The following is a 57,671-nucleotide window of genomic DNA, read 5'->3' as shown; positions in this document are numbered from 1 at the left end:
TCATTATCTACGCTGAGAGCATACAGATGATCGTAAATTTCGTTCAGTAAATCAAAGTTTACGCCTTTGAATTGTGATTTCTGACGGTCCAGCATAACCTTACGGGTCGAAGACGGCATTTGATGAAAATAGTCGATGTAATCCGGAGAGGTGTGTTCTAAAATAAGTTTGGAATATTCCATTGCAAAAAAACGATCGGGACGGGAATACCAATTTAACCTGAGGTTTTTAGGCCTGTTTTGAAGCAGATCATAAAATACTTCAGCAGCACTTTGTCCGGAACCAATTATGGTAACGGTATCCTGTTTTAAAATTTCTTCTTTTCTAAAGAGGTAATTTGACGTATGACAAACCTTTTTCATCTCTTGTAAGTCGACAAATTCAGGAAGTACAGGTACAGTACCCGTTCCTAATACTAATTTTTCGCAATAATAGATTTTGGTTTGATTTTCTTCTTTATGAAATACATGCAATTCATAGAGACCATCTTTATAATAGATTTCTTTTACACTCGATGAGAAACGGCAATTTTTCAGTTGTTTAATGACCCATTGGCAGTATAAATTGTATTCTTTACGCAGTACAAAGAAATTTTCCCGAATAAAAAATTTATACAAGCGATCCGTCTTTTTAAGAAAATTTAAAAAACTAAACGGACTTGTAGGATCTGCCATAGAAACACAGTCACATAAAAATGGTGTCTGCAGTGTAACATGGTCAAAAAGCAGCCCGGGATGCCAGTTAAATTGTTCTTTTTGGTCAAAAAAAAGTGATGAAACGTCATCGACCGGTTCTAATAAAGCGGCTAAGCCCAAATTAAATGGGCCAATACCTATACCTATTAATGAATATACTTTACGATCTTCCATACTATTGGTTTATAAGATTATGTTCTGCTTTAATGTTGATTATAATATCTTTGTTTTGAGGGAATTTGGCCCAATACCATTCGCGATAACAAAAATTAAGGTTTGCTGTTTTATGTGGCATTTCAATGACTTTTTCGATTTTAAAACCATGAAAAGCTTTGTTCATCATTGAAGCTCTGGAGTCAACAGCGCCTTCGCCAACCATTTTACCAACTTCAGATTGGGCAAACACGTAATCAATCATGCATTGCGTTGATGGGGAGACAAATTTTTGCTTAGGATCTGTTGGTGCAATAAATTGATGGGTTCCATAATCCGTAGGCAGGACATCATAATAATCTCCCAGTACATCGCGGGTTGGCCAATATATTTCAATATTAAAAGTCGGTTCACCGTTCGCCATTCCTATATAGCTGTACAAACCGTCGCCCGGAAGCAGGGTTCTGTAATACGCTTCAAGTTCGCGCAGTGTCCAGTCCATTTTCCAAGCTGCTTTGGCGTGTTCACGATGAAACCATTCATGCAGCATTTCTAAGTCATTTTCTAAATCAACAGGGCGTAAACTAATCGTCACATCTTCTTTAGGGAAATAACGGTTGTAGACAATTTCTTTTCCTTTTGGATGTATTAATTGCTCTGAAAAAAAGCGTTTGTGTAAAACATTCGGAAAATTGATACGGGTCACGCCTGCAGGATTACCGCCGCAATCTATATCATTTAGTGCCGTAAGTAAATTGCCTTTTACCTTCCAGTATCGGCTTTCAAGGATAAACGCAACCAGACCGCTTTTGTCTTCTTTTTGTAAATCTTCTAATTTGTCATACAGCATATTTAAGAGCGTTTTTTCATCTGTAAGTCCGTTGGCACCAAATGTATTTACCACAGCCAATATGTTTCCTACCCAGAAATAATGAAGCAACAGATTAAATAAACGATCGTCCGGAATGAACATTTTTCCGTTTTCAGAAAGACCAGGGACAATTTTATTTAATTGCTCTTCAAATGATTTCCGGAATAAAAAACTTTGATTATCACGGAAAAAAAGTTTTTTAGGCATGAACGCTGCATCCAATTGTACAAGTGTATTTTGCTGATGCCACTCGCAGAACATGCCCTGCTCGTTAAACATTTTTACGACACCTGTAACTATAATATCGATGTATTTTTTGAACCAAAGCGCACTGGTTTTTTCTATTGATAATCCCGTTTGCTGTGAAGCTTTTTGAATCACATGCTCTATTCTGGAAGGATCTCCCAATATACTGTCCTGACATAGAGAAGCTATTAAACAGATATTTTTTTCTTTTTCGGTACCAGTAATTTTAAACGGATTGTATCGCACACTGGTAGAAAAGCTATCCAGTACATTTCCGTTGTAGGATACGGATATAAAGCCCGGATCACAGATCAGCTCAATATCAGGATACGTTTTTCTTACATTGGCTCCCCAGTCAGTCTGCATCAGCCGGGATACCTCATAGCCTCTGTAAAGTTCATGGTGATGATTAATCCGTTCAGCACCTGTGATTTTCACATGAAGGGAAAATTTGTACATATAATCGCTTTCCTTATTGTATACAGTTCTTACTGATGAGGTTGCTGTAAATTCTTTTCCAAATTTGCCTAAATCGATAATAAGGTGTTCTTTTACCAGTGTATCAAATAGAGGCTGGTTTTTAAAATGTGCAGCTTCCCAGGGGTGAAGCGGAAGCACTTTCCAGTCCGGATATTTTTCCAGTAAATCGTATCCTTTTTTATCTTTCTTGTTTGCTTCTACTACTGTTGCTTTAGCAAAATCTGAAGGCAGAATGTCATCTACAGATTTTTCGGTAACCAGATCAGGATGCACTAAAAAATAATACAACTGAAAAAGACCGCCGGTTTCCGGTGCATATTTCAAGACTTCTGATTCCGTAAACCCTTCACGTCCTTTGGTAAGCGGATGAAGTAAATGTCCTGCCGGAAATAATTGTTCTGCTTCAATAAATGTCATTTCAGGCTTATTGAACCGCTGCTCTGAATCTTTAAAATGTTCTAAAAACTGAGCTATTTTTTCTGTACTCAGTTGCATTCTTTTTTTTACATTTTTAGAATCTGCCAGCGGATACTGCTGTCTCACCTGATTTGTAATTAATTCCAAAAGACGGTCTGGATCTATTTCTTTTATGGTTTCAGTTGTAAGGTCACGTTCCATTACAGGAAAATCATACAGATGTCTGAAGGTTTCAGATCGGTAACGTATCGGCGCATATATTTCAATATTATCAAAAGGAAAGTCCAATTTTAGATGAAGTTTATGATTATACTTTGACATGTACGATTTTAGTACAGGATCGTATTTGGGGATTCCTTCATAAAAACTGCTGTTTCCCAGCTCGCGCAGGCAGCAGTTAAGTAAAATGGTAAACGTAATATGGACCGCTTCCTGAGCAATCGGGTTATGAGAAGATGTATTCATTTCCGTGTTTTTTTATGATTGAAAGGATAGTATGAATGTGTGCAATAGTTGTTAATGGGTTCAAAATGGTAAACTTCAGGTAGAAGATGCCGTTTACTTTTGTGCTGGCAACTAATACTTCGCCACTAAAAAACAATTTGGTTTTTATATGCAAATTCATTTTACAGCAGTCGCCCTGCCAGCCGGATGGCTTGTATCTAAAAACTAAAACACCTAAATCAGAATCTGTTAAAAGCTCAAAATCTTTATCAGCCTCTAATAAGTCAGCTGTTTCGCTGGCCATTGCAATAATGGTTTCCGTGTATTGGCCCAGTTTTTTCTTGCCCATATAGCGCAGGGTAAACCAGAGTTTTAGTGCATCAAAACGGCGGGTACTCTGAATAATAGATTTATTGATCTGTGCCGGAAGGGCATCATAATTTTGCTCTTTTGGATTCAGATAATCAGCGTGGTGTTTGATGATGTTAAGATGCAGTTTGTTTTTTACAATAAAAGCACTGCTGCTGATGGGCTGAAAGAAAGATTTGTGATAGTCGATCGTTACCGAGTCTGCAAGTTCAATGCCATTTAAGAGATACCTGTATTTTTCTGTCAGTAATAGTCCACAGCCATAAGCAGCATCAACATGCAGCCACAAATTATTACGGCTTGCAATCCGGGCTATTTCAGTTAAGGGATCCACGTTACCAAAATCTGTAGTTCCGGCAGTGGCTGTAATTGCTATTGGGATATTGCCTTTTGCTTTTTCTTCTAATATGGCTTTTTCCAGCTGTTTAGGATCCATTCGGTATCTGGAATCCACTCCCACATGCACAATAGCTTGTTCGCCAAGACCTAAAATCCAGGCGTTTTTATGATTGCTGAAATGGGCTTTATCTGAAACAAAAATGCGGAATTTGCTGGCGTCTGGTGGTAAACCATCAAGTTTGATGTTCCATTTTTGAAATTCAAGGGAAAAATAATCTCTTGCCAGTAATAATCCCATTAAATTGCTTTGGGAGCCACCGGCTGTAAAAATTCCATCTGCTTTATCAGAATACCCAATTTGTTCACTGGTCCAGTCGATTAGTTTTCGCTCTATAAAAGTACCTCCGGCACTTTGGTCATAAGTATCCTGAGATGAATTAATAGCACTAATGAGTACTTCAGCCGCCAGGGCAGGAATTACCACAGGGCAATTTAAATGAGCAATATATTCCGGAAGATGGTACGCTGTGGCATGGTTTACATAGAGTTCATCAACTTCATTAAACAGGCTTTCATAATCGGGCAGAGGGGTGTCTAAATCAATATTTTCTACTTTTGATTTCATTTCTTCCGGCCTGATTCCGCTAAAAGGTTTACGGTTGTTTTTTAAAAAATCTGAAACCCGTTCCTGTGCCAGATGTATGGCTTCAGTATATCCGGAGGTGGCATGTTGGTGGAAAATATCATTATAATAATCCTGATCTGGAGTAAACACCAGATTTTTTGTTTTTTCATAATCAATTAATGTGTTGTTCATATAGGTTTTTTATTTAGGGATTGTTAATACTTATTGCAGATAAGTCACTTTTTTGGATAGTGGGGTTCTCTTTTTTTTGGATATTTTTAAATCATCAGGGTAATAACCCAGAAACAGCATGCCTAGAGAATTTTCGTTTGCAGAAAGACCAAATTCAGTTATATAGTCAATCGCAACTTTTTTTGTACTCCAGTAACTTCCGATATTATTTGCCGTACAGGTGAGTGCCATATTTTGTACAGCAGACGAAACAGCAGCTACTTCTTCCCATTCAGGAAGATTTATTTTGGTATTTCTGACCAGTATGATCCCAATCAGGCAAATAGCATTTAAAGGATAGTTTCGTAAAAACGTCAGTTTTTTATCTAAGGCTTCAGGAGACAGTTCTTTTGCATACGAATCCTTGTAGTAGTTGACCATATATTCTCCATATCCTTCAAGATATTTTCCTCTTAAAACAACGAACCTCCAGGGTTCTGTCATCTTATGATTGGGAGCCCAAGTGGCATTTATTAAGATTTCTGAAAGGAGTTCATCAGATAGATTTCCTTTGACATATTGATCACCATAAATGCTTCTTCTGTTACGGATATTCTCTGAAACTGTATTTGGTTTATCGGAGGAATTTGACGCCTCTGTTTTTCCGGGGTTCGCTTTTATTTTCATATTTTTTTAAATTTTCTCAACAAAATTATTGTTATTTAGATTAAATAAAAATATATTTGTAAGTAAATGTTATTTAGACTAAGTAAAAACAAAAGTATAAATTAAAAGTAATAAAAAAAATAAATATGAAAAATTTTATCCGAATGCCCGTACATGACTAGTTGTATGTCCCAAATTAAAATTATATATAGCTTGTATTTAAGGCTTTATGTTTAAATTTTCAATTGGCTATTAAGTAACCTAAACAGATTAAAAATGAAATCACAATCTATTATTTCAATTGAAAGACCTGCTAATGAAAAAATGTCTTTTGATATTCCTACAAGACCGCTCATCGTTGATGTAACTCCTCAAGAGAGAAATATTTTATCAAATGTTGGAAACCTTTTGGTAAAAGCCTTTGATAATTATGAAAATCCAGAGTATATAGCTTCACTTCATCTGCATGCATTTCAATTGCTACCCGAACGGATTACCCGGATATTAAGTCAGTTTGGAACTGATTTTTCTGCGAAGCAATATGGTGCCATTGTCTTTAAAGGACTTGTTGAAGTAGATCAGCAGGAGTTAGGACCTACTCCTCCAAACTGGCAGGGTGCAGATTATCAAAAATTAAATAAGTATGGCTTTATTTGCTCGCTTTTGCACGGTGCAGTACCTTCTAAACCTGTACAATATTATGCACAGAGAAAGGGTGGAGGTCTTTTGCATGCTGTTATTCCGGATGAGAAGATGTCAAACACACAAACAGGTTCGGGATCTAAAACCGATTTATTTGTGCATACAGAGGATGCTTTTTTATTAAATCAGGCAGATTTTTTGAGTTTTCTTTATCTAAGAAATGAAGAAAGAGTGCCTTCAACCCTGTATTCTGTTCGCTCACATGGAGAAGTCAATGCCGTTATGGAAAAATTATTTGATCCCATATATCAATGCCCGAAAGATGCGAATTATGAAGATGAAGATATTTCGGATTCAGCACCGCTGGCTTCTGTTTTATATGGCAACCGTGAGCTTCCTTTTATACGCTTCGATGCAGCGGAGCAAATATTTAACGAAAATGCAGGGCAGACATCCGAGGCACTTACTAATTTAATGGATTTTTGGGATGAGGCTAAAACACTAATAAATAGTGATTATATTCCGAATTCAGGAGATCTTATTTTTGTGAATAATCACCTTTGCGCTCATGGCCGAAGTGCGTTTATCGCCGGCCAGAGAATAGAAAATGGTGAGATCATTAAATGCGAACGTCGCCAGATGTTAAGAATGATGAGCAAAACAAGTTTAATACATATCAGGTCTGTGACCCAAACAAATAATCCCTATTTTATTATGGAGGAACACTTAGGTAACGTATTCGATCTTCAATAAATGGACTTGAAATAGTATAAAATGCAAAATCAAAAACTCAGAAACATATCGATTTTCTGAGTTTTTTTATTTGTTTAAGAAATAAATATTAATAGGAATAGGCTAAAGCTGATAAAATTTCTGCAATTGAAAAATAAGCACCACAAACAAATTCATCTGCAGCACCATAATAAATGGTCAGTTTATCTCCCTCTACAACATGTCCGTTTGTAAAAATAACATATCCAAAAAAACCGCTGAGTTCATAATTTTCCCGAGGCATCATAATAGGTTCCAAGGTTCGGGCGATTACTATGGATGGATCTTCTAAGTCCATTAAAAAAGCACCCAGACAATATTGATGTTCTGCATTTGCACCATGATAAATTTCGAGCCATCCTTTGTCAGTTTTAATCGGAGAAGCTCCTGCACCAACCCTTGCACTATCCCATAAGCCTTTTCTGGTTCCTAGAAGAAATTTGTGATTTCCCCAGTGGATTCCATCCGGTGATTCTGCCAGCCAAATAAAATTGCCACCAATTTGTGGACTCGAGGGCCGATGCAGGGCATAAAACTTACCGTTTATTTTTTCTTCAAAAAGGGCACAATCTTTATTATGTGGAGGAAATATCATGCCTTTTTTTTCAAAGGTTTTCCAGTCTTTTGTTGTGCGTAATCCAACCCCAACTCCGCTGCTTGAAACTGCCGTATACGTTATGTAGTAAGTATTTTCTATATAACTAACCCTGGCATCTTCTATCCCAAACTGCTCTAAAATTCCAGAAGCCATAATTGGATAAATGTTTTTTGGGGTATAAAAATCAATACCATTTTCAGAACACAAAATCCGTAAATGTGAAAGTGTGGTAAGATAGTCCAACCCCTTGTATTGCACTATTCTCGCGTCTGTGGCTACTAAGTCGGGGTCATTTAATGGTATTTCTATAATTTCTACTTTCCCTAAACTATTGATTATAGGAAAAAAAATCACACCTTCTTTTTGCGTAATAGACTCGGCAACACGAACTAAAAGCCATGTTTTACCTTCAAATACAAAAACCCCGGGATTTAAAAGGCTGATAATTTTTAATTCAGGACTGCTTGGTAGCAAATCTTTTGGCATTAAAAGTGGATTTTCGGGAAATCTGCGGGCTATATCACTCATACTACGTTTTATTTACTTCTGTTATAGGCAGGCTTGAAGAAACTAATAACACGCAAAAGTATTTTACATGTTATTAAGATAACTATGATGCTATTTACATTTAATAATGTTGATGAATATTAATTTTTGTTAATGTATCGTTTCAATTAGTTTTGATGAAATTTTTCGTCAGTTCCAGCAATTTTAGATAGAAAATTGTATCGGGAACAGAAAAATCATTTTCAAAAACGCTTATTTCTACATTTTTTTCCTGTTTCTCTGCTAAAAAACTCGAACTATACCATATTTTTATCTAGTTACTTTAATAAAATCATTTTTTATCAGGATCCAATTCGGGATTATTCTGATGGTTTCTTTTTGATTCAAAGATTTTTCAACTCTTACAATAGCTTTAAATTTTTGAAAAGAATTAATACGATACAATAAAGGATTGGCTCCATATAACCCAATAGTTTTTTTGTTTCAAAAGAAATCCTGGTTGCTTCATAAATGTATAATAATTGCCAAATGCTAAAATAATATTTTTTAAGATAGATACCTAAAATTTTTGTTCAAGTTTTTGAATATCAGTTATATAAAAGAAAAATATTTTTTGTATTTTTATTGAAATTACTTTTTTATCTATAAAATAGTTTCCTTCTTCGATTTAAAAGGATTTTTTTAAAATAGATTTTATCTATGAAAGTACATTTATATAATATAGATTGTATATATAGTTTGGTTGTTTAGTTTGTAAATTAGTCATTCGATTAAATAATAAAAAATCAAAAAAATAAATTATGGAAGATCACTCAAATGACATTAACAAATGCCCTTTTCATAACGGCAGTATGGATAAGGCAGCTGCCTCAGGTACAAAAAACCGTGACTGGTGGCCAAATCAATTAAAAGTAAATATTTTACGGCAGAATTCTTCGTTGTCAGATCCGATGGGAAATACTTTCAATTATGCAGAAGCTTTTAAAAGTCTTGATCTTGAAGCTGTAAAAAAGGATTTGCAAGATCTCATGACTGATTCACAAGATTGGTGGCCGGCAGATTTTGGTCATTACGGTGGTTTGTTTATTAGAATGGCATGGCATAGTGCAGGAACTTATCGTGTACATGATGGTCGAGGAGGAGCTGGTGCAGGTCTGCAGCGATTTGCCCCGCTAAACAGCTGGCCTGATAATGTAAGCCTTGATAAAGCGAGAAGGCTTTTGTGGCCCATTAAACAAAAATATGGACGAAAAATATCCTGGGCAGATTTGATGATATTGACTGGAAATGTTGCTTTGGAAGCTATGGGTTTTAAAACCTTTGGTTTTGCAGGAGGACGTGCTGATGTATGGGAACCTGATGAATCTGTTTACTGGGGTTCTGAAACTACCTGGTTGGGCGGTGATGAACGTTATAAAGGCGGTTCAGAAGGGGTACCTAAAGATCATGGTGTTGTATCCTCTGATGATGATGCAGATGGAAATGTCCATTCCAGAAATCTGGAAAAACCTCTTGCAGCAGTGCAAATGGGACTAATATATGTAAATCCCGAAGGACCAGATGGTGTCCCGGATCCTATTCTGGCAGCGAAAGATATACGTGATACTTTTGGTCGTATGGCAATGGATGATGAAGAAACTGTAGCGTTGATCGCAGGTGGACATACATTTGGAAAAACGCATGGAGCTGCTTCCTCTGATCACGTCGATAAAGAACCGGAAGCATCAGAAATAGAATTACAGGGTTTTGGCTGGAAAAATAGTTTTGGTTCCGGTAAAGGGCCGGATACCATTACAAGCGGACTGGAGGTTACCTGGACAAAAACACCTACACAATGGAGTAATAATTTCTTCGAAAATTTATTTGCCTTTGAATGGCAACTTTCTAAAAGTCCGGCGGGTGCGCATCAATGGGTTGCTAAAAATGCAGAGGCCAGTATACCGGATGCTTTTGACAGTTCTAAAAAACATTTACCCACTATGCTTACAACCGACTTATCATTACGATTTGACCCAGAATATGAAAAAATTTCACGCCGGTTTCTGGAAAATCCGGATGAATTTGCCGATGCCTTTGCCCGCGCATGGTTCAAGCTTACACATCGGGATATGGGACCTCGTTCCCGTTATCTGGGGCCAGAAGTTCCAGCGGAAGAATTGTTATGGCAGGATCCTATTCCTGAAGTAAACCATCTTTTAATTGACGAAAATGATATTATAGGATTAAAAGAAAAAATATTAAGTTCCGGATTGAGTACATCTCAATTAGTTGGAACTGCATGGGCTTCTGCCTCTACCTTTAGAGGATCCGATAAACGAGGAGGGGCGAACGGTGCGCGTATAAGACTAGCTCCACAAAAAAACTGGGAGGTAAATAGTCCTGCGCAATTAAAACAGGTTTTAGATAAACTGGAAAGTATCCAAACCGAATTTAATGCTCTACAGAGTAGTGGAAAAAAACTTTCATTAGCAGATTTAATCATTCTGGCAGGAAACACCGGTGTTGAGAAAGCGGTTAAAGAAGTAGGTTACACAATAACTTTGCCATTTGCAGCAGGGCGTATGGATGCATCAGCGGAGCAGACAGATGTTGAATCTTTTCAGTATCTGGAACCTAAAGCTGATGGATTCCGAAATTACCGAAAAACAAAATCAACAGTTTCTACAGAGGAACTTCTTATTGATAAAGCAAATTTACTGACCCTTACAGCACCAGAATTAACAGTGCTTTTAGGGGGACTTCGTGTCCTTGACATTAATGCTGATGGTTCAAAAAATGGTGTCTTTACACATCGCCCGGGTCAGCTTACTAATGACTTTTTTGTCAATTTGCTTGATATGAATACACAGTGGCAAGCCTTATCAGATGATAAAGAGCTTTATGCAGGAAATGATCGTAAAACTGGTCAGCCTAAATGGATTGGAACACGGGCAGATCTTGTCTTTGGATCTAATTCGGAATTAAGAGCTATTGCAGAAGTTTATGCGAGCAATGATGCAAATGAAAAATTTATAAATGATTTTATCGCTGTATGGAATAAAGTAATGAACCTGGATCGATTTGATTTAATTTAATTTAATCTGATGGATTGCAATAAGCACTAAATAATATAAGGAGCCAAATTTTACATGGCTCCTTTTTTATTTCCAAAAAGTTGTTTTTCTGTCTCTTATTTTAAAATGATTCGTTTATTTCCTGATAGACATTCTGTTCTTAAATTTGTCCCCTTTTTTATACCTTTGTCTTATGATAAATCAAGATTCTATAGTTGCTTTGGCTACACCGTCCGGAGCAGGAGCTATCGCCATTATTCGGATTTCAGGATCAGATGCTATTGCTATCGGAAATTCAGTTTTTAAATCTATAAAAAACAAGGACTTAACCAGGCAGAAAACCCATACTTTACATTTAGGCCACATAGTTGATGATACTAAAACTCTTGATGAGGTTTTGGTTTCGGTATTTAAAGAGCCTAATTCGTATACCGGTGAAAATACTATCGAAATTTCATGTCATGGTTCTACGTATATTCAGCAACAAATTATTCAGTTATTGTTGCGTAAAGGCTGTCGAATGGCTGATGCCGGTGAATTTACCCTTAGAGCATTTTTGAATGGAAAATTGGATTTATCCCAAGCCGAAGCCGTTGCCGATTTGATTTCGTCAGACAACGAAGCTTCTCACCAGATTGCGATGCAGCAAATGCGAGGTGGTTTCTCGAACGAAATTGCCAAACTGCGTGAAGAGCTATTGAATTTTGCCTCCCTTATCGAACTCGAATTGGACTTTGCCGAAGAAGATGTAGAATTTGCTGATAGAACTCAATTTCACGAATTGGTCAACCGAATTGAATTTGTATTGAAACGTTTGATTGATTCTTTTGCAGTTGGAAACGTTATTAAAAACGGAATTCCAGTGGCCATTGTAGGTGAACCGAATGTTGGAAAATCTACTTTGTTAAATGCATTATTAAACGAAGAGCGCGCCATTGTTTCGGAAATTGCGGGTACCACCCGTGATACCATTGAAGACGAATTGGTGATTGGTGGCATTGGCTTCCGATTTATTGATACGGCTGGAATTCGCGAAACCAAAGATTATGTTGAAAGCATTGGCATTCAAAAAACTTTTGAAAAAATTGAACAAGCGCAAGTCGTTATCTTTTTGTTTGATGGTTTAAAGTTTAAAGTTTCAGGTTTTGACTATATCACTGAAATTGAAAAAGTAAAAAACAAATACCCTCTAAAACCAATTCTAGTAGTTATAAATAAAATTGATTTGTTAGCTGAAAATGAAATCTTAAGTATCAACAACCAACTTGAAACTTTAAACCTTAAACTTTTAAAAATTTCAGCCAAAAACAAAGAAGGCATCGAGGATTTAAAGAATCAATTGCTTTCGTTCGTAAACACCGGAGCGCTAAGAAACAACGAAACAATAGTCACAAATACAAGACATTACGATTCGTTATTAAAAGCCTTAGAAGAAATACAAAAAGTGAAATTTGGACTAGAAACCAATCTGTCCAGTGATCTTATGGCGTTGGATATTCGTGAAGCCTTGTATCAATTTGGACTCATCACAGGTCAAGTTACAAATGATGAATTATTGGGGAATATTTTTGCTAATTTTTGTATCGGGAAATAGGTTTCACAAAACATCACAAACTAAAACAAAGCGTCCCAATTAAAATGTTATAAAATTGCATTTTAATTGGGATTTTACTTTCTATGTTATTTAGCTTTATTTACAGATAGATTAATGATGAGAAAAAGGAAAACAACAAATATAATCTTATTCAAAGGAAGCCATATATTAATTCAATTTCAGCATGATGTTAATAATTTGCTAAGAACAGGTAAAACTACCTGTACTCGTTTTCAGGATAAATTTTAGATTTGTAAGGATCTACTACCAAACAGAAGCTAACTATTGAGCTATTTTGACTGTGATAGCATCAGATAATATATGCGACTTACCGCTAAATAGTGTAACAAACCAAATAATTACTAAATATGGACAACAAAAAACGAATCATTGAAAAACCTACTGCAAACAACGTAAAATGTTGGGATAGTAGTGGCAGTACTGAAATTGTGACACAACGTCTTAAAGAGATGTTTGTAGAAATGGGTCAAAAAACCCGAATTGAAAAAGGGCAAAACCCAGCCGAACGTGCTGTTTTTAGAAAGCAACATGGTATCACTTATGGACAATTCGTAATCAATGAGGATATTCCTGAAAAATTCAAAAAAGGTATTTTTGCTGGCTCTCTTTATGATTGTGCTATTCGTTTCTCTAGTGATACAGGAACTACTTCACCTGACTTACATTCTACTATTGGAGTGGGTTTGAAATTGTTTGGAGTGGAAGGACCAAAGCTTTTTGGAGAAGGCCCTACTGCCGATTTCATTTTTCAGAATATCGATCGCTTTTTTGCCCGTGATGCTCAGCAAATGTGTACATTTACTACTGCTGGTGTTATTGATAGGGATTATGATACGTATATCAACAAACATCCTGAATTAGCTAGTATTTTACAAGCGATGCAGAAAGAAGAAGCGAGTGTGTTAAGTACTAGTTATTGGGCTATTTTACCTTTTCAATTGGGAGAAAATCAAATTGTAAAATACCGTTTGGTTCCGGAGGATACCTATAAAGGAGCTCCTTTTGATGATGATAATTATTTACGACTTGATTTAGAAAAACGCTTACGTAATGGAGCTGCTACTTTCAGATTTGAAATCCAATTACGTACAAACGAAGCAACCATGCCTCTTAACGATGCACAGGTAGTTTGGAGCACAGAGGAAAGTCCATACCTCTGTATTGCTAAGTTGTATTTACCCCAACAAGATGTAACTGCGATTGGTCAGTCTGAATTTGGAAGTAATCTTTCATTCAATATTTGGAGGACTTTAGAAGCTCATAAACCTTTAGGTTCAATTGCAGAGGCTCGCAAAACAGTTTATGCTGCCAGTGCTGAAGCCAGACATCAGGCTAATGGACAACAGCTACAGGAACCTAAAGAAATAAATCCACATTTTAGAGGCAATACAGATGAGGATAGTACTTGTATTGTTCGAGCTGGTATTTATCCTCCTATTGGCGTGATGCGTGTGGGAAATAGTGAAGAAGAGTATTTTATAGGTCCTTTAGTAGACGAACCAGAAGCAAAAGAGGATGTTTATGCGTATCGCGATAAAACCGGAGCGATAAAACGTCAGGCCGCACAGTTTCGCATTTATGGTTTCAATGCTGCTGGAAAAGCAATTAAGGAGTTGACTATGGATAATGCTAAAATTACCTGGCATTCCCATTTGGCCAATCAAAAATCATCTTGGTATCAATTCCAAATTGCCTTAGATATTCCGGATGCATCCGATCCTAATGTTCCACCTTCCTTATTAAGAAATATTGATGTAAAAGACCGGAATCAGTTATTGATTGATGGCGGGGGAGAAAGCATTTCAAAACCTAATGTCACTGAAGGGAAAAAATTCATAGGGAAGTTTATGGGCGAATCGGTTTATTTAGGAGAAATGCATACCGACGAAAAAGGGCGCTTAGTGATGCTGGGAGGTCATGGTAAATCGAAAAACAGCAATGGTGACAGAGCTATTACTTTCGCCAATAATGAAGGTTGGTATGATGATATGTCAGATGGTCCTGTTACCGCCACAGTAGAATATGAAGGAGTAGCTCTCAATGTAGATCCTGCCTGGGTGATTTGCGCACCACCTGATTATGCCCCTATGCAAAAATCGGTTCGTACTATGTGGGATTTAATGCGTAGTGTTGCTGTAGAATCAGGAATGTTAGTAAGACCAGCAAGACCTTCTTTCTGTAAAGACATCTTGCCTATTTTTGAAAGAATGACCAATTTACAATGGGTAAATGCAGGATTTGCTGCTGCTTTTGGATGGGGTGGACAATTTAATTATACGAGTTTAGCATGGGTAAAAAAACTAAATGATCCTTCTTCTGCCAACTTAGAAATGCGTCGTACTATTTCCAATAATTTCCGTAGGTTTGATCAATCTGGTGCCGAAGCTCCACAGTTATGGCCTTGGCTATATGGTGATGCAGTTGCCATTCCTTCACAAGGTTCAGTGCGTCAACATTCCACCTTATCGCATTTGCAATTGGAGTTTTTAGACCAATGGGTAAAAGGTGATTTTGATGCCGATTTTGTAGATACAACAGGCTGTCCTTATATCCCCCCTGTTAAAAAAATTGATGATTATCCTATTGCCGAACAACCCGATATGCTAACCAAGGCGGCCATGGATTTCTGCTTGGCAGATGCTTTTCATCCGGGTTGTGAAATGACTTGGCCTATGCGAACTTCTGGTATGTATATGGCTCCTTTCCGATTGAAACACGCTCCTAAAACACCAAAAACCGATTACCATTATTATGGTTCTACTATGAATAGTGATGTCTTGACTTTACCTGCTGGTCCTTTATTAGGTGGCCAGGTGCCAGGTGGTGTGACGAGATGGATGGCTATTCCCTGGCAAACTGATACGGCAAGCTGCAGAGATGGCTATACTACTGCATACGATCCTTATCTGCCAACATTCTGGCCTGCCAGAGTTCCTAATAATATTTTGAGTGAAGAACGTTACAAAGAAACTTTAGATACACACTTGGCAGAAGAAACCCGTAGAGAAGCTTTTGCATATCGTTATTTTTGGCTGGATGATCTGCCTTTAGATGGAGAAGCACCAACACAAACCAATCAGATCAATGCAATGGTGAAGTATTTTGACAAGTTAGCAATTGTCCAGCCGCGTCCAGGTGTGCCTGATAATCCTAATTTTCCACCCGAAATGCAAATTGGTGTAATTCCTAATGAGGAACAAAACCAACTGTTGTTGCAAGAGACAGAAACCCGATTAAGAAAAATCTTAAAGGACAACAAGCACTTGGATAAGAAAGAAGAATCTTTATTACATATTACTTTGGAACATTTGTCTAAGGAAGGTTTGTTTACTGAACAAATTGTAATAGAGAGTACTCGCGAGCAACTGTTAGAGTTGGTTCAGGACGAATTGGTTCAGGATGAAGCTTTAACAAGCGAAGTTCAAAAACTAGTTGATTTATTAGCTTCTAAAGTACATAAATTCACTAAAACAAGAACAGTTCCTCATTCCAGACAAGCTCGAAAAGAGGTGGGCGTTCCTGAACAGTTGGTTCGTTTCCAGCGTTTTATTCCAAAAAAACATTAGATTTGGTAACAGAAAAAACAGATATAGTAATAATAGGTGGTGGCATTGCAGGTTGCATTGCCGCCATTTCTTTGATAGATAGCTATCAGGTAACATTAGTTGATAAACTTCCTGAACCTACTGAGCGCATTGGAGAATCATTAGCTCCTGCTTCGCAACGCATTCTAAAACAATTGGATGTATTGGAGGGTTTGGAAAACCAAGTAGGCACTTTGTACAGGAAAAGTGTAGGTATGCAGTCCTATTGGGGAAGCAATCAAGTACATCTTGTAGACGATTTAAGAAATCCTGATGGTTTTGTTAAAAATTTGGACCGCCAAGCTTTTGAAACCTATCTGAGAAAGACTGCCGAAGCACGTGGAGCTCATTGTTTATGGGGTTCTAAACTGCATAGTAGTTCTTATGAAAATTCTCGTTGGCAGCTGCAATTAAGAGCTAGTGATACCTCTTTATCTGTTTCAACGATTTCTGCATCTTTTGTCATTGATGCTAGTGGGCGTCAATCGCATTTTGCAAAGAGTTTGGGTATTAAACGACAAGTGGAAGATCAATTGGTTGCTTGCTGGGTTACTTTGCCTAACAGCAGAACAAATACCATGAGTACCATTTCTGCCAGTGAAAACGGGTGGTGGTACAGTGCTGTGATTCCTAATGACAAACGGGTGGTGGCTTTTCATACCGATGCTGATTTAGTGCCAAAAAATCAATTAAAAACAACTGCCTCATTTTTGGAATTGGCAAAAGAGAATCCTGTTATTTTGTCTTTACTAAGTGAACATGAAAATGCTATTGTTTTTAAAGGTACGGTTGCGGCTAATTCCACTAAATTAGAGCAAGTTTCTGGGCAACAATGGGTTGCTATAGGCGATGCAGCACTAAGTTTTGACCCATTATCTTCGCAAGGTATGTACAATGCAATGGCCAGTGCCATGCAACTACAAGCTTTACTATTACAGTACGGGTTTACTGAAACACTTCAAAAAACACATACAGAACAAACTGAGTATATTTGGCACCATTACCTAAAGCACAAAAGTATTTTTTATCAGGCGGAAACCAGGTGGAAAACAGCGGCTTTTTGGGAGAGACGGTTGTGATGATTTTCGTTTACAACTACGTTAAATTTTGTATAATAGAGCCACTATTCTATAAAATTTGTCTCGTTTCACTCAAAAATCCTTCAATAATAAATCTCAATAATAAATCTTAAACAGGCTCTTGGACTTGCTAAGAAATCTTTTAGCTTAGCATTTTAGTAAACTAACTTTTGATAAAGACCTCATTTATATGTTAGACAAGTTATACATACAAAAATTCCACGCCGATAAAATCGAAAAATACGGTTCAGAAAGTACCCAAAGTTTGGCTTGGTTCTCTGAGGAAGACCAACTGAAACGTTTTGAAATTTTAACTCAAATAGGAGATTTAAATGATAAATCAATTCTAGATATTGGTTGTGGCAATGGCGATTTGTGTTATTATTTATCTCAATATTTTACAAATTTCTCCTATCATGGTATCGATATGATTCCTGCTTTTTTAGACAATGCTATTGAAAAAAACAAAGACTTTCCAGATACAACATTTTATCTGGGTGATTTTATGCAGGGAAATTTACCCGTCGTTGATTATGTTTTAGTGTCGGGTTCTCTTAACTATAAAAACAGCGATCCAGACTTTATTTTTAAAGCCATAGCCCATTTGTATGCCCATTGTAATAAGGGATTAGGATTTAATTTATTAAGTGATACCATAAACACTGATGGTATTTTAATGACCTATTCGCCTAAAACTATCACCGATTTTTGTAAAACGCTTTCTAATAGTGTTGTTGTAGAGGACAATTATGTTGATGGTGATTTTACGGTGATGGTTTATAGGTAGAGATGTGTTTGTATAATGTTTGAAAAGTACCTAGGCTACTTTTTTTTGATTTCCTCTTTTGCTTGTCTTTTAGCATCTTTTTTATTTACTCCACTTTTAATTAGTTCCATTTGTCTTTCATTCACATCTTGGTACTCAGGACGATTGTGGTGTTGTAAACCATTAGGATTGTTCTTTTTTGCTCTTTCAAGATCTCTTTTTTTCTTACCCAACTGTGCAACATCTGAATTGTTTTCTATAGTCTCCAGCTTTTTTTGAACAATTGAATTCGTGCGATTATCTTCTAAAGCAAAAGTTTGATTGCCATTGTTTTTTTTCTGCGTTACAGCATTTGCCACTGGCTGATTTTTGTTCTTTTGGATTTTGTCGGCGTGAGTATTCATAAATTTTCCTTTTTAATTTTGTTGATTTATTTAATAATTTGAGCTAAATGGCATCTTTATATTTTTATAGACAATACTTCTTAGCTTTTTATGCAGTTTTTAAGGTTGTATTTTACCATTTCCCGGATTAGTTTCTTCAAGTATGTAACCATTTATAGTATACATAGGTGATCCTGTAGGGTAAACATTAAGGGTTTGTTGAAATTCTATTGGAAGGTTTTTGATAGTTTTTACTGCGTTTTTTACTGTTGCCCTTTTAAGGATTTTCATTTTGTATTCAATTTGAGTGCCACGTCCAGCACTTAGTAGATTGTTTGCTTTATTCTCAATAGATTTATGTAATCCATTCATTGAAGAAGTAATTGGGACAATATTTTTGTAACCTCCACTACCCCCCAATTGATCATTAACCATATGTCCTCCAATCCAACTACCTCCAAGAAATTTCTTAACCTTTTGTGCTTCAGCTCTTGGCCCAGCCTCAACACCAGTCGCACGACTTAAGCTATTTATCAATCCAGAAGTATACTTATCTTTTTTATTTCGTACAGTCATTGTTTGTTTTTTTAAATCAACTTTGTGTACATGGGCTTTCGTACCCTTACCCTTAGCTTTGGACTTCTTATATTGTATGACAGGTGATTTAAATTGGAAAGGTTTATTGGAATTATAATTCACTTTTACATCATCCATAGAGTGACCAGAAAAGTTTTCTATTCCAGATTTTAAGTTATCAGTTAAACCAGTGTTGTTTGCTTTTTTTTGTGAAATTGTCGAAGGACGGTTGTCTTGTAATTCAATTGCTTTGTTTTGAATTAATGTGTCTCCAAAATTAGAAGTAATCGTTTTGTTGTTGCTGGATTTTTTATAAAAATGTTGCATGATTTTATTAGTACAAATTAATTATTGTTAAATTCTTTTCTAAAAAAATAAATTTTAAAAACTTAAAATTTATTACCATTTCAACCCAATCATTCGAAATTCAAGTGCTGCCATCTTTAATCGCTGTTCTAATTCATTTGATGGATCAGTTGGTTGATCAATTTTTGTTCCCCCTCCGTCACCTTCATGTGGTCCTTTGAAAATGTTTTTTGGAGAATCACAAATTGCGACAATCGCTGCATCTACCCAGGTGTTGAAATTTATTGGGCTTTTTAAGGGATTAATTGTTAATCCAGGAGTAACACATATTTCTATATTTTTTAGATGTGATTGCAGTAAGCTAACAATTCCTAATCGGGTTTTTCCTTGGTTGATTATTTGATTTTCTAAACTTTCATACAATTTTATGTAAGGTACATAATGATTGTAATTAGTTCCTATACCGTTATCACCATAACTATCAACTTTGTCTTTTACTTCTGTGGGAATGCCCTGCCTAGCATGAATTAGATTAATGATTACTTGTTCATCAAATGGTGTTTGATTTGGTTCCGTAGAATAGTCACTCAAAGTATAGGCCGTTGTCATTAACTGTTTTGGCGCGTTTTGTTGCGTTGCTATACTAAAATTATTTTTTACTGTTTTAAAATTACTATCAGTCTTCATCTGTAATGCCTTACTTCCCATAACATCTGCTTCTTTCTCCAAACCTGCATCATCATTTACATTCACTTTTCCCTTCATTTGCATAGTAGGTTTTACCCGACCCTGCTTTTGTTGCACCACATGCCAGGCTTCATGTGGCAGATGTTTTTCTTGTCCTGAGGCTATATGAATATCAGTTCCCTGTGCATAGGCATGGGCATTGAGTTGTGCAGGTTTGTCCGAATTATAATGCACTTTCACATCATCCATAGCGTTACCAGAAAGATTTTCTATTCCAGATTTTAAATTATCAGGTAAACCCGTGTTGTTGGCCTTTTTTTGTATTAAAGGACGATTATCATTGAGCACTTTTCCTTTACTTCCTACAACATTGGCTGCTGCTTGTCTATTGTTATCTTTTTTTTGTAGAGTAGTATCTTTTATGGATTCATTCATAATCGAAAGAGTAAAAAGTTAGTCTATAAGTTTATTTTTTCACAATCGTACTTCTTATAAATTTTCTCAATTCCAGTCGGTTGCCATTAAAAATATCATAATCAAAATTGGTTTCCTGGTAAGAGTAACTATCGGAACGCTGCCATATCATCCATTTATTATCCCATGCTGAGGGAATATAGCTGGTCGTAAGATCCTTTGTATACGCTGCTATCCATAATGGGTACTTTGCAAAATCGGAAGTGTTTAAATATTTGTCTCCCGTTGATTTATTAGTATAGATCATAGGAATGCGACCTGTTATTTTTTCAACTTCTTTTAGAAAGAGCAGTATATTGTTTTGAGCAGTTTTTAAATCACCACAATTGGTATCCATACTACTGTTTTCTATATCCATAACTGGAGGTAAGTGACTAATATTTAGAAATTGGTTATCCATAACAACTTTTGCAAAATGTTGGGCTTGTGCTATGGGGTCATATTCACAGAGATAAAAATGATAGGCTCCTCTTACCACATGTTTTTCTTTTAGGATATTGCAATTTGCTTCATATGTTGGATCGATATAACTGGTTCCTTCTGTGGCTTTGCAAATGACAAAATAAAGGGAATCTTTCTTTTTATTTAATGCAGTTATAAGATCACCTTGATAGTGTGAAATATCTAATCCGTAAGTAACAGAATCTTTTGATAATAAATTTTTAACTAAACTCAATGGTTTATTATTTAAACTGTCTTTTGAGGGTTCAGCAATTGCTGTGTTTAATTCTGTCTTTAAGAAAGGTTTTATTTTTTCATTATAAGCCCAATCCACTAAAAACCATATTGCTAAAGCTAATGTTATATTTTTTAGCATCGTTTATTTTTTTAGAATTAGGGTTTTATTTTCTTTGCTAAACTCCCGTTTTATTCCTTTTAATAACTCGTTTTTAGTTACAACGGAATCATTTCTGCCTATTGCAGCCAAGGCACAGTATCGCAATACATTAATAATAGCTCCACCTGCCAGCTCATAATCTTCGGCGATTTGGTATAAATCAATTTCTTCTGATAAAGTACAAATGCCTGAGAATGCATTTTGCCACAATTGATAACGTTCTTCTGTAGATGGCATATTAAAATGGATTATAGCCTGAAATCGTCTGGTAAATGCTTCATCCATATTGGCTCTTAAATTAGAAGCCAGAATAACGACTCCGGGAAAATCTTCAATGAGTTGCAATAAATGAGCAGTTTGCTGGTTGGCATGTCGGTCATTGGATGAATTAGCGGCAGTTCGTTTACCAAATAAGGCATCGGCCTCATCAAAAAACAAAATCCACTCTTTATCTCGGGCAATATCAAATACTTTGGATAAATTTTTCTCGGTTTCTCCAATGTATTTGGAAACAATCATGGATAAATCGATACGATAGACTTCTTTGTTTGTTGCTTTTCCTAAAAGGGTAGCGGTTAATGATTTTCCTGTTCCTGGTGGACCGTAAAACAAGGCGCGATAACCAGGCTTTATTTTGCTGGACAAACCCCATTCGTTGAGTAAGGTTTCGCCATGTTCTAGCCAAGTGAGGATTTCATTAACTTGTTCCATAACGATAGTATCCAGTACGACATCTTCCCAGTTCAAAGAGCTGGTTATTTTTTGTGCCGGGAAAGAAGCACTTTGTGCGACACTTATTTTTTCATTGGTTATAAAATAATGAAACCAATTGTGATGCAGACTAAGAATACCATTTAATTTTGGAATGAAAGCATCTGTTTCGGCTAATTGCAGTACATCTTCTTTGATGAGTTTGTTTTCTTTGCTTACTATTTTATGGACTTCATTTAGTAATTCTTTATGTGTAGCAGTAATTAAGAAAGCCAATGTTTGTCCTGTTGGTATAAAGCCGCTATGTCCTTTATCTATTACACCTCCAAATTCGGTGAAACCTCGATCATACATAGCATTTTTTCCAAAGAAAATATCTAGGATTTCAGGTCTAAGATGTGGTGCTAAGCATAGTGCAATTCCTAAACGTTCATAGATGTTTATGTTCCAATTGTTTACTAAGGAAGCGAAAGGGCTATTTTCTGTAGATAAATCAGGTATAGGAATATCGTGCCAATCGTTTTCATGACCTTCTTGCATCAAATAGCTACAGATGACTTGTTGTATTACTTTTTCAAGCCAATCAAGTTCTTCATGCAGTATTGTTATGTTCGTTTTAGATCCCATAGTTCACAAAAAGTTTTTCAATATCATCTAATGAAGCATCGGCCCATTTAAAATAGAGCAATGCTGTATTAGGATTGAGTTGATTGCCAGATAATAGATCCAGAATACTTATTTGAGCATTATTTAATAGAGCAACATCGTGTTCTTGATTCGTATCCAGATTGTATTTATAAAAATCTTTTCCCCATAAATTCAATAAGGTACGTTGGTAAATAAGTTTGTCTATAAATTCTGAAAGACTTTCATTTTGTTCTGCTAATTTCTTAGCTTTAAAAAAACTAGGTTTTCTTTCGGATTGCCTATAATAATATTCAATATCCTTTGACTGAATTGTTTTTGAATCGGAATGTCCAAAAATATCTACCAGACCAAAGTTTTCTGTTTCCATAGCAATTTCTAATTCTCCATCTTTTGCTCCAGCAATAGCTAATGTCCAATCAGAAGTACTCGCTGTTTCGGTAATCAAATAGAGTTCTCTGAAAGAAAAATAAGTTTGGGTCAGTTTTATAATTAACTCATTCTGTAGTTCAGTCCAATTTTTAATTTTGACTGCCTCAGGATTATTACATTTAAAAATAAAACTCCCGCCAGCTGCAAAAGCTAAAATTTGTTTACTAAATTCAAAAACACCATCAAATGCGCTATTGCCTGTTGCTCTCCCTGAATAAGGTTTTGAAACGCCATCGCTAAATTGCCAGGAATCGCTATTTAATTTGATGTCATGCTCAAAAACTACATTTTTCATTTCTACAATATTGGAACTAAAAATATTTCCTAAAACAATCATTTCGCCATTGATGATATGGAAAAAGTCTCCTGGATACAGCGTTTTGTTTAAAGGCTTTGAAGGAATATAATTAGTTTTAGTATAGAATGCACTATAAAATTTTTTGTAAATACGATTCATGGTTTTCTTTTTTAGGGAAAGTTATAGTTTTTAGTCACAGTTTTTAAAATAGTAATAAAAACTGTGATTAAAAACCAAATGATTTGTATTGTCTGTCTTAACTAGCAAGAGCAGCAGCATTTGCAGCTGCTAAACCAGCTTGTAAAGATTTTAAATTGATCTGAGCTTTATTTAACTCAGCTGTTTTTAAATTTAACTGATTTAAGGTTTCATTATAGGCATTTTGCATTTTATTAAACTCAGCAACAGAAGATTGATACGCATTATTTAATAACGTTTTTAATGAAGCATTAGGACTATTGGTTTTGTTGTCTGATGTTAATTTGTCATATAATCTGCGAGATTGTACATTTTCTAAAGCTGCTGTATTTAGCACATCCTTGTTAGTTGACTGTGCTGTAAATGTTGCATTTAGAGCTACTAAAGTAAGTGCCACAGCATTGTTGGCATTCGTACCCGCTTTAGTTATCAATGCAATTAATTGATCTGAAATTAGCGGGTTTTGCGCTTTTTTCCGAGTAATTAATCCTGCTAATTTGTTAATCATTTCAGCGGTGTAAATCAGTTTATTAATTACTATAGTCGTATTTTGAGCAACTTCTTTAGTTTTATCATTGGCATGTACAATTTCATTTAAAGCTACTTTTGAGCTGTCTTTTAAATTTAATGCATTTTTTATTACACCATCCATTAAAACAACATTGTTTTTTGCTTGCGTTTTGTTTGCATCTGCTTGTGTTAAAAAGCCTTGGTATGTATTTAATTTGTTTGTTAAAGAAGTGACTATTGCTTGCAATTGAGATACTTCGTCTGTGGCATTTAAAACCTGAATAGTTAAAGAGTCGAGAGTTCTTTTTTTACTTTCGGTAACACCATATTTTGTTTGATTCATTACTAATGTTGACATAGTTGTTTTTTTTAATTGTTATTTTCTGTTGGTTTTGTAGCGTAGTAGAATGTATTGGTATTCTTAAAATCGGAAATTGAGTTTGAAAATTGCACTGTTATCTTTTTTGGACCAGAAGCCATTGATAATATTACAGGAATGTATTCATTTCCTTCGATGAGTGGGTTGCCAAAATTATCCGTGGTGTTTTCAAGTATTGGAAGAGTTACCGATTTTTTATTTGTTTTGGGGTCAATTGTGATTTGATCAGCAGTGGGAACCATATAATTTCCATCTGTAACATTTTCTGCAATCAGTTGGTTAAAAAAGAAACCAGGTTTTGGTGTTGTTTTTTGGCCGTTTTGACTTTCAGAAATTGGATTAATACTTCTTAGATCTATAGAAGTTAACACCTCAATTCTTGTTTTTAAATCATTAATTTGTGTGTCAAGAACATTATCTGTATCGTTTTTCGATGTTCCTTTGGCTTCTGCAATCTCTGAAGTATCATTCTGGTTTAATGCTGTTTGCTTTTCGGTAAGATCGTTCAGTTCGTTAGTTAAACTGTCTAGTAAGTTTTGATTATTGAACTGTTTTATTTCATCTTCTTCGTCTTTAATCTTATTGATTTCATTATTAATTTCAATTACAATTTGCTTTTCTACCGATAGTAAATCTTCGGTTTTAAACATTTGATTGATTACAGTTGAATTGTTAAGCAGAAACATACATCGGTAATCTACTTTTACTGGATTAGGTTCCATTAAATTAAATTGTAATACTTGGGTTGTATAATTTGCTGTATTATCTTTTTGAGGCAAGAAAGAAACGGATATCGAATCAGCATTAGGGCTTTTTAATGGAGTAGTCAAAACAAAAGAAGAGGATGCGGCCGTTAAATAATCTTCAAAATTGTTTAATGATTTTTTATAATCGATTGTAAATTGTGCCAAAACAAATACAACATAGTTCTCTCCTAATGACAAAGTATCATTATTAATATCTTTGATATCATTTATTGAAATAGTCTCTGAAATAGTTTCAAAATTAGTATCATATATTGGATAAGCTATTTCAGGAGTATTAATCAATCCTTCTGCAGTAGCGATTGAAAAAATTGATTTTTCACTTTCTTTTACTACGAAAATGTAATAATTTTCTACAGGATTAACATTGTACGGATAAGTAATTATGCCATTTACTAAAATTTCTATATTGTTATTATAAAAAGGATTTAGATAAGTATCAAATTGAACAGTAAAATCTGAATTGGTTTTCTTTGTAATTTGTAAGTTTAAATTCAATTCGTTTATACTTAGTAAATAGTTTTCTTTAGCGGCATCATATTCTACATTGGCATCTATTAATTCTCCTTCTGCTTTTTTCTGGGCAGTAGCTGCATCGGTAAAGGCTGTGTTTTCAGTAACCTGTAATGTAGTGGTGGCTCCTAATTGATTATTTAAAACAGTTACTAAATCTGTAATGGATGTTCCCGTGATTGTTGCCATATCTGAAACAGTACTAGCTGTTACTTCTGCAGTCCGATAAGATGCATCCATGGCCAATTGAGATGCTACTTCAGCATTGTATGCCGTATCATTCATTAGTTTGTTTACAGCAACTGCTTGGTCATAAATTTGGCTTCCATAATCTGCAGCATTCAAAATACTCACGATACTGCCCATATCACTGGCTAAACTGACTATAGCATTTGTTGCAATTTGAACATTAGCTGCTGCAACCGCAGTATTTGAAACAGATTGTAAATTAAACTGATTTTCCTGGTTGGCAGTAGCTACTACATTGGTGCTAAGGTTGTTATTTTCTACAGCTTCATCTTTAATTGTTTCCTGATCAGCATATTTTTGTTCTGTTTTTTTTAATTTTTCCTGAGCTGTTATTTTTGCATCTTCGGCATAATAAAGCGTGAACATACCCGCATTTAATTGGGCTTGCGTGGTGCTTAATTTTAGTTCTTGTGCTTGCAAGGATGTTGCGACACTTGCGTTTAGATTTTCATTGTAGGAACTCATAATTTTTAGTTTTAATGTTAATATTATTTATTAGTATTCTATTTAAATTGTAAATAGTTATAGTTATCTTTTTATTTATTAGTATGGCCATATTACATGTAATGGTTTTTTCATCCAAGGGTATTTAATGATTGAAAATGAAAAGGGTGATTTGTGTATCAATAGATCATAGACTCTTTTTTCGACAGTTAATTCCCAGCGTTCTTCTTTTTCTATAAGTAATCCATCTCTTACCAGCCAGTTTCCTCTAAAACCTAATATAGAGGTATCTCCAACCTTTGGCCAATGTGAAATAGCAGCTTTAATAAGACCATTGATTAATTCTGATTGTTCTTCAGTAATGCTAATTCTATCCTTTACAGGCGTTGTTATTGGTAATCCACATAAGACTTTATTGAGTGGTAATAAAGATTCTTCTGTTTTTGTCAATCCTGTGATAACGTATTGTATGTAATGAACAGCATTTAATTGAGTTGTACTGTTTTTAAATTTTTTTTCATTTAATAAACCCAATCGGTCCATCAGTATTTCGATATAATTGTTTAATATAACGATACCAGCGTTTTTAACGGGAATAGCAGTAGCTGTTTCCTGATTTGAAAGTGTTTTTGATACTAGCTCTTTTGGAAATTTTATATCTATATTTTTAGTTGTAGTTTTAGAATTTGATTTTATTAATTGATTTAAACTAATTTGTAAAGCAGGAGCAAAGCGGTATTTTATTTTATCTAATTCAAGTAGTATTTCTTTTGTTGAAATATTCTTTTTTTGACTGAGTTCCCATAGTAATTCTTGCCAAATATTTTCAACAGAAAGAATGGTCCAGTTGTTTTCTGTCCATGCAATAATTATTTTTTTTAATAGAATAGTTTGAATTTCTTTACCAGATATGACTTTTATGGACGATTGTCCAAAAGCAGTATGCATACGCTCGACTGTATATAGTTGATGATTGTTTTTGATATTATTCTTAATAACAGCCATTGTTTTTCTAAAATCCATCCAGTCGTATAACTGTTGTTTGTGCAATTGAGGAATTTTATTTTGTTTATAAACAACAATAAAGGGGATAGGGTTATATTCTAATACTTCATGAAATAAATCGAGAGCAGAATTGTTTTTAGTGTTGTTGTACCAAAGGGGTATTTTCTTTTCCGTAATTAATACAACATACAATGCTTCAATTAAACCTTGTTCTTCGCATAATTGTATGTCTTTATTTCTAAAGATTGTGACACTACTGGTTAGATTTGAAAACGAGTTGTTGTATTGTATTAAAATGTCTTTTAGGATTGGACTAATTGTTATCTTATTGGAAATAATAGTATTCATAATTTCATTAGAAGTTATCATTTCCTGCTTTATCATTTGGTTGATCCAATATTCGATAAATGGTTTCCCTATAACTTGTATCGTCTTGTTTTGTTGAATAATTTCCCAGGTTATTTTCCAAAAAGAGTTTTCGATGTTCGCCTTGTTATTCGAATTCATAAAAAACATTATAAATTCATAAAAAGATTTAAGGGTTTCTATTGCTTCTTTGAGTAATGTCGAACTATCATTTGTAATCCATAAACTAAAAATGCTCCAGTCTAAACTAGTTTGTAGTATTTTAATTCGTTTCTCAGTTATGGTATAATTTGAAAGTATTTTTCGTACTTCTGATGGATTGATTTCAAGAGCCATTTGTAGCAAGTCTTTCAGTAGGAATTCCTGATTGTTTGCGACAAATTTTAAAGTTTCGTTTTGAATGCTTTTTGTCAGCCATTCATATAAATTTTCAGTGGTTACCATTTGTCCGTTCAGTAGCATACTTTCTGTACGAACTAAATTTGGCTTTTCTGAAGTGTCTATTGGATGCTTTACAATTTTTTTTTCAGGAATTGGTTGTATTTTGCTTTGAAATAATTTTAATCTTATTTTTTCTAAGTTATTTTCAGAAGCACTGATGTTTTGTATTTTTTCGTGTTTAAAAAGCAGTGTTACAAAAACATCAAAATTGTTTTTTTGAGAAGGAGTTATCAGTTTTAAAAGTTTTGCTAAAACGGCTTCTAAGAACTGAATTGAAGTGTACTCAGTATGCAATAGAATGAGTTTTACACTTATCAGATACAGATTGTCTAAAAGGAGTGAACTAAAATTTCCAGACGCTGAATTTTGATTGATTTCTTTTATTATTCTTTCCAGTGTCTGTACTAAAAGTAATTTTGGGTGATTCCCTTTTTTAACAAATAAAGAAAGCTGTTTTTTATCTAAGATATAAGGAAACAATACTTTTATAGTCTCTTTGTTATTGTGTTGTATTATCGTTTCAAAGCATTGCACTGGGTTAAGTCTAAGCTGTTCAATTATTAATTTTTGAATCTCTAAAGAACGACTTGTGGCAGCTGAGTTAGATCGTATTTTTTGTGCTAATTCTGCTATTAAGTCATTAAAATTTGTAACACGAGTAGCTGTGTGTTTTTCTGAGACTTCATCAATTAAAATAGCGGTTAAATTGGTATATATTTCTAAAGTAGCAATTGTTTTTGAAGACGAAGGAACGCTTACATTGGTCATTCTATTGACAATGCTCTCTTTTAATTCATTGTTTTTTTTACTTAACTCATTAAGGATAAAATTTAGAAATGTTTTATTATCAAATGGGGTATTCTTATATTTTATTAGGAATTGAATTCCAATTTGCCATAAGAAATCAATTGCTATTTTCTCATTCATTTCTTTGTAAAGCTTTTCTATGAAATAAATACTGTCAATCAGCATTTGAGATGCTACAGGAAGAATGGCATGAAAAATATTTTCAAGAGCTTCGTTACTTAAATCTTGGACTACATCCGTCCAAAAATAAATATCCTTACTTAAGGATGAAAAAAGGCTACTAAATTTGGTTTTATTTTCTTTTGAAAGCACAAGGATCAATTCATTAAATTCACTTTTCGAAATACTTTCTTTGCGAAGGGAAGCTGAATTAAAGAGAGTTTTTAATCGTATCCAATAATCTGTTTCGTCTATTGTGGCTATTTCTGTTTTAGCTTTAATAAGTTCATTTTCTTTGGTTAAAAGATTGAGGATTAATATAAAATCGGCTTTTGTACTTGTAGTAACATAAATATGTTGTATGGCCAATTCAATCATATTTAGCAATTCAGAATAAGACACATTATAATGATTTGACATTTGCTGAATACTACTTTTCATAAAAGCAACTTTATTGAAAATAGTTCCTCGATCTGTAAATAAATAATTGAGTATCCAAAACCAAAGATTTTTTTTAAAGTCATTTTCATTAGCAGGGACAAGTGTTTCTTGCTGTTGAATTTTGGTTAATTCTTCAGAAAATTTAATAATCTGATTGTGATTACTGGTTTCTAACCCCTCAATTATTTTTAAAATAATAGATTCCTGTAATTGCCATGCTATTCTTTTTCTAACATTTTCATCTGTTTTTCCTACTTCATTAAGCATTTTTAGTAATGCTTCTTTGTTGGAAATAAATAGAACTTCCATCATTTTATTTAAAGAACTATCGTTTTTATAGTTCCAGGGCATAGCACCAGTTAAAAAATAATGACCAAGCATATCTATTTGTGAGGTTTTCGTATTTGAAATTTCAATGCGATCAGTTCTTTTTTCGGCATTTAGAATCATTGTAAAGAGTTGTTCGCTTAATTGATTGCATAGTTTTAAAGACAAATCTTCTTCTAAAATATTATAATCAATATGACCTAAATCCAAGGTTAATGATGGGATACTCCAGGTTTGACTTTCAGGACACATCTCATCAAAAAGAGCTGTTATCTCATTTGGCATTTTTGTCTTGCTCCAAACACTGATGCGTTGCTGCAATTCATGGGCGTTTTCTTTCTTGTCAAAAGAATTTTCCCATTTAAGCTTTGATATGATATGATTTCCCCGACTTGTCATAAAATTATATTTTAGGTATATTATTTATAATGTTAAACAATGCAGTAGCGGTGTCGGTAGTTTTTTTATAGGCTGAATTGTTATATATTAAATTGTTGTACCAATCAGTATAGGCCGGAATGAAGCTGTTTAAAGTTTCTTGATTTACAAAACGATAGCTGTAGGAAACTTCAATTGGCAAGGTGTTTTCCAAGAATGTATCCAATCGATTCTTAAAATAATCGGTGTTGAAATAAGGGATGTAATCAGGAAAAAGTAAAGTTATAGTTTCTATGCATTCTGAGTTTTCAGGGCTATTTTCGAAATTCATTCCAAAAAAATAATCAGATGCAATAGTAGCAGTCTGTTTCCAGTTTATACTTGTTGTTTGCGTTGTTGAAAGAAGTTCATAAGTAATAGTATCTATAGTAAGAACAATTTCACCAGAGTCTGAATTAGTGTCTATGGTAATTGCATTAGCGTTTTCTAGGAAAGTGTACAAAGCTAAGGTCTCAGCATAGCATAGGGAATCCTTCAATTTATAATAAGGCCCCTTTTCAATAGATGGTGTGATTACTATGGTATGATCAAATGGATATAATAAGCAATTTTCAATGCAAACCAATCCTTTGCGTTCTTTTAAAAACCATAAACATTGCTGAATTTGTTCTAACTGATTCTTACAATCCTGACATTTTTCAGTTTGTTGTAGCGTGTTTTCACAAAACGTACATTTTTTTTCTTCTAAATTATTTAATACGTTCTCTAGGTAATTAATATAAGGTGTTTTCAAACTCAATAAAATGTTGAGTTGTAATTCTAGCGCCGCATAATTAATAAAATCTTGTTTTCTTATTTTTTCAATTTGATCGACTTTATTGGTATTAAATATGAAATCATTTTCAAACTTTTCATTTTTTGGAATAGTGCTATCTTTTTCAGATTCTAAATAAAAACGAACAGAAGCAACATCTATTAATAATTGCTCTATATTTAAAGGTAATGCTAGTTTTATTTCTTCAATTTTTTTTGCCCCCAGATAATTATATCCTTTAAATCTATTATAAGAAAGCAATCCTAAATTTTGAAGGTACAAACTTTTGATAATGATTTTATCTTTAGCACTATTTCCTGTATAGACAGAGCCTTCAATCACTGTATTTATCAATAATGGAGATTCTCCATGTCTTGCTAGTAGATGATCTAACATTTCATTTCTCCTGTTCAGATTGATAGTTTCGTCTTCAATAAGATTCTGTAAGCCTCTTATGTAAGAATTGTAAGGATCATTTTTGAATTTGTTCCAGCTTATTTCTTCCGCTACACTTTTAGCCCTGGCTTCTAGACTGAAATTGAAAGCATCATTATTTTTAAGCAATGGTTTTATATTAGGAATAGTATATAAAGACTGATAAAAATAAGTAGGGGAGAAACTCAAATAAGGTGCAGGATATGCAAGATGCTCTTTTTCATATGGTGTTTTAGAAACATAAAAGTTTTTTAATTCAGAAGGTGTACCGGTTATACCGTTTTTGAATGAGAATAGTTGAGGTATATTGGCTAATTGTGAAAACTGATTTGCTAATACTTGATCAAACAGAGTAAGGTAACCTTTTAATTGACGAGATTGCGCTATTTGAAAATCACTTGCGTTAGAATTAATCGCGTTTTCACCTACTGCATATATCTCTGGAAAGGTATTTTGTATCGAATAATAGGAATTAATATCTCGGAATTTTCCCTTAGGGAGTTTAGATCCTTTATTTATCAAATTAGCAAATGAAGTATCAATTTTTGATAGCGATTCGTATGAAGTAGTTAAACTATTATTTTTGACATTAGTATAAATAATTTCTAATGAACTCAAATCGAAAGAGAGTAATTCATAAGTCGCTGAAGTTACAAAATCACCGCTCTTTACACCATTAATTTGAAGATCTTGAATATTGATTACTCCCTCAACCGACCCAATAATAGTAATGAGATTCTGACTAGTTATGTAATCTTTCTTTTTGCCTAAATTAGCATCACTTATCCATCCATTTCTCAACTCTGGACCATTATAGATGGCATCGGTGCTTTTGCCATCAAGTAGAAGTTGATCATCATTTTCACGAATTACTTTTGGAAAAATGTAATTGTTTATTTGGCTTTCTATTAATGAAAGTATTTTTGAAAGTGCAACTTCATTACTAATTTCTAGCTTTCCGTTTAAAATGTAAGTTGTTTTTTTTAATGGTAAAGGTATTAGAAATAATTCCCCTATATTTCTACGTTTATTTAATCTATAGAAAACGGTATTGCAGATAGTTGTAATAGAAGTTGGGTCATCTACTTTAGGATCGATTGATAAATAAAGCATGTAAACACCTTTTATATAAGAAAGTGTACTTTGTATTGGTACTAGCACTACATTATCAACTTCGCTCACTTCATCTACAATATATTTGATATAGTCTTTTGCCGTAAGTGGAGAAGTCGTTAATATTTCTTCGGGTAAATAAAACTGATCTTTTAAAATCAGTTTATCATCTGAATTGGTTAGGATATCTTGTATTGGAAAATCATTGCAATAGCCTAATTCCGTTAATGCATAACATAGTTGATCCAGTATAGTAACACCTGGATCACTTGGATTTAGGTTGGTCCATTCGTTTCCGCTTACTTTTTGAATATGAGCAAGTCCTTCCTCTTTCAAAGAGTTGAAATTCTGAGTAATCGGAAGCGGTTGATCTATTATGTAATTAATCTCTTTCATTAATAATATGATTTATATTGGAAGCGATTATTAATTCTGGATTTTGATCCAATTGTATTTCGCTAAGGCCTGTTTGTACAATAAAATCTCCAGTTTTAGAAAGTTGACTGGTGTTGAAACTTAATGTATTACTTACATTACTAACCCCTTCTATAGTTTTAATAAATTGAATTACATCATTAGCCTTTAGATTTTCTCCGATTGTAATTTGTGGACTCTTTGTAGCAATCCAAGGCGATAAAAATAATTTTAATGCGGCATTTACTGTTTTTTGCACACCTTCAAATTCATAGTCAGAATTAATTGTTATTGAGGTGTTTATGGTAACGGTTAAGAATGAAAAGTTAACAACGGTAACTGTTGTAAATGCTGAGGTTCGCTCGCTAAGGTAATGTTGTATTTTTTCTTCCTCACAAATGCTAATCATTGGAGCAAAAGCATTATAGTCATTGATATTAATGACTTTTTTTATCACATACACACTAATTGTTTTATTGCCATAAATTGCTTTGGAATAATAAATGTCGTTGAACTCTTGTTGGATAGTACTATAATAATCCATTAGATTTACAACTCTATCTTTTGTTTTTAATCTGTTGCTGACTCTTTTATTTTTACTATTGTTATTTTCCATTGCTTTTCCACCAAATGAAGCAAAAGGCTGTACAATATTGGCAATTTCTGGGATGGCATTTTGAGATTTACTAATGCTGTCACTATCGATTTTTGGTTCGCTTGTATTTACTAAATATTCACTTCCAGAACGAGTTAATAATACACCATTTGTTTTTAAAAAAGTAATTTCTGGATAATTAGCAATCTCACTTTTGGTGGCCAAACAAATCCAATAGTTTTTGCTGTTCATTAAATGGGTCTTATTACTTATATCTTTAGGGAAATTAAAAGCAAGAATGCCTGAACAGCTCAAGTTATTTGTACTGTCTGAAAGTAACGGCAAGAGTTGCCAACCAGAAGAACTCAAATAATAATAGTCGGACTTTGTATCCGTTGGTATATTGCCTTCTTTTCTGCCCAATTCTACATAGAAATTGATAACATTTGGAGCAATAATTTCTTCTAATTCAATATATAAAAAACCTTTGTAATTATGCAAATCAGGGATTACAGGAATTCCTGTTGCTATTTGGGAACTGTTTATATTGTTATCGCCAACGTTGTAATTGAAAACAGGAACTATGGTTGCCGAATCATAAGTTAAGTAATTAATAAATGGAGCATACGTATAGCATTGCAGGGGAAAATCATTTGTTTGAGTTAAGTCATATTTTTGTAGAGCACAATAATTAGCCGTTATTGTTTTTAGTTTTGGTGAAAAAGGGAGCTTGGGTTGAGCTGCTATTTTTTTTGAATCAGTAAATGTTTTTGAAATTTGAAGCGCATTTTGTAAAGCTGTATTGGCTACAATTTCCGGATATATTTCAAAGCCAAAACCATAAGGATTTGGACCTGACAATGCCATTTTTAAGAATCCAGAATCACTTTTTTCTGTAAAAAATAATTCTGAATTTTGAATATTTGGATCAATAGCAATAGTAGTTGTTTCTGTTTCAGAAGTAGTAAGGACTTCTGTTGTTTGAGATATGTTTGGGTCAGATGAAACTTGAGTTGTAGAGGCGTTTGATGCGGAATAACTAAAGAAACTTTTAGTAGTTAGTTCGCATTTTTTTGCTTCACTGTCCGTACTGAATAATAAATTAGCCGTACTATCTGCTTGTGGTACACAATATTCGTTTACGCAATAAGGAGCAGGTTTAATATTATCCTCTTCGTCAACAGATATTCCTTGGTTCAGCATGTTGAAATTTTTCCAGGTTGAATTATTCAGTATTTCAAAATCAACAGTAAAACACGTATTGTTAAAAGGGGTTGTAGCATTTGGATCTACGATGCCCAAAATATCTTTTAGCAATTGTACTATTTCTTTCAATAGTTCAATGATAGTATTTAACAGCTTTTTTATAATTCCGATGGTAATTTTCGCAACTTCTTTTATTACGTTTTCGATTTTTTTAATGATTCCATTCGATTTTGAAGTGTTTGGAACCAATTGGTTTTGAGTTAAAGGAATGCTGGAAAGATAAGTATTGTATTCTTGGTAATAGGTTTGAAAACTTTTAGGCAAAGTATCCCAGGTTAAATCAATTGCAAGCGATTGCAAGGGTTTACTAAATATTTCGTTGCTGCCAATTATAAAACTACTATTAATCGTTGGAGTTGGTCCAAACAATTCAAAAGGCTTTTTAGGATCTAAAGCACCAAAATCATTGTACAATTGAAGAGAATTATTATTTTGAACGGTTACTTTAAATTCAATTGTATTGATAATGGGGATTGAAACATTATTTGTATAACTATCAAATACAATTTTTAATAAAGGCCATTTTGAATCATAACCGTCAGGATTTTTTGTAAATGTTTCAATGGCTGGTTGTGTAGTATCTAATGTGATGTTTAAAGTTAGTGATGAATTAGTACTATTACTCTCTTGAATAGAAACGGGTACGTTAAGCCAATTTTCTTTGGTACTTAGATAAAAATTATCTGTATTCAAAAATTGAAAAGCGGTTGCTTCATTAAAAGTGATCGTTACTTGAATTATTCTATTACCTTCTTTTGCATATAATAATGGAGAAGCAAAAGCAATGCCTAGAGAAACATTCGTAGCATCAGGAGATTGGTTATTACCAAAAATAGACCAACCTTCTATTTTTCCAGTTTCGTCCTTTTGTAATTGAGAGGGAGTAGCTATATTTTGTAAATAAAGTTTAGACGAAGTGTTTTCTATAGTTGTTACCGCTAATGTTTTTGCACATACTATTGTGGCAGGATTTAAAGACACATTCTCATTTGAAGAAAAAATAATAGGATTTTTACTGGCATCAAGGCCAGCATCAAATGAACTCTCTTTTGGTAAAAGGAAAGTACTGTTTTTTTTACTCAAATTTAGGGCTATAAATACGCTATCAGGGAGTGCATTTTTTATATACTGTTTTAGAATGTCTGTGTAATAAAAATCCAAATGTTTTTGAGAAATTTCATTTAACTGTTGGCGATGATGCATCAACAATTGAATAAAAGTGCGTATCAAAATAGTATCAGGAAAAGGACTTCTGGTTTCTTTTAATTTTTCAAAAGAAGCTTTGGCATGCTGTGTAATTGTAGTCATGAAGGTAAATAGTTGATTACCAGTATTTTTTAAGGCGTGAATAAAGTCAATAATTTTGTTTTTAACAAAAGTGTCCTCTAAATCAAGTATTTCCCAATATGGTTTTTTGTCTTTATTTAGCTGCCAAATTGTTGCATCTGCATTTTGAAAAACAGATAAGTCAACACTTTCTACTTTTGCTATAATTTTATGTAAAATTAATTGGCTGCGAAGTGATAATAAAGCCCAAAATTGAGCACTATAAATGTGTTCTACCTGGTAAAATAGATATTTTTTGAGACTAAATTCCTGATTGGTTTTTAATAAAAATCGTATCCAATATTCTAGTTTTAGAAACAATTGAAATATTTGTTCAAACAATGAATGAATTAATTCGCTTATTTTGGTATTGTTTTCATCTCTAAGTAATGATTCTATATGCAAACAGCTGTTTAGGAAAAGAGAGTGCTGTTTTGTGACATTTGTCTTTGCAATAGAAGCCACAATAATGATAGGGTCTTTTAGTAAAAAAGGAGTCCAGTTTCCGTTTATTTGATTGTTGGCATCATAAAAATTAATAAGTGAAGCAAAATCTGCTATAAAACTTAGCCAGTCGCTCTCGGTTCTCCCATCAATTAAATTTGATGATGGAACCAATGCCGCTTCGACCGAGGTTAAAATAGTATTTTGATTCAATGTATTCATTTATCTGCTCCCTAAATTGGTTCCTTCTTTTATGTAAAAAGGAAAAACATAATTGTGTCTTGTATTGGTTTGATTGAAAACATATACAATTCGTATTTCGATTAATCCGGATAAAATAGAAGCAAAAGCAACTGTAATATCGAGTATGCTTATTCTGGGTTCGTTATGTAATAGGGAAAAACGAACTACATCTGCAATTTCTCCCTTTAATGTCTCATCCATTTTTCTAAAAAAAAACTGTTGAAGTCCTGATCCAAATCTTGAATTTAAATTACGTTCTCCAGTATTTGTTAGCAGAATAATTCTAATTGACTCGTTCACATTTTGTTCATAGCCAGAGAGATTCAACTGGTGATTTCCTGCTGAAAAAGTAACAGGAAAGGACCATCCAGAACCTAAAAAATGATTCTCTTCTTTAGTTATAAAATTGCTATTATCCACCTATTATTACATTTAAAGCTCCTAATACAATGCTTCCTCCGTGTGCAGTTGAGTCCCCCATTCTTGCAGCGGGCATGCCACCAATCATTACAGTTGATGAACCTTTTATAATAGAATCCGGAGGTCCCACACACACAAGCGTATCACCAACTCTTGCTGCGGGTAATTTGCAAATTAAAACAGTAGGCTCTCCTGGGCCAATTATAGGGCCTCCTACATGTGGAATAGGAGATGGAAATGCAGGTGTTTGCATTGGACATTGATGAAAATCGGTTATTCTTGCTGCTGGTGGCATATCTTATTTATTTGGATTGTGAAATTTTAAAGTCAACTTCTAATTTATCATTACCATAGCCCCTTTTAGGACTAATTGTGCACCACCTTGTACTTCGGCGTTTAAATTTCCTTTTGCTGTATACTGGCTTTGTGCTGTTTCTTTTATATTTAATCCACTTATGGCAACATCACCTCCAGATGAAGCGATACTAACGCCTTGATTTCCTTTGATATTGACATTTTGAGTAGCTTCAATATTTATGTCTTTAGCACTTTTAATGGTAATTCCGCTACTAGACATCACTACACTATTATCGTTTTGATCTTTAATCGTAATTTGTTTGTCTTTATCGCTAACAATTATGGTGTTTTTATTGGGAGTGCTCAGCGTCCAGACTACATTTTCATCATCAAATTCAATCGCAATTTTAGATTTTGAGACAATGGCTTTAATACTATTCTTCTCATTAGGAGTTAAGCCTTCGTAAGGTTTTAAATTAGAACTACTGTAAACACTTCCTAAAATAATTGGGTAACGAGGATCTTCGTTTAAAAAACCAATGATGACTTCATCACCTACTTCGGGTAAAAAGAAAACACCGGCACCATTTGTAGAATAAAAATTAGATAGGCGGGCCCAAATACCTTCTCCATTAGTGTCAAATAACGGAACAGTTACTAATATTCGGTATTGTGAATCGGGATCGCTGTCTATTTTTTTTACAGTTCCATTAAAAATGCCTCTTGCGCCAGGTAATAAACCAGAGGCAGAAGGAGCCATAACATCGGGTTCTTCTGTAAACCAAAGTGGAGAAAGACCAATGCTTATTTCGGTTATCCAGTTTCCTTCGGATAAATCATGAGTAACACTAGAAATAAAATGGTCTCCATTAAAGCGATCACCAAGTCCGGTTAAAGTGATATAATTGCCAGGATTGACTAAATTAGTACCTTGAAATTTTGCTTCTCCTTGAATTTTAGAATACTCACTTTTTATGAGTTGTGCTTTTGCCCAATTTGTCAAATCGGCATTTTCAAGTGGGGCAGTGGTCTGTATTTGATATTCCGATAAACCCACCACTTCAGAAAGTTTTTTGGACGAGATATTGCCAGGTCCTGCTACATTATTAGTGGATTGCATTGATGCAATAGCCTGATTTTTATAATCCCAGCTGCTCGCTTTTACAGTGTCTAATTGTGTAATAGCATTCATTGTAGCATTAAATTGCATCAAACCATTTCCGTAGGATACATTTAAAACAGGACTGGTATTTGCATCAGGAGGAGCTACAGTAACAGTTCCGTTAAGGGTGGTAATTAGCATTCCATTGCTTTCGGCGCGAGCCATAATGTAATCCCAATCGCTCACATAGTATTGTACTTGTTCAGGCCAGCTGGTAGTAGTTGCTGTGACTTTTGCCGTTAAACCCGAATAAGTTCCAATGATTGAAGATATGATATCGCTATCTTTCTGTTTACTAAAGGTTAGACTTTTTCTGCCTACAATCATTTTTATTGCTTCATCTCTGCATTCTACTTCTAGTGCTGAGCCTACAATCTCATCAATACGAATGGACTGGCTTGTGATGATTCCCTGAAAAACAATTTCATTTTTAGAGTCATAACCACATTCAATGCTTATTTTCTCACCTGGAACAAAAGTTGAGGACGAACTGGCATCAAACGTTCCGGTATTGGCTTCTCCATCAAGGATGGTTATTTTTGCAATTGCAATTCTATTTACAGCTTTATTTATATGTACAGATAGCACATTCAATTCACTAGGAATTGATGTACCATTAATTTTTATAGTAAATGTTGCGGTGTTTCCAGACGCAATTTCTGTTTGAGTTGCCATTTATACGGGTTGAATTATTGGGGGAAATATTAATTTTTGTCCTCCTTTTAGGTTTCTAAATTTATTTAGCTCATTATATTGTGCTACTTGTATATAATAGGAATCATCATTCCAGGTTTGTTCACATAGCTGCGGGAGTGTATTTCCTTCTACTACACTTATCAAGTGGGTAATATCGGGTGATTTTTTTGCATCTAATTCCTCTACACTTTGTGGTGAAATATACTCTGAAAAGCCTAATGATAACTTGGCTCTTAAGGGACTACCGTCGGGTTTAAACAAGGTATATGAGGTGTCCATAGACTTTAAAACACCTTTAAATACAAGACTTTTGCCCCACTGTACTTTTACAAAATTAGGTCGGTGAATTTTACCATTATAAGTGTAAATGATGCTTTCTAAAGAACTAATTTCCTGATTCATATCAACTCGTTTAGAGTCTACGATTCCGGTACAATCTATTACGATATCAAAGTTTAATTTTTCTACCGGAGTGCTTTTGTATTTTTGAGAAGGAGCGCTGGTATTGGGTGCTTGTTGTTCATTATATTCAATACCTCTCTGCCATTTTATTGTCTCTGGATTAATCATAACAGTATAGGGTTGACCTGGGAAAGCCTGTTGAAAATTTTCGTCTGTATATCCTGTTATTTTCATTAATTCTAAACTCGCCCCCATAGTGTTTGTATTTATCTTTTATAGCTGTTTTTTTTTGTTCGTTCTGCAATCATTCTTTTGCATTCTTCAAGTAATTGTTTTTTTAATAATTGAATTTCTGCTTCTTTAGCATTGCTGTCTTTGAAATTATCTCTTGATGATATTTCAGTTTTTATAATTAATTCTCTGATTTCTATTGGCATATGCTAAGCAAATAAATCGGCAATTGAGGTGTCGGGTGTTATGACAAAATAAGTATAGGCTAATTCGATAGATTCTATTACAAGTTCATTTTCTTGTGACTTTAAATCGGAAACAGAATATTTTACGGGATATGCATTGTAAAATGTCCACATTACCGAAATGGAGCCATCAGGATTAAACAAACTTACCGAAACATCGTGTGTAGTTATGGCATTAGCCAGACCTTCGTCTAAGGTACTTGCACACCAGTCAATTAATTTAGAACCTTCCGGTATGAGTGCTCTTTTGAGTACTAGGTTTTGACTAGTGGTAATAGTAGGGAGACGATATTTAAATCGATTCTCCCCACCGCATACTACCTCTTCCATACTCAACTCTTTTGAGATGCCTGATACTTCTTTGAACGCAGCATCTTCACCCTTAAAAGAGAGTTCGAAGTAAAAACCTACTGGATAATTATTTGCCATTAGTAATTACCAATTGTTCGTGTGCAATTTCTATTGTATCTACCGCTACTTCATTACCATCAGATTTTAAATCGGTACTTGTAATTTTGGTAGGCCAGGCATTGTTTAATTGCCATTGCATAGTTGTTCCACCTTTTTCATCCAATAAACGAATAATAACAGTTCGTCTTTTGATAGTGTTCATCGTTATTTGTGCATGCCAATCCCAAAAACTATTGTCGTTAACAAAAACGCCTCGTTTCATAGTAACGTTTCCGTACTTTGTAATGCCTGGCATTTTTTCTGTTGAAAAAAGCGGGCTATTACTTTTTCGATATTCAATGATTTGATTTTCTACATCCATTCCGGATACTTCCTGGAATGCTACTTTTGTTAATTCAGTTCCTAAATCTACTTCAAATCGGAACTTTGGCATGGGCCATGTTGCGCCTTCTACGCTTCCGTCATCTGCTGCCATAATATTTTATTTTTTAGATTGATTAAAATTTTTATTTATGTGTTTATTTGTCTAGCTAGAAGTAGCCATTTGTTGTTGAAAAGTTAGTACTATAAATTCAGCTGGTCGAACTATAGCTACTTTGATAGTTACTTTCATAAATCCATTTAAAATATCTTCTGAAGTCATAGTAGTACCTAACCCACAGGCAACAGAAAAAGCGTCTGAAGCTGATGCACCCTGGAGTCCACCTTCTTTCCAAATAGAAGTTAAAAAGCTTCCAATCATTGCTTTTACTGCTTCCCAGGTGTTTTTATCATTTGGTTCAAAAACATAAGCATTAGCCGCTAGTTTACAGGATTGCTCTAAAAAGGTCATTGTTCTCCTAACCGGAAGATATCTCCAGTCTTGACTATTTCCATCTAAAGTTCTGGCTCCCCAAATTAAAATTCCCAGACCATTGAAAAAGCGAATGGCATTAATTGATTTTCCAGAAACAGCATCTACATTTAGACTACCTTGTTGTGTTTCCGATAAACGAATAGGTAAAGATGAGACTCCCACTATAGAAGTGTTTGCTGGAGCTTGCCAAACTCCTTCTTGGTTATCTGTTGTAGCAATAACTCCAGCCATTCCACCGCTTGGAGGTAAAATATTAGCATCAAACAAGATATGCTTAATCATAAGGCTATAGGTTTTGCTAGCATTTATTAAAGCATTGTTATTTTGCGTCACACTAAGCCCTGAAGATGGATTGTTGATGTTGGTCATAATGCTTGCCACACTTGGGTTTGGATTATCTGCAGGATTTAATAATGCTTCAAGCTGTTTTGTATCACCACCAAATAAATTAGTATAGTCTATATCCTGATTTTGCATTATTGTTGTTCCTATAAAAGGATAATAAGCTGCTCCGTAATTTAAACCTTGTGAACCTGTATTGTTTCTAAACGTCTCAATATCGTTTGGATACATGATAGGGTCTGGATTGCGTCCTCCTATAATGTCAAAAATAGCAACAGCTGTTTGTGTTTGGGTGCATTGCAATAACATTTGCTGCATTAAGGTACCATTGTTATCTACAGAAAGTAGTGTTGCTTCTGGACAGATATACATGGTAGGTTCTTGTTCATTTAAGAGTAAGGATAAACCATTTTGTAAATCAGCTAATTGTACATTTGGATTTATAATTTGGTCTCCAGGATTCATTGGGTTTTTTGAAGGGGCACCATAAGGACCTACGGATACAATGTAGGCATCACCACCACCGTTTTCATAAAACAATTTGATACTATTGTACAAATAATAGATAGTATTTGGGTCTGGAACAATAGAGTAATATGCATTGTCTATAAGCATATAATCACCTTTTGTTGGCTGACTTTTTTGTTTTACCATATAATATTCCGGAGCATATTGTTTGGCAGGACTTGCAGGAGGAGCAGGATCCGGAAAACAATAAATAGCCTGAAATTCGGCAAAAGAAGTGATCTTTTGCGCCACATTTGTGTATGATTTTCCTTCATACGATGCTGTGGGAGTATAGCCAATAAAGGCGGGTACTGCGGTGGCAACAGGGACTACTGAATTAGGAAAAGCATTTAATTCATTAATGTAGACACCTGGTGATTTAATGTTAGACTCAATCATGGTTTTTCATATTTATTTTATTAATTAATTATATATACACATACATGGAGGATGTAACTATTTTTTCTTTGTTTTCTTCCTCAATACCAATGTTCTTTGGGCTAGGGTTTGGTAAACCTTTAAAGATTGTTTTTCCTTTTTGATTACTCATAGTTGATCTATCTACCAAATCAAATTGGTATTTTGCTATTTCACTCATTTTCATTAAGTTTTTACCAGATGAAAAGAGTACTGCTCTATTGCCATTTTGGAGTGTCACAGTTATTGCCTGCTCAAAATCAACAGGAATTTTACTCACTATTTCAGGATTATTAAGCGGAATTTCACTTTTATTGATAATGTAATATCTCCATTGTGTAGCTCTAGATTCATATTTAATGGTATAATTACATTCATTATTTGTACTTAGCAGCGCTATTATATCTTTAAAATAAATTTTTACAGAACCAATGATAGCCGAATTTGTACTAGGAATGCTCGCTGCAGTTAAAACTAATTTTTGATTTTCATAGACCGTATTAGAACTTGTGTAAATAAATTGATCAGTCCAATTTGTTGGCAGTTCTGTATATAGTGTAAAGTTAGAATCTGTTGAGGTTAGATCAAATTCAAAACAGTCCTGTTGGCTATTAGCTTGTATATAATTTAAATAGTCTGATATGTTTTTAGGAACATTGCTGTAAAACTCAAAAGTATTTCCATTTCGATTTATTTTAAATCCATATCGGTTAATACTATTTGCTGTAGTTTTATTGGGTTGAATATCAATATATTTACATATCTCTTTTTCAAAATACTCATGAAAAACCTGTATAGAAAAAACGATATTGTATTGGCTATTCATACGGTTTAGTATTAATTATTTTCGGTTTTATTGATAGCAGCAGTAAAGCTTTCGTTTTCATAAGACTGAATGGTTATCAAACGTGCTTTATACACTATCGAGGGTTGGTATTTAGCTCCCATTGCTGTCCACAAACTGTGCATTTGATTGTAATTTAACTTTTCAATTTCAAATTCGAGTTTGTTTAAATTCTTTGGTATATTCGAAAAAGCTGTCGCATCCAACACAACATGAGATTGAAAAAATTGAATAACTGCATTCAAAAATTTCAGTGATTCATTGTAATCGTCAAAATTGGATGTTATTAATAAATCTAAATTAAATCGTTGCGAAGGATTTAATTCACCATAATTTCCATTAGGTAATTTTTGATTTCGGACATAAAAAGGCTGTAATGTTTCTTGTTCAATATTGATTAAGGTTACCACTATTTTGTTTTCATTCTTTGTAGGTATTGAACCATTAGAATCTATAATATTGTTTAGAATCACTTTGCTTTCATCCAATTGAAACTTATTCCTGATATATTGATCAAGAACATTAGCAGTAAATTGGAGTGATTGCATTAGCATAAACTTTTTTTTATTTAAAACAAAAATCTATAATAAAGAAGGGTATTGACTTAATTATTATTAGGTAAATGTAAACTTGTTATTTTGATTTGTAATGAAATACTTATATACGTTTCGTGTACATTTTTTTTAAAAAGACATTTTTTTGTAGACAAAATGTAGACATTTTTTGGAATGCAAATGAGTAGTGTTCAGGTTTAACTTGAAATTTAAACAGGTTCAGCTAAAAGAATAAATATTTTTTTAATACTTGAATTTCAAAAAAAAACAGCTCCTTATTTTGTTCGCAGTTACCAATAAAAGCTGGTATGACTTGAAGAAAAAACAATTGTCAATGCCATTTTGGATCGAATGATGTACTCGGTAATACGTTTTCAGTTTTGATGGGAATCAAGGAGAAAAGAAATGAAAAAATCAGCAAATTTTAATCTGGGAAACCTGGTATTAATACTGCCAGGTTGAACCTGTAAGTAATATAAAAATAGAGGCTAAAGGATATTGTACTTTATAAAATTAAGATACGCTTCTTAAATATGAAATAATATCTTGTTCTTTTTTTAAAGTCAACTTTTTCTTTAGACGGTATTTATGGGTTCTTACACTATTTTGGTTGATTCCAAGGAGATTGGTAATGTCATTATTACTCATATTCATTTTTATATAACAACAATATTTTAGATCTTTTGAACTTAGAGAAGGATGTTTTTGGGCTAGTTTTACTAAAAAATTGGGATTTGCTTGTTCAAAGTAAATTTTAAAATCATCCCAAATTTTAGTATCGTTGGCAACTGTTCTTATAGAGTTGACAATAGAGATTAGTTCTTTTCGAATGGAGTCATTTACATTGGGGTAAAGAGATGAAATACGAGTTTTTACTTTTTGTAATATTTCTATTTTTTGATCAAGTTCCATTACATAATGGCTTAATTCTCTCGTGTTGTTTTGTGAAAATTTTCCAGTAAATGATTTTGTAGCGTTTTGTTGGATTTCATCTGGTTTGAATTTAAATAAAGATTTTATTCTGTAATTCAAAAAGTCAATATTGTTTAGATGTTTATACGGATACGAGAAAATAATGCAGTTTTTTGACCAGCAATTGGATTCACATTCATAATTTTGATTAAGGCATAAAATGGGAGTCTCAATCTTACTTAAATTAGAAAGATTATTGTTTATTATGTGTTGATTTCTTCTAAAACACATAATGATTAAGTCAGGATTTAATGATTTGGCAGTATTCACTAAATCAATAGCTCTTAATACAGTAATATAAGAAAATGCAAATTCAGAGATTGCAGTAAGGGCATTTAATACCTGAGTTAAAATCAAAGTATCATCACAACCAATCAATATTGATTTTTTTTTATTTATCACTCTTGAATAGAATTTATTTTTAAACGGTCTTGCATAAATTTCAATTTATTATTTAACATTTGTCTTCCTTAAGATTAAAAATTCATTGCACTAAAAAAGTTAGAATCTCTCATAATTTAAAAAGATAAATTACCTTAATTGGATTAAATAATAATTAAACCTACTAGCCGTAAATTTAGTTTTATGCTCTGTTAGCCACAGATAAAATGTCATAAAACAGGTTTTTTATGGCATATAAAGAATCTATATCCAGAGAATTTAAAGGCTTTGTTTTTTTAGAAACAGTAGCAATCAGATCTCCTTCAGTTTGGTTTTGTGCTGAAATACAAAAAGATATTGAAAACACTAAAAAGAAAAAATCGATTAAGGAAAATGGATTTTATAAATAATTCCGGTTAATTTAACATTGTTAGCATTATAAAAGTTAAAGTATTTATAAAAAGATTAAAACAGACTACAAAATAAACTTTTTGGTATATTTTTACCTCGTAAAATTATATCGACATGTTAGCAAAAGCTAAAAGAACAAAACAGTTCATTATAGAAACTGCCGCTTCTATTTATAATTAAAAGGGAATTTCAGAAGCTAATATTGATGATGTATTTGTGGCTAGAGAATTAACAAAAGTAGGGTATTAATAAAATCTAAAAAGGAATTGGGAAAGGATTCAACCTAATTTTTTTTTGATCTAAAAATATACTTTTTAGTCTATTTAAAACCGCTTACTTATTTAAAATGATCAGTAAAAACAGTTAGTAAAATAGACTAAAAAGTCTAAAACAACTTAAACCAATTAATAAAATAAAAATAATTATGAAACAAACAATTTTAATAACAGGTGCATCATCAGGTTTTGGTCTGTTAATCGCAAACAAGCTACATCAAAATGGTTATAATGTAATTGGAACCAGTAGAAACCCTGAAAAATATGTGGCAGAGTTACCTTTCAAAATGATTGCATTAGACCTGGATTCTGAACAGTCAATAAGTACTTTTTCAGAAAGGCTATTTAAACAAATACCTCAATTGGACATCCTTATAAACAATGCAGGCTTTTTAGTATCAGGTATTGCCGAAGAAATTCCTATTGACTTAGGAAGAAAGCAATTTGAAACTAACTTTTGGGGGACTATCAAGGTAACTAATGCAATATTACCTCATTTTAGAAAACAAAAATTTGGTAAAATTATTACTGTAGGTTCTATTGTAGGGCTTGTATCTTTTCCTAATGCTGCCTACTACGCTGCTTCTAAACACGCTTTAGAAGGTTATTTCAAATCATTGCGTTATGAGTTGAATGAATTTAATATTAGTGTTGCTATGATTGAACCCTCTGCTTTTAAAACCAGCATTATGGACAACTCAGCGTCTCCTTTAAATAAAATTGAGGCATACAATTCCTTAAGGGCTAAGATTGAAAAATTTACTGTTGAATTAGTAAAAAGTGCAGAAGATCCAATAATAGTAGCAGAAAAAATACTCAAAGTAGTTCAAACGGATCAACCAAAATTTAGAAACATCGTTGGTAAAGGCACCTCTGTTTTAATTAATCTACAGCATTTTGCGTATGGAATTTTAGAAAAAAATGTCCTTAAGCAATTGAACAAATAAAAATTTCAAAAATCGAAAATAACATAGTAACTAATAATGACTTTTTCAGGAGCTGATAAGTGTAGTCCTTCATTCACTTCATAGGAAAAAAAAAAGAATACTCCTTAATGTTTTTACCTGATAATATTGCTGGATTTTCTAAATATTGAGTCTTTCTGTTTTGCATTGCCCATATTGTAACTGTTACGAAGTAAAAAATGAAAAAAACGGGCATTTGGGGCGATGGCGAATACAGATTTGAGTTTTTAAGTTAATATCAAATTGGATAAAAGATTTGACGCTTTTTACAAACGGATGCTTATCCACACGCTAACTGTTGAACAGCTAGATTTACTTGAAATACAAATTAAAATAGTAGAAAATGAAATTGTAATGTTAGTACCTATAAACGGATATCTCAAACCAATATTGGTCAAATGAAATCTTCGATGCCTTCTGCAAAAATAAGAACTTTTTTCCCGAGTTTATTTTTTTAGTGGAGTTCAGGACACGTTGAACTTGGGTCTTCTGTTTTTAAACTCAAAATGCAAAAGTAATCTTTATACAAAAATGGTTCGTGTGCTCTTGTTTTTATTGAATAATTCCGTTTTGCTACGAGGTCTGAAACGGATTCTGGGTTAAAAAAAAAGGTTGTCCTTACTTTTCGGACAACCTTTTTAAACTAATTTAAAATAAAAAATGAATGTTAAAGTTCATATTATCCCTATTGGGGATCGGGACTCATAATCACTTCGACACTACTAGAACTATCCAAAACGTGCTTACTAAACTGCTGAATAGTTTTTTGATTAATTTTAGAAATTAAATTTTTATAGTCTTCATCCTGTAAAAACGGAATCTGATTTAAAGTGTTATTATAAATGGTACTGTTCCAGAATGAATTGGTTTTAAGCGATTCTTCTCTGTTTTTTAGGAGTGCTTTTTTAATGTCCTCCAAATCATTTGCATTCACCGGAACCGTCTTTAAATCATTTAATTCTTTCCAGACAATCTGCATCAATTTTTCCTGTTTATCAGGATTACAGTCAAAAGTCAGGGCAAGACTAAAAGTTGGTGAAGGAATCTGTTCCAGATTGCCTCCAACATTTACCCCGTAACTTCCACCTTCTTCTTCACGGATGGTCTGCAAGAATCGTTTTGATAATAATTGCCCGATTACATAAATATTCATTGCGTTTTCTTTACTGTACTCGGTTTTACCTGTTAGGTTTAAATAAACAGTTGTCTTAGGAACTTCCATTGGGCGTTTAAAATGAACGACTGTTTTTCCTTTTTTAGGTTCGATGTTATGATCGATATAATTCTCCTTTAAGGCCGGGTTTGATTTTAGATTTCCGATGTACTTCTGAATCAATTCCAATCCTGATTCCGGAATATTTCCAACAAAAATAAATGTGAAGTCGGCCGCATTTTTAAATCGGTCACGGTAGATGTTTTCAGCTTTTTTCAGATCAATAGCTTCCAGGAATTTTTCGTTGAACAGAAACGTACGTGGGTTTTGGTTCGAGTTCGCTAAGTCAACAGCTTCTTTAAAAGCATTTTCATTGTCGTTTTTAATATTCTCTAAATTGTTTTTATATTGTTCTTTTAGAATAGTAAAAATGTTCGAATCAAAACGTGGTGACTCAAAAGAAAGATAAAGCATTTGTAGCATCGTTTCTAGATCGGCTTTATTCGAACCTCCCTCGAATCCCTGCGTATTTTCACCAATAAATGGAGATGACTGTGCCATTTTTCCGGCGAGCTTTTCTTTTAAACCTAAATTATCAAAGTTCCCTAGTCCGGAAGATCTTGCAATAACAGTTGCGATTTCGGCAGAAGCGAGATCTTCTGTCTTTACTAAAGATTTACCGCCTTTTGAAAATGCTGAGAAAACAATCTGATCCTGAGAATACGTTGTTGGGAGCACAATTACTTTAGCTTCATTTTCTAAAATATATCCTTTGGCATCTTTTATTCCGGCTACTTCAAATGTTTTTTTGATGGCAGCAGGTTTTAATTCTTTTTCTATTAAAGGCGCATTGTTTTCTTTTTTTGTATAAGGTTCTAAAGTCATGTTTTCTACTTTTTTCATGACATTAACAACGGCTTCTTTGTTTGGGAAATCATTTTTATCCTGATCAGAACCTGTTACCAAAACCACCTGATTTGTTGGTTTTTGAATGGTTTTCACATAAGCATTCAATTCTTCTAAACTGATGCTTTTAATAATGCCTGTTATCAGTTTGTAATCATCCTCAGCGGAAAGGAATGGTTTGGCTTTCAGGAAATAGTTTGTCAATTTATCTGCCCATGTTTCATTGTCAATTTTATCTTTATTACTGATAAAATCATCGTAAGAACTTATAAAGAGTTTTTTAGTTCGGTCTAATTCGGCTTGTATCGCACCAAAGCGTTTTAAACGTTCTGCTTCTGTGTAGGCTTCTTCAAATGCCTCCAGCGTTTTTCCTTTTTTACCTAAAGCCAAAATATTATAAGTGGTATTTAATCTTGAAATTTCGCTAAAATAGGTTTTTAAATTCAGGCTTGAACCTTGATTTTTTAAGAGTAGTTCGTTAAAACGATTGTTTAATATACTGGTATAAAAAGAGTTCATGATGTTTTTGCGTGTTACAAGACTATCTTTTATAAGTGGTTCGTCTATGATGTAACGCAAAGTAATAGCTGTTGAAGAAGCTTCTTTATCTGAAGCAGTTTCAAAATACAATTCGTCATGTTTCGGAATTATTTCATACGTTCTTGGCGTAGCTTTTTTAGCTAAAGGAATACCAGAAAATATTGCTTTTACCTTTTGTTCCATGGCTTTTACATCGATATCTCCAACGATAATAACAGCTTGTAAATCCGGTCTATACCATTTTTTATAGTAATTACGCAATTCAGCATATTTAAAATTATTGATGATATCCAAATCTCCAATCACATCGCGTTTACTATATTTTGAACCTTTGTACAAAACAGGATCGGTCTGCATTTTTAAACGGAAATCACTCGTTCTTCTGGTTCTCCATTCTTCGCGGATGACACCTCTTTCTGCATCGATTTCTGCATCGGTTAAAGATAAAGAACCGGACCAGTCGTGTAACACCCAAAGGGTAGAATCGATTAGTTTTTCGTTGGTTACCGGAACAGTACTGATGTTGTAAACCGTTTCGTCCTGAGCGGTGTAAGCGTTGATGTCCTTACCAAAACTAACACCGTTTTTTTCCAGCATTTTGATAATGCCTTTTCCTTTAAAATGTTCCGTTCCGTTAAACGCCATGTGTTCCAGAAAATGCGCCAGTCCGTTTTGATTGTCGTCTTCTAATATGGCACCCACATTTTGAACAAAGTAAAAACTCGCCCTGTCTTTTGGTTCTTCGTTATGCAGAATATAATAGGTCAAACCGTTTTTTAATTTCCCGGTCGTAACGTTTTTATCGAGTGGAATTGTTGTTTTGAACTGAGAAAAAGCACCGTGAAAAGACAGTAACAGAATCCCAAAGATGATATTTTTTTTAGTCATTTTTTTTATTTTTTTTCCAATGGTAGTCGTTAAAAAAGTAATTCGGGTATTTTTTGATTGGGGGACAAAAAACAAATCGAAAATCATTTCTAACGACACCAATGGGGTAATTTTTATCTTCTGTTTCTTCTGATCAATATAAAAGCACCTGTAAGCATAATCAACAATGGAAACAAGCCAATAATTATGATTTTAGTACTATAAAGTTGGTTTGTGCTTATCGTAATGGTGTTGTCAATACTTTTAGGTCGTGTTGTATCAACTGGAAATTTATAATCACTAAACCAGGTAAAAACATCGGTTACAAACTGAAAAGTACCCGTTTGCGATCTATTTAATTCCGAATTGCTCATCAAGTCTGCATCACCAGAGACAATTATCTTTTGGTCTTTACCCTTAATTTTTCTTGTCAAAGCCACTACAAGAGGCACTGATTTAGCAGATGGTTTTCTTTTTATTTCCTCCGTTATTGCATTAATTCCTAATGGGGATTCCCAAACGGGTTGTGCATTGGTTTTAAGTAAAGGTGTTATTTTAAATCCTGTATTTTTGTTTATTGCAACTCCACTACTACCTACTACCGGAATTGGATAACTGGTCTTATTTAATTTAATCAAAGTAGTATCAATACCTTTTTGAAATTCAGTCACTAAAAAATCCGGAGAGTTATCTCCACTTTGCTGAACCAATGCTTGTTTTGTGAAGCTTACACCTAACTTTTCAGTAATCGCAGCTAATGCGCTATTGGTTTCTGGTTCAGCCAAAAGCATCAAATTTTTACCTTGATCAATGTATTTACTGATACGATCGATTGCGCCTTGACTTAGTTGTGATTTAGGATCAGCAACAATTAATATCCCAGTTTGTTCAGGAATATTTTGAGCATTAATATCTATTGTCGCAACATCAAATCCCTGATTTATTAGCGAATTTCTGAATGTTATTTCGTTGAAACCTATTTTATAATTCTTATCTCCGTTTTTATCAATACTGCGTTCCATGTTGCCTGTAGTAAATACAATTTTGACAGGAGGCGTTATCAAACGTTTTAAACTAGCGGAAATCTCTTTTTCAAAGGGCACTTTGAATAAGTCATCGAACATTCTTAAAAATGTTTTTTTACCATTGTACTCAACCGTTCTTACCACTCTGTTTTGTTCAGGTTTCAAATCAATTATTTTGGCAATCTCTTTTGGAGAATACAGTTTTTTTAACTTAATATCTTGCGTTTCAATTAACTTTTCGGCAAGTTGTTTGTCATTTAAGCCTGGATTTTGATCGTACAATGCCGTATTGTTAGACGTATCATAATAATAGACATAATCCATTTTTAACTGAGGAAGAAATCGAGAATATTGTGAAAAACTAGATACATCTTGATTATGAGAATATGGCATAACCATGAAGTAATTAATATCAAGTAAATTGACATAAGTAGTTATTTTTATTGGTCCCTCTATCTTGGTTACAATATCCTGACTAGCTTTGGTCAACGTATTACTTTTGGTAAATGTCATGTCTTTGTAAAAAGTAAGTGGAGCAATTGAGGTAATGTATCCCAATGCCAGAACTACAGTCACCAAGCCAGCATATTTCAGCACTCGCTTTGAAGTGGTTTGTGCATCCCTGCCTGTTTGTAGTTTAAATACACTCAATCCAATAAAAAGTGTACTTACTAAAATAAAGTAAAAGACGTCTTTACTAACAATAAGTCCTTCAATCATTTGGTTAGCACGACCCGCAATCGATAGAAAGTAAGTGATGTCTTTAACATAATCAACACTTTGCCATAGCGTACCAATAAAATTTAAACCCGCCAATACCACTAGAGTACTTATTGCAGCTACTACTTGGTAAGAGGTGAGACAGGACATAAAAAGCCCAATGGCTGCATACGTACAAACCAACAGGTAAAGCCCTATAAGACCTGATAAAATAAATGTTGCGTCTACATTTTCTATAGAAAAATACGCTACTATTCCTTGAATTCCTAAAATTGCCATAAATAAGATACAGTAACTTGCAATGGCAAGAAACTTTCCTAAAACAATCTCTTTAATTTTTATAGGAGAAGATAGTAAAAGCTTAATAGAACCACTATTAATTTCGCGGCTCATGAGTCCCATAGTCAATAAAGGCACATACAAGTATAAATAATTTTGCATTTCGGTAAAAAGACCGCTAAAACCCGAAAAGACGGTTTGAGTTATGTTGTCAAGACCTTCTCCTATTTTTTGAGCTTTCTCAAATCGCTCCAGCGTATCAAAGAATTTCCAACTCGACTGAATGGAAAAAATTACTAAAACAACCCACGCCACAGGCGAATAAAACATGGTATTGAGTTCTGTTTTAGCTATTCTGTATATTGTTTTCATTTATTTATTTTTTAAGAAGTAGGTGAATTTTTAGCAGGCGCTTTTTTTGATAATTGGGCAAAAATTTCGTCTAATGATACTTTTTCGAATTGAATCTCTCGCAATTTCCAATTATTAGAAACGCTAAGTGCTACAATTTTTTCTGCAACTTCCTGTGTTCCTTTAAAAGTAATCTGTACTTTTTTAGGAGAAAGATAAACTGCTGCTGTGATTTCATCTATTGCAGTTAAGGCGTCGATTGTTGGCGGATTCTCGAAACTTGCCGTTAATTTATCGGCTACGATATAATTGTTGAAAGCATCCAGCGTATCAGCGAAAACCATGTGTCCGTTTTCAATCATTCTGATATCCTGACATGTAGCCTGAACTTCAGAAAGAATGTGAGAGGAGAATATAACCGCTTTATCTTCCGAAATTTTTTTAATTAAATTTCTAACTTCTAAAATTTGGTTTGGATCCAGCCCATTGGTTGGCTCATCTAAAACTACCAGTTTGGGTTCATGAATAATGGCTTGTGCAATTCCAACACGCTGTCTGTATCCACCGGATAGGTTTTTAATTAATCGGTGGCTGAAATGTGCAATACCGCATTTTTCTTTGGCTCTTTCAACAGCATTATGTAAATCTTCTTTTTTAACATGTCGCAATTGTGCACAGTGAATTAAATATTCGTTTACTGTTAAATCTAAATGCAAAGGTGGAGTTTGTGGTAAAAAACCAATTAGTTTTTTAGCTTCCACAGGGTTTTCTTTCAGGTTAATGCCGTCAATAAAGATATTTCCATGTGTCTGGTTTAAAACGCCGCAAAGAATATTCATCGTGGTCGATTTTCCGGCTCCATTAGATCCTAAGAGTCCTAGAATTCTATTTTTTTTAATTTCAAAACTAATGTTTTGTATTGCCCAATCCTTACTGTATTGATGCGACAAATCCTCAACTCTTACAATTGTTGTTTCCATAGTGTTTTTTAAAATTGCAAGAATGTATTTTTGCTAAAACACATTCTTGCATCAATTTTAGTGTTTAATATCCTGAATTTTGTTTTAAGAAAGGATTAGAGCGAATAGCTTCTTCAGGTATTGGATATAAACGGTCAGTAGTTTTCCAGATTTTGTCTGATAAAACAGAGAGGGTTTCATCCAGTTTTCCGGTTCTTTTAAGATCCATCCATCTGTGTCCGTTTTCTGCAAAAAATTCACGTTGTCTTTCCAGCGCAATTAAATCCAGTAATTGATTAGGATCTGTTAAAGTAGTATTGCTTAATAAAGCTCTGTTTCGAATGACATTGATATCTTCCTGAGCTCCGGTAATATCATTTGATTTTACTCTGGCTTCGGCTCTGATCAAATACAACTCTGCCAATCTAAGTACTGTTGAGCGTTCTGAAAAAGAACTACCAAAATTAACTTTGTACTTATATGGTGCAATACCTAAAAATGCACCGTTTCTATCCTTAATATCAATTGTCCACTTTGTCTTTCTGTCATCACCGGTTTCAAAAAGGGCATTTCCTTTTCTTAATAATGACCGACCAGCGGTTGTAAATACAAAAGCACCTTCATAAGTATAATTGACATTATAATAAGGTATTTGAAGAATAGACTCCTCATTGTCTGAAATAAACGGACTGTTTGATTCACTCAAACCTGTAATTATTTTGTAAGTTCCCGTTTCGTTTAGTACTGCAGTAGCATGTGTAGTTGCATCAGTCCATTTTCCTAAATACAAATTTACTCGTGCAAGCAAAGCCTCAGCAGCCCATTTTGTAGCTCTGATTCTTTGTTGTTCTTTATATTTTGTATAATCCGTTGGAAGATCTTTTGAAGCATCAGTTAAATCAAGTATAATTTGTTCATAAACAGCTTCTTGAGATGATTTCGGCAACAATGCAGAAACATCAATATTTGTAGTGAGTACTAATGGTACATCACCCCAAATATTAGTCAGGTAAAAATAACAATAGGCTCTTAAAAATTTTGCCTCTGCAATCCATTGTTTGCTTTTAACAGGATTAAGTGTCTTACTTTTGCTTACTCCTTCGACAACATTGTTGGCATTATAAATTGTTTTGTATAATTCTGACCACATCGAGCCTATAGTACCATCAATTTCCTCAATTTCATTGCTACTATAAACAGTTGCAATACCATTTTGAGGTATTAATTCGTCAGAAGTCTGTCCAAGAACATGATGTAGATTATTGTAGTAAAATGAGGTAACCATACTCTGGTAAATTCCGTTTACCGCAGCATCTGCAGTTTGATCTGAAACATATACGGTTTCAGATGATAATTCGTTAACAGAAAGGTCAACATCCAGCATATCCTCACAGCCTGTAAGTCCTGCTAAAATTAAAAACGAAAATATGTAGGTATATTTAGTGAAAATATTTTTCATAATTTGTAGAATTAAAATGTAAACTGAGTTCCAAAAGTGATCGTACGTAATGGAGGCAATGCCAAGCCTGGTGTTTCCGGATCAAGTCCTTTGTATTTTGTAAAGGTTACTAAATTCTGCCCCTGAAGCGAAAGACGGATTGCTTTTATATATTTCTGAGCTCCTTCCTTTAGAGGAATCTGGTAAGAGGCATTCACATTTTTAAGTTTTATATAAGATGCATCTATTATAGTAGCATTTGACCCCATATAGTCATAAAAGCCACTCTGATAACCTGAGCTTAGGACATTTCCTTGCGCTAAGTAATCTCTATACTCATCTACCTGAAAATTAGCAGTACTGTAAGGATATCCTGGCTGTGCACCCTGAGTGGCCATTAATGTTGTGCCATCCTGTTTTACGAACTGGAATAAAAAGTCAAGAGTAAAGGCTTTATAGCTAATTGTATTTGAGATACCACCATAATATTGCGGATATGCTGGGCCATAATATTCTCTGTCACCCACTTTTGTATCTGCTAATCCGCGGGAAATTTTTCCATCGCCGTTTGCATCTTTAAATTGTGGTTTTCCATTAATATTGCCTGTATAAGTATATAAATATCGGCCGCCTAAAGGTCTGCCTACAACGTATTGAGAGTAATAACTACTAAATTCAATACCATCAAATTTTGCCAATTTATTGGAGTTAGTCGAAATGTTAAAAGAAGTTGACCACGTTAAATCTTTGGTACGGATGTTTGTTGTACCAAGGGTAAACTCCCAGCCCTGATTTTCAACCTGAGCAGGTAAATTTGCTGTGTAAGACGGAAATCCTGCTTGTGGACTTAGTGTATAACTTACTAATTGATTACTAGAGCTATTTTTGTAATAAGCTGTTGTAAAAGAGATACGATCCTTAAGGAAACTTAAATCTAAAGCTGCTTCAAATTTCTTGGTAAGTCCCCATTTAATATTTGGATTGGAAATTTTGGTAGCAGCCATAGAAGGATTTCCAACACCATAAGTAGCTGCTTTATAAGTATCGGCATATTCGTAATTTCCAATCTCGTCGCTTCCGATTTCTCCATAGCTGGAGCGGATTTTACCAAAACTTAGCCATGAGTTGTCCTTTAAGAACTTTTCTTCGGTAAAAATCCATGCCCCTCCAACAGAACCAAAATTTCCATAACGGTTATTAGCACCAAATTTAGAAGAACCATCTCTTCTGAAGTTAACATTCAGAATGTATTTGTTTTCAATATTATAATTAAGTCTGCTGAAAAGCGAAAGGTATTTGTATTCTGAGCTTCCATTAGTTGCAGATATTGTTCCTGCTGCCGCTACATTACCAATTAAGTTATCCGAAGAATAATCAGAAGCGCTTAAATAAGCCGGCATTTCATCTTTTCTGTCTTGCCAGGATCCTCCAACAAGTGCTGCAAGGTTACCTTTCCATAATTGGGTTGTATAATTAAGCTGAGGATCTATGGTAAAATTATTGCTATTGTTTGTTGAAGTAGTATAAGATCTTGATGTATCATATCCATTTGCTTCATCATATGCGTGGTTACTGGCAGATGCAGGCATAAACTGCTTGGTAAGCATTTGAGCTCTTCCGTATCCCAAATCTGTTTTAAAAGAAAGCCCTTTAGCAATTTCATATTGAAGGGTTAAACTGGTGATTAAGTTAATTCCTTTATCATCAACTCTTTTCCCTAGAGCTGCAAGAGGGTTAATGTCACTAAAATAATCCGGAGACCAGTAATAACTGCCATCTGCATTATAAGTTGGGCGGTTTGGAGCAGTACCAACTGCATAAGTTGTAATATCAAAAAATGGAAGCTGATTATGATCTGTAGCGAAAAGGACAGATGCTCCTATTTTTAATTTCTTATTTAGTGTACTGTGATTTACATTAAAATTAGTAGAGAATTTATCGTAGGTGAAATCTCCGGGTACAACAGTAGTTTC

Annotated in this window: 40 protein-coding genes (2 of these 40 only partly in view); 8 read left to right on the top strand and 32 right to left on the bottom strand. The window is 33.9% G+C overall.

Annotated features, from left to right (window positions below):
* The 4 genes in view from DMB65_RS04090 to DMB65_RS04075 are tightly spaced (at most 30 nt apart) and all read right to left on the bottom strand, a layout consistent with a single transcriptional unit that may run on beyond the window.
* A protein-coding gene (locus DMB65_RS04090; protein WP_110305387.1) for a lysine N(6)-hydroxylase/L-ornithine N(5)-oxygenase family protein crosses the window boundary here: on the bottom strand, nucleotides 1-869 show its 5' portion. It extends 454 nt beyond the left edge of the window; the window shows 869 of its 1,323 coding nt (coding positions 1-869); the start codon lies at nucleotides 867-869; the stop codon falls past the left edge of the window.
* Nucleotide 870: 1 nt separating this feature from the next.
* Complete coding sequence (locus DMB65_RS04085) at nucleotides 871-3,327, bottom strand: GNAT family N-acetyltransferase (RefSeq protein WP_110305386.1); 2,457 nt, start codon at nucleotides 3,325-3,327, stop codon at nucleotides 871-873.
* Nucleotides 3,308-4,831: a pyridoxal phosphate-dependent decarboxylase family protein gene (locus DMB65_RS04080; RefSeq protein ID WP_110305385.1), complete on the bottom strand. Its 1,524-nt coding sequence runs from the start codon at nucleotides 4,829-4,831 to the stop codon at nucleotides 3,308-3,310. Before DMB65_RS04080 ends, DMB65_RS04085 begins: the two co-directional genes overlap by 20 nt.
* A 30-nt stretch (nucleotides 4,832-4,861) precedes the next feature.
* The gene (locus DMB65_RS04075; protein WP_110305384.1) at nucleotides 4,862-5,497 is read right to left on the bottom strand and encodes a nitroreductase family protein; all 636 of its coding nucleotides are present in this window, start codon (nucleotides 5,495-5,497) and stop codon (nucleotides 4,862-4,864) included.
* A gap of 255 nt (nucleotides 5,498-5,752) precedes the next feature.
* Here DMB65_RS04075 and DMB65_RS04070 point away from each other — a divergent pair, with 255 nt between their 5' ends.
* Nucleotides 5,753-6,871 carry a Fe(II)-2OG oxygenase family protein gene (locus tag DMB65_RS04070; protein ID WP_110305383.1) on the top strand — a complete coding sequence of 373 codons (1,119 nt, stop codon included), beginning with the start codon at nucleotides 5,753-5,755 and terminating at the stop codon, nucleotides 6,869-6,871.
* 88 nt (nucleotides 6,872-6,959) lie between these two features.
* On the opposite strand, the gene DMB65_RS04065 is transcribed toward DMB65_RS04070, so the two are convergent.
* The gene (locus tag DMB65_RS04065) at nucleotides 6,960-8,015 is read right to left on the bottom strand and encodes a glycoside hydrolase family 130 protein (protein ID WP_110305382.1); all 1,056 of its coding nucleotides are present in this window, start codon (nucleotides 8,013-8,015) and stop codon (nucleotides 6,960-6,962) included.
* Between the two features lie 779 nt (nucleotides 8,016-8,794).
* Here DMB65_RS04065 and katG point away from each other — a divergent pair.
* The 5 genes from katG to DMB65_RS04040 all read left to right on the top strand — a co-directional run bounded on the left by katG (nucleotide 8,795) and on the right by DMB65_RS04040 (nucleotide 18,112).
* On the top strand, nucleotides 8,795-11,068 hold the full coding sequence (gene katG, locus DMB65_RS04060; protein ID WP_110305381.1) for a catalase/peroxidase HPI: 2,274 nt from the start codon (nucleotides 8,795-8,797) through the stop codon (nucleotides 11,066-11,068).
* Between the two features lie 172 nt (nucleotides 11,069-11,240).
* Nucleotides 11,241-12,641, top strand: coding sequence for a tRNA uridine-5-carboxymethylaminomethyl(34) synthesis GTPase MnmE (gene mnmE / locus DMB65_RS04055; RefSeq protein ID WP_110305380.1), 1,401 nt, complete (start codon nucleotides 11,241-11,243; stop codon nucleotides 12,639-12,641).
* A 368-nt stretch (nucleotides 12,642-13,009) separates the two neighbouring features.
* Complete coding sequence (locus DMB65_RS04050; RefSeq protein ID WP_110305379.1) at nucleotides 13,010-16,228, top strand: LodA/GoxA family CTQ-dependent oxidase; 3,219 nt, start codon at nucleotides 13,010-13,012, stop codon at nucleotides 16,226-16,228.
* A 2-nt stretch (nucleotides 16,229-16,230) separates the two neighbouring features.
* Nucleotides 16,231-17,325 carry an NAD(P)/FAD-dependent oxidoreductase gene (locus DMB65_RS04045; RefSeq protein ID WP_110305378.1) on the top strand — a complete coding sequence of 365 codons (1,095 nt, stop codon included), beginning with the start codon at nucleotides 16,231-16,233 and terminating at the stop codon, nucleotides 17,323-17,325.
* A gap of 190 nt (nucleotides 17,326-17,515) precedes the next feature.
* Nucleotides 17,516-18,112 (top strand): class I SAM-dependent methyltransferase, encoded by a 597-nt coding sequence (locus tag DMB65_RS04040; RefSeq protein ID WP_110305377.1) that lies wholly within the window; start codon nucleotides 17,516-17,518, stop codon nucleotides 18,110-18,112.
* 35 nt (nucleotides 18,113-18,147) lie between these two features.
* Here the strand turns inward: DMB65_RS04040 and DMB65_RS04035 are convergent, their stop codons facing one another.
* The 22 genes from DMB65_RS04035 to DMB65_RS03935 form a co-directional block, all read right to left on the bottom strand.
* On the bottom strand, nucleotides 18,148-18,495 hold the full coding sequence (locus DMB65_RS04035; protein ID WP_110305376.1) for a hypothetical protein: 348 nt from the start codon (nucleotides 18,493-18,495) through the stop codon (nucleotides 18,148-18,150).
* A gap of 99 nt (nucleotides 18,496-18,594) precedes the next feature.
* Entirely contained in the window at nucleotides 18,595-19,377 is a 783-nt protein-coding gene (locus DMB65_RS04030; RefSeq protein WP_110305375.1) for a DNA/RNA non-specific endonuclease, read from the bottom strand.
* A gap of 72 nt (nucleotides 19,378-19,449) precedes the next feature.
* A complete protein-coding gene (locus DMB65_RS22360; RefSeq protein WP_230470595.1) occupies nucleotides 19,450-20,478 on the bottom strand; it encodes an eCIS core domain-containing protein in 1,029 nt (342 codons plus the stop codon).
* Between the two features lie 31 nt (nucleotides 20,479-20,509).
* The gene (locus tag DMB65_RS04020; RefSeq protein WP_110305374.1) at nucleotides 20,510-21,334 is read right to left on the bottom strand and encodes a glycoside hydrolase family 25 protein; all 825 of its coding nucleotides are present in this window, start codon (nucleotides 21,332-21,334) and stop codon (nucleotides 20,510-20,512) included.
* A gap of 3 nt (nucleotides 21,335-21,337) precedes the next feature.
* Complete coding sequence (locus tag DMB65_RS04015) at nucleotides 21,338-22,693, bottom strand: ATP-binding protein (protein ID WP_110305373.1); 1,356 nt, start codon at nucleotides 22,691-22,693, stop codon at nucleotides 21,338-21,340.
* Entirely contained in the window at nucleotides 22,683-23,600 is a 918-nt protein-coding gene (locus DMB65_RS04010) for a hypothetical protein (protein ID WP_110305372.1), read from the bottom strand. The genes DMB65_RS04015 and DMB65_RS04010 overlap by 11 nt, the downstream gene beginning before the upstream one ends.
* Nucleotides 23,601-23,697: 97 nt before the next feature.
* On the bottom strand, nucleotides 23,698-24,507 hold the full coding sequence (locus tag DMB65_RS04005; protein ID WP_110305371.1) for a hypothetical protein: 810 nt from the start codon (nucleotides 24,505-24,507) through the stop codon (nucleotides 23,698-23,700).
* An 11-nt stretch (nucleotides 24,508-24,518) separates the two neighbouring features.
* Nucleotides 24,519-26,519 (bottom strand): hypothetical protein, encoded by a 2,001-nt coding sequence (locus tag DMB65_RS04000; RefSeq protein WP_110305370.1) that lies wholly within the window; start codon nucleotides 26,517-26,519, stop codon nucleotides 24,519-24,521.
* Between the two features lie 78 nt (nucleotides 26,520-26,597).
* Nucleotides 26,598-30,443 (bottom strand): contractile injection system tape measure protein, encoded by a 3,846-nt coding sequence (locus tag DMB65_RS03995; protein ID WP_110305369.1) that lies wholly within the window; start codon nucleotides 30,441-30,443, stop codon nucleotides 26,598-26,600.
* A 4-nt stretch (nucleotides 30,444-30,447) separates the two neighbouring features.
* Nucleotides 30,448-33,180, bottom strand: a complete 2,733-nt coding sequence (locus DMB65_RS03990; protein ID WP_110305368.1) for a hypothetical protein — start codon at nucleotides 33,178-33,180, stop codon at nucleotides 30,448-30,450.
* Complete coding sequence (locus DMB65_RS03985; RefSeq protein ID WP_110305367.1) at nucleotides 33,167-37,051, bottom strand: hypothetical protein; 3,885 nt, start codon at nucleotides 37,049-37,051, stop codon at nucleotides 33,167-33,169. The genes DMB65_RS03990 and DMB65_RS03985 overlap by 14 nt, the downstream gene beginning before the upstream one ends.
* Nucleotides 37,052-37,492, bottom strand: coding sequence for a GPW/gp25 family protein (locus DMB65_RS03980; protein ID WP_110305366.1), 441 nt, complete (start codon nucleotides 37,490-37,492; stop codon nucleotides 37,052-37,054).
* Nucleotides 37,485-37,787 (bottom strand): PAAR domain-containing protein, encoded by a 303-nt coding sequence (locus tag DMB65_RS03975; RefSeq protein WP_110305365.1) that lies wholly within the window; start codon nucleotides 37,785-37,787, stop codon nucleotides 37,485-37,487. The genes DMB65_RS03980 and DMB65_RS03975 overlap by 8 nt, the downstream gene beginning before the upstream one ends.
* A gap of 39 nt (nucleotides 37,788-37,826) precedes the next feature.
* Nucleotides 37,827-39,626 (bottom strand): type VI secretion system tip protein VgrG, encoded by a 1,800-nt coding sequence (vgrG, locus tag DMB65_RS03970; RefSeq protein WP_110305364.1) that lies wholly within the window; start codon nucleotides 39,624-39,626, stop codon nucleotides 37,827-37,829.
* On the bottom strand, nucleotides 39,627-40,304 hold the full coding sequence (locus DMB65_RS03965; RefSeq protein WP_230470594.1) for a CIS tube protein: 678 nt from the start codon (nucleotides 40,302-40,304) through the stop codon (nucleotides 39,627-39,629).
* Between the two features lie 11 nt (nucleotides 40,305-40,315).
* Nucleotides 40,316-40,486 carry a DUF5908 family protein gene (locus DMB65_RS22090; protein ID WP_165834858.1) on the bottom strand — a complete coding sequence of 57 codons (171 nt, stop codon included), beginning with the start codon at nucleotides 40,484-40,486 and terminating at the stop codon, nucleotides 40,316-40,318.
* Between the two features lie 3 nt (nucleotides 40,487-40,489).
* Nucleotides 40,490-40,954, bottom strand: coding sequence for a phage tail protein (locus DMB65_RS03960; RefSeq protein ID WP_110305363.1), 465 nt, complete (start codon nucleotides 40,952-40,954; stop codon nucleotides 40,490-40,492).
* Nucleotides 40,944-41,411 (bottom strand): phage tail protein, encoded by a 468-nt coding sequence (locus DMB65_RS03955; RefSeq protein WP_110305362.1) that lies wholly within the window; start codon nucleotides 41,409-41,411, stop codon nucleotides 40,944-40,946. Before DMB65_RS03955 ends, DMB65_RS03960 begins: the two co-directional genes overlap by 11 nt.
* A 51-nt stretch (nucleotides 41,412-41,462) precedes the next feature.
* On the bottom strand, nucleotides 41,463-43,040 hold the full coding sequence (locus DMB65_RS03950) for a phage tail sheath family protein (protein WP_165834856.1): 1,578 nt from the start codon (nucleotides 43,038-43,040) through the stop codon (nucleotides 41,463-41,465).
* Nucleotides 43,041-43,068: 28 nt separating this feature from the next.
* Nucleotides 43,069-43,884 (bottom strand): hypothetical protein, encoded by an 816-nt coding sequence (locus tag DMB65_RS03945; protein WP_110305361.1) that lies wholly within the window; start codon nucleotides 43,882-43,884, stop codon nucleotides 43,069-43,071.
* An 11-nt stretch (nucleotides 43,885-43,895) separates the two neighbouring features.
* Nucleotides 43,896-44,450, bottom strand: coding sequence for a DUF4255 domain-containing protein (locus tag DMB65_RS03940; protein ID WP_230470593.1), 555 nt, complete (start codon nucleotides 44,448-44,450; stop codon nucleotides 43,896-43,898).
* Nucleotides 44,451-44,969: 519 nt separating this feature from the next.
* Nucleotides 44,970-45,830: a helix-turn-helix transcriptional regulator gene (locus DMB65_RS03935; RefSeq protein ID WP_110305359.1), complete on the bottom strand. Its 861-nt coding sequence runs from the start codon at nucleotides 45,828-45,830 to the stop codon at nucleotides 44,970-44,972.
* Nucleotides 45,831-46,057: 227 nt separating this feature from the next.
* On the opposite strand from DMB65_RS03935, the gene DMB65_RS22085 reads away from it, so the two are divergent.
* A complete protein-coding gene (locus tag DMB65_RS22085; RefSeq protein ID WP_165834854.1) occupies nucleotides 46,058-46,219 on the top strand; it encodes a hypothetical protein in 162 nt (53 codons plus the stop codon).
* A gap of 425 nt (nucleotides 46,220-46,644) precedes the next feature.
* A complete protein-coding gene (locus DMB65_RS03925) occupies nucleotides 46,645-47,442 on the top strand; it encodes an SDR family NAD(P)-dependent oxidoreductase (protein WP_110305358.1) in 798 nt (265 codons plus the stop codon).
* A gap of 703 nt (nucleotides 47,443-48,145) precedes the next feature.
* On the opposite strand, the gene DMB65_RS03920 is transcribed toward DMB65_RS03925, so the two are convergent.
* The 5 genes from DMB65_RS03920 to DMB65_RS03900 all read right to left on the bottom strand — a co-directional run.
* Complete coding sequence (locus tag DMB65_RS03920; protein ID WP_165834852.1) at nucleotides 48,146-50,947, bottom strand: M16 family metallopeptidase; 2,802 nt, start codon at nucleotides 50,945-50,947, stop codon at nucleotides 48,146-48,148.
* Between the two features lie 113 nt (nucleotides 50,948-51,060).
* A complete protein-coding gene (locus tag DMB65_RS03915) occupies nucleotides 51,061-53,322 on the bottom strand; it encodes a Gldg family protein (RefSeq protein WP_110305356.1) in 2,262 nt (753 codons plus the stop codon).
* 11 nt (nucleotides 53,323-53,333) lie between these two features.
* Entirely contained in the window at nucleotides 53,334-54,281 is a 948-nt protein-coding gene (locus tag DMB65_RS03910; protein ID WP_110305355.1) for an ABC transporter ATP-binding protein, read from the bottom strand.
* 64 nt (nucleotides 54,282-54,345) lie between these two features.
* Entirely contained in the window at nucleotides 54,346-55,719 is a 1,374-nt protein-coding gene (locus DMB65_RS03905; RefSeq protein ID WP_110305354.1) for a RagB/SusD family nutrient uptake outer membrane protein, read from the bottom strand.
* Nucleotides 55,720-55,730: 11 nt separating this feature from the next.
* Nucleotides 55,731-57,671, bottom strand: partial view of a TonB-dependent receptor gene (locus DMB65_RS03900; protein ID WP_110305353.1) — the 3' portion only. 1,461 nt of this gene lie beyond the right edge of the window; 1,941 of the gene's 3,402 nt are visible here — the last part of the coding sequence; the start codon falls outside the window, past its right edge; it ends in the stop codon at nucleotides 55,731-55,733.

This window comes from Flavobacterium cheongpyeongense (assembly GCF_003202435.1).
GTDB classification, from domain to species: Bacteria; Bacteroidota; Bacteroidia; order Flavobacteriales; family Flavobacteriaceae; genus Flavobacterium; species Flavobacterium cheongpyeongense.
The sequence above is the reverse complement of the archived record's forward strand: the minus strand, read 5'-3'. Positions and strand labels throughout refer to the sequence as shown.

What these genes read in the sequence shown, in the direction of transcription:
- DMB65_RS04085 (WP_110305386.1), bottom strand. Translation starts at nt 3,327, where the DNA reads ATGAATACATCTTCTCATAACCCGATTGCTCAGGAAGCGGTCCATATT.
- DMB65_RS04080 (WP_110305385.1), bottom strand. Translation starts at nt 4,831, where the DNA reads ATGAACAACACATTAATTGATTATGAAAAAACAAAAAATCTGGTGTTT.
- DMB65_RS04075 (WP_110305384.1), bottom strand. Translation starts at nt 5,497, where the DNA reads ATGAAAATAAAAGCGAACCCCGGAAAAACAGAGGCGTCAAATTCCTCC.
- DMB65_RS04070 (WP_110305383.1), top strand. Translation starts at nt 5,753, where the DNA reads ATGAAATCACAATCTATTATTTCAATTGAAAGACCTGCTAATGAAAAA.
- DMB65_RS04065 (WP_110305382.1), bottom strand. Translation starts at nt 8,015, where the DNA reads ATGAGTGATATAGCCCGCAGATTTCCCGAAAATCCACTTTTAATGCCA.
- katG (WP_110305381.1), top strand. Translation starts at nt 8,795, where the DNA reads ATGGAAGATCACTCAAATGACATTAACAAATGCCCTTTTCATAACGGC.
- mnmE (WP_110305380.1), top strand. Translation starts at nt 11,241, where the DNA reads ATGATAAATCAAGATTCTATAGTTGCTTTGGCTACACCGTCCGGAGCA.
- DMB65_RS04050 (WP_110305379.1), top strand. Translation starts at nt 13,010, where the DNA reads ATGGACAACAAAAAACGAATCATTGAAAAACCTACTGCAAACAACGTA.
- DMB65_RS04040 (WP_110305377.1), top strand. Translation starts at nt 17,516, where the DNA reads ATGTTAGACAAGTTATACATACAAAAATTCCACGCCGATAAAATCGAA.
- DMB65_RS04035 (WP_110305376.1), bottom strand. Translation starts at nt 18,495, where the DNA reads ATGAATACTCACGCCGACAAAATCCAAAAGAACAAAAATCAGCCAGTG.
- DMB65_RS04030 (WP_110305375.1), bottom strand. Translation starts at nt 19,377, where the DNA reads ATGCAACATTTTTATAAAAAATCCAGCAACAACAAAACGATTACTTCT.
- DMB65_RS22360 (WP_230470595.1), bottom strand. Translation starts at nt 20,478, where the DNA reads ATGAATGAATCCATAAAAGATACTACTCTACAAAAAAAAGATAACAAT.
- DMB65_RS04020 (WP_110305374.1), bottom strand. Translation starts at nt 21,334, where the DNA reads ATGCTAAAAAATATAACATTAGCTTTAGCAATATGGTTTTTAGTGGAT.
- DMB65_RS04015 (WP_110305373.1), bottom strand. Translation starts at nt 22,693, where the DNA reads ATGGGATCTAAAACGAACATAACAATACTGCATGAAGAACTTGATTGG.
- DMB65_RS04010 (WP_110305372.1), bottom strand. Translation starts at nt 23,600, where the DNA reads ATGAATCGTATTTACAAAAAATTTTATAGTGCATTCTATACTAAAACT.
- DMB65_RS04005 (WP_110305371.1), bottom strand. Translation starts at nt 24,507, where the DNA reads ATGTCAACATTAGTAATGAATCAAACAAAATATGGTGTTACCGAAAGT.
- DMB65_RS04000 (WP_110305370.1), bottom strand. Translation starts at nt 26,519, where the DNA reads ATGAGTTCCTACAATGAAAATCTAAACGCAAGTGTCGCAACATCCTTG.
- DMB65_RS03995 (WP_110305369.1), bottom strand. Translation starts at nt 30,443, where the DNA reads ATGACAAGTCGGGGAAATCATATCATATCAAAGCTTAAATGGGAAAAT.
- DMB65_RS03990 (WP_110305368.1), bottom strand. Translation starts at nt 33,180, where the DNA reads ATGAAAGAGATTAATTACATAATAGATCAACCGCTTCCGATTACTCAG.
- DMB65_RS03985 (WP_110305367.1), bottom strand. Translation starts at nt 37,051, where the DNA reads ATGAATACATTGAATCAAAATACTATTTTAACCTCGGTCGAAGCGGCA.
- DMB65_RS03975 (WP_110305365.1), bottom strand. Translation starts at nt 37,787, where the DNA reads ATGCCACCAGCAGCAAGAATAACCGATTTTCATCAATGTCCAATGCAA.
- vgrG (WP_110305364.1), bottom strand. Translation starts at nt 39,626, where the DNA reads ATGGCAACTCAAACAGAAATTGCGTCTGGAAACACCGCAACATTTACT.
- DMB65_RS03965 (WP_230470594.1), bottom strand. Translation starts at nt 40,304, where the DNA reads ATGGGGGCGAGTTTAGAATTAATGAAAATAACAGGATATACAGACGAA.
- DMB65_RS22090 (WP_165834858.1), bottom strand. Translation starts at nt 40,486, where the DNA reads ATGCCAATAGAAATCAGAGAATTAATTATAAAAACTGAAATATCATCA.
- DMB65_RS03960 (WP_110305363.1), bottom strand. Translation starts at nt 40,954, where the DNA reads ATGGCAAATAATTATCCAGTAGGTTTTTACTTCGAACTCTCTTTTAAG.
- DMB65_RS03955 (WP_110305362.1), bottom strand. Translation starts at nt 41,411, where the DNA reads ATGGCAGCAGATGACGGAAGCGTAGAAGGCGCAACATGGCCCATGCCA.
- DMB65_RS03950 (WP_165834856.1), bottom strand. Translation starts at nt 43,040, where the DNA reads ATGATTGAGTCTAACATTAAATCACCAGGTGTCTACATTAATGAATTA.
- DMB65_RS03945 (WP_110305361.1), bottom strand. Translation starts at nt 43,884, where the DNA reads ATGAATAGCCAATACAATATCGTTTTTTCTATACAGGTTTTTCATGAG.
- DMB65_RS03940 (WP_230470593.1), bottom strand. Translation starts at nt 44,450, where the DNA reads ATGCAATCACTCCAATTTACTGCTAATGTTCTTGATCAATATATCAGG.
- DMB65_RS22085 (WP_165834854.1), top strand. Translation starts at nt 46,058, where the DNA reads ATGGCATATAAAGAATCTATATCCAGAGAATTTAAAGGCTTTGTTTTT.
- DMB65_RS03925 (WP_110305358.1), top strand. Translation starts at nt 46,645, where the DNA reads ATGAAACAAACAATTTTAATAACAGGTGCATCATCAGGTTTTGGTCTG.
- DMB65_RS03920 (WP_165834852.1), bottom strand. Translation starts at nt 50,947, where the DNA reads ATGACTAAAAAAAATATCATCTTTGGGATTCTGTTACTGTCTTTTCAC.
- DMB65_RS03915 (WP_110305356.1), bottom strand. Translation starts at nt 53,322, where the DNA reads ATGAAAACAATATACAGAATAGCTAAAACAGAACTCAATACCATGTTT.
- DMB65_RS03910 (WP_110305355.1), bottom strand. Translation starts at nt 54,281, where the DNA reads ATGGAAACAACAATTGTAAGAGTTGAGGATTTGTCGCATCAATACAGT.
- DMB65_RS03905 (WP_110305354.1), bottom strand. Translation starts at nt 55,719, where the DNA reads ATGAAAAATATTTTCACTAAATATACCTACATATTTTCGTTTTTAATT.